Below are 55,787 nucleotides of genomic sequence, written 5' to 3'. Positions count from 1 at the left end.
AGATCTATGCCGGTCTCGACGGCACGAACTGGCGCTTGGCCGACTACGAGGCACGCGGCGGCTACCAGGCGCTGCGCAAGATCCTGACCGAGGGCATGACGCCCGATCAGGTGATCGCCGAGGTCAAGGGCTCCGGCCTGCGCGGCCGTGGCGGCGCGGGCTTCCCGACCGGACTGAAGTGGAGCTTCATGCCGCGCCAGTTCCCGGGCCAGAAGTACCTCGTCTGCAACTCCGACGAAGGCGAGCCCGGCACCTGCAAGGACCGCGACATCCTGCAGTTCAACCCGCACATCGTGATCGAGGGCATGGCCATCGCGGCCTTCGCCATGGGCATCAGCGTCGGCTACAACTACATCCACGGCGAGATCTTCGGGACCTACGAGCGGTTCGAGGAAGCCCTGGAAGAGGCGAGGGCGGCCGGCTACCTGGGCGACGGCATCATGGGCAGCGGCTACAACTTCCAGTTGCATGCCGCGCACGGTTTCGGCGCCTACATCTGCGGCGAGGAGACGGCCCTGCTGGAGTCGCTCGAAGGCAAGAAGGGGCAGCCGCGCTTCAAGCCGCCGTTCCCGGCCAGCTTCGGCCTCTACGGCAAGCCGACCACCATCAACAACACCGAGACCTTCGCGGCGGTGCCGTGGATCATCCGCAACGGCGGACCGGCCTACCTGGCTTGCGGCAAGCCCAACAACGGCGGCACCAAGATCTATTCGGTCAGCGGCGACGTCGAGTTGCCAGGCAACTACGAAGTGCCCATGGGCACACCGTTCTCCAAGCTGCTCGAACTCGCCGGCGGCGTGCGCAAGGGCCGTCAGCTCAAGGCCGTGATCCCGGGTGGATCGTCTTCGCCCGTGCTGCCCGCGTCCATCATGATGGATTGCACCATGGACTACGACTCGATCGCCAAGGCGGGTTCGATGCTGGGTTCGGGCGCGGTCATCGTCATGGACGACAGCCGTTCGATGGTCGAGTCGCTGCGGCGCCTCTCATACTTCTACATGCACGAGTCCTGCGGCCAATGCACGCCGTGCCGCGAAGGCACGGGCTGGCTCTGGCGCGTGGTCGACCGCATCCACAACGGCCATGGCAAGTCCACCGACATGGATCTGCTCAACTCGGTGGCCGACAACATCCAGGGCCGCACCATCTGCGCGCTGGGCGATGCGGCGGCGATGCCGGTGCGCGCCATGATCAAACATTTCCGCCACGAGTTCGAGGCACTGATTCCGGGCTACGTCGCCAAGACTCCCGCCAACGCCTGAGCACGAAACCGCGACACATCCCTATGGTTGAAATCGAACTCGACGGCAAGAAAGTCGACGTGACCGAAGGCAGCATGATCATGCATGCGGCCGACAAGGCGGGCACGTACATCCCGCACTTCTGCTATCACAAGAAGCTCAGCATCGCGGCCAACTGCCGCATGTGCTTGGTCGACGTGGAGAAGGCGCCCAAGCCGATGCCGGCCTGCGCCACGCCCGTGACGCAGGGCATGATCGTGCGCACCAAGAGCGACAAGGCCATCAAGGCCCAGCAGTCGGTGATGGAGTTCCTCCTCATCAACCACCCGCTGGACTGCCCGATCTGCGACCAGGGCGGCGAGTGCCAGCTGCAGGACCTGGCCGTGGGCTACGGCGGTTCGTCCTCGCGCTACGAGGAGGAGAAACGCGTCGTCTTCCACAAGGACGTCGGCCCGCTGATCAGCATGGAGGAGATGACCCGCTGCATCCATTGCACCCGCTGCGTGCGCTTCGGCCAGGAAGTGGCCGGCGTGATGGAACTGGGCATGATCCATCGCGGCGAGCATTCCGAGATCACGACCGTGGCCGGCGAGACCATCGATTCGGAGCTCTCGGGCAACATGATCGACGTCTGTCCGGTCGGCGCGCTCACGAGCAAGCCGTTCCGCTACAGCGCCCGCACGTGGGAGTTGTCGCGCCGCAAGTCGGTCAGCCCGCACGACTCGACCGGTGCCAACCTGATCGTCCAGGTCAAGAACAACCAGGTCATGCGCGTTGTTCCCCTCGAGAACGAGGACGTCAACGAATGCTGGCTCGCCGACCGGGACCGCTTCTCGTACGAAGCGCTCAACAGCGGCGAGCGCCTGCGCCAGCCCATGCTCAAGCAGGGCGGTCAATGGCAGGCGGTCGACTGGCAGACGGCGCTCGAGTACGTGGCCAACGGCCTGCGCCAGATCAAGGCCGACCATGGTGCGTCGGCGATCGGCGCACTGGTCAGCCCGCACAGCACCGTCGAGGAACTCTCGCTGGCGACCGCGCTGGTGCGCGGCCTGGGCAGCGAGAACATCGACCACCGCCTGCGCAACGCCGACTTCGGAACGTCGAAGAACATCCGCTGGCTCGGCACCTCGATCGCGTCGTTGACGAACCTCCAGCGCGTGCTGGTGATCGGTTCCAACCTGCGCAAGGACCACCCGCTGTTCGCCCAACGCATTCGTCAGGCTGCGCGCAAGGGCGCCGCCGTCGGCGTGATCGCTTCCGAACGCGAACTCGCCACGCACGACGCCTGGGCAATGCCGCTCGCCGAGGTGCACACGGCACCGGCCGGCGACTGGGCGCAGGCGCTCGCGGACGTGGCCGCGGCGATCGGCGCGGAGAAGGGCGAAGCCGCTCCGATGCGTGGCGAGGCGACCGACACCGCCAAGGCGATCGCGACCTCGCTGCTGGGCGGCGAACGCAAGGCCATCCTGCTGGGCAACGCGGCCGCGCATCACGCGGACGCATCGCGCCTGCTGGCGCTGGCGCAGTGGATCGGCGTGCACACCGGCGCCAGCGTCGGCTACCTGACCGAGGCGGCCAACACGGTCGGCGCGCAATGGGTCGGGGCGCTTCCGGGCGCCGATGGCCTGAACGCAGCGCAGATGCTGGCCGGTGGCGCGAAGGCGCTGCTGCTGCTGAACAACGAGCCCGAATTCGACTCCGCCGCCGGTGCCGAGGTGCGCGCCGGACTCGAGCACGCCCAGATGGTCGTCACGCTGAGCCCGTTCAAGGCCAACTTGGCGTTCAGCGACGTGCTGCTGCCGATCTCGCCGTTCTCCGAGACGCCGGGCACCTTCGTCAATGCCGAGGGTCGCATCCAGAGTTTCCACGCCGTTACCAAGCCGCTGGGCGACACCCGTCCGGCCTGGAAGGTGCTGCGCGTGCTGGCCAACCTGCTCGGCCTGAAGGGCTTCGAATTCGAGACCGTGCAGGACGTGCTCGCGCACGTGCTGGGCACGGCCGAGAACCAGAAGGCGACCCACGTGCCGGCGGTCCTGCTCGGCAACGCCGCGCCGGAGAATTTCGATCTGACCTCCGCGCCGGTCGAAGGTGCCGCCGATCCCGTGGTGGCCGCCATCTACGAACTCGACGGGCTGACGCGCCGCGCGCCGTCGCTGCAGCTGACCGCCGACGGACGCGGCAGCCGGCATGCCGCCAAGGGCGTGTCCCAGGGCCAGCACGTGACGCTCGACGAGGTGGCCGCATGATCGATTCGATTCACGCTTTCGGTCAGGGACTGATCTCGGCGCGTTGGTGGACCGCCGGTGGCTGGCCGGTGATCTGGTCGATGATCAAGATCATCTGCGTGCTGCTCCCGCTGCTGGGCGCGGTGGCCTATCTGACATTGTGGGAGCGCAAGTTCCTCGGCTGGATCCAGGTCCGCCACGGACCCAACCGGGTCGGCCCGCTGGGCCTGCTGCAGCCGATCGCCGACGCGCTCAAGCTGCTGACCAAGGAAATCATCAGCCCGTCAGCGGCGAGCCCGGGCCTGTTCCGTCTCGGTCCCGTTATGGCGATCATGCCGGCGCTGGCGGCCTGGGTGGCGATCCCGTTCGGCCCCGAGGCCATCCTGGCCAACGTCAATGCCGGTCTGCTGCTGATCATGGCCATCACCTCGATCGAGGTCTACGGCGTGATCATCGCCGGCTGGGCATCGAACTCGAAGTACGCCTTCCTGGGCGCCATGCGCGCCTCGGCGCAGATGGTGAGCTACGAGATCGCCATGGGCTTCTGCCTGGTGGTGGTGATCATGGTCACGGGCAGCCTGAGGCTGGGCGATGTCGTGAGTTCGCAGGGCATCGGCATGGGTGCCTCCATGGGGCTCGGCTTCCTGTCCTGGAACTGGCTGCCGCTGCTGCCGATCTTCGTCGTCTACGTGATCTCCGGCGTCGCCGAGACCAACCGCCACCCGTTCGACGTCGTCGAGGGCGAGGCGGAGATCGTGGCCGGCCACATGGTCGAGTACTCGGGCATGGGCTTCGCGATCTTCTTCCTGGCGGAGTACGCCAGCATGTGGCTGGTGTCGATCCTGGCGGCCCTGATGTTCCTGGGCGGCTGGCTGTCGCCGGTCGGCTTCCTCGACTTCATTCCCGGCTGGATCTGGCTCGGCCTCAAGACCTTCTTCGTGGTGTCCACCTTCATCTGGATCCGCGGCACCTTCCCGCGCTTCCGCTATGACCAGATCATGCGTCTGGGCTGGAAGATCTTCATTCCGGTCACCCTGGTGTGGCTGCTGGTGGTCGGGGCCTGGATGCAGACGCCCTGGTCCATCTGGAAATAAGCGGAGCAACACACGATGCCTTCATCCACCACGGTCGCCGCGGCGCCGTCGAAGTCCGCCTTCTCGGTCGGGGATTTCCTCAAGAGCTTCATGCTCGCCGAACTGTTCAAGGGCATGGTCCTGACGGGGCGCTATGCGTTCCGCCGCAAGATCACGGTCCAGTTCCCGGAAGAGAAGACGCCGCTGTCGCCGCGCTTCCGCGGCCTGCACGCGCTGCGTCGCTACGAGAACGGCGAGGAGCGCTGCATCGCCTGCAAGCTGTGCGAGGCCGTCTGCCCGGCGGTCGCAATCAGCATCGAGTCGGACGTGCGCGAGGACGGTTCGCGCCGCACCACGCGTTACGACATCGACCTGACCAAATGCATCTTCTGCGGCTTCTGCGAGGAAAGCTGCCCGGTCGACTCGATCGTCGAGACGCACATCCTGGAGTACCACGGCGAGAAGCGGGGCGACCTGTACTTCACCAAGGAAATGCTGCTCGCCGTCGGCGACCGGTACGAGACCGAGATCGCGGCCAACAAGGCCGCGGACGCGAAATACCGTTGAACGACGGACGCCCCAAAGAAAAAAATCCATGGACGTCAAGACCGGCTTCTTCTACCTGTTCTCGATCGTGCTGCTGTTCGCGGCCTTTCGGGTCATCACCGCGCGCAATCCCGTGCATGCGGTGCTCTACCTCATGCTGGCGTTCTCGCAGGCGTCGGCCGTCTGGCTGCTGCTCGAGGCCGAGTTCCTGGCCATCGTGCTGGTGCTGGTGTACCTCGGCGCCGTGATGGTGCTGTTCCTGTTCGTGGTGATGATGCTCGACCTGAACATCGACAGCCTGCGGCAGGGCTTCTGGAAGCACTTCCCGCTGGCGGCGTTCATCGGCGTGGTGATCGCGCTGGAGATGGCGTACGTGCTGATGGGCGGCTTCCGCGAGATGCCGATCGCCGTGCAGGCAGGCGCCGCGCAGGCGTCGAACACGCACGCCCTGGGCATGTTGCTCTACACCGAATACCTCTATCCGGTGCAGATCGCCGCCGTGATCCTGGTGGTCGCCATGATCGCGGCCATCGCGCTCACCCTGCGCGAGCGCAAGGACAGCAAGTTCATCGACGTGAGCACGCAGATCCACGTGAAGGCGCGCGACCGCCTGAGCGTCGTGAAGCTCGACGCCACCCGTGCGGCGCCTCCGGCGCAGACCGAAGCGCCGGCGGCCGCCGCAGCCGTGGAGAAGAAGCCATGACCCTGACCCTCTCGCACTACCTGACGCTGGGCGCGATCCTGTTCGCGATGTCGGTGATCGGCATCTTCCTCAACCGCAAGAACCTGATCGTCCTGCTGATGTGCGTCGAGCTGATGCTGCTGGCCGTCAACATGAACTTCGTCGCGTTCTCCCATTACCTGGGCGACATGCACGGACAGATCTTCGTGTTCTTCATCCTGACCGTGGCGGCCGCCGAGTCGGCCATCGGACTGGCCCTCCTGGTACTGTTGTTCCGCAACAAGTCGACCATCAGCGTCGACGAGTTGAACTCGCTCAAGGGCTGAGGCTTTCCATATGAGCGCAACTCTCTCCGCATCCACGCTGCTGGCCGTCCCGCTGGCTCCCCTGGTGGGCGCCGCCCTGGCCGGCCTGTTCGGCACGAAGTTCGGCGGCAACCACATCGGCCGCAAGGTCACGCACTCGCTGACCATCCTGGGCGTGCTGATCGCCTTCGTCATCTCGGCGATGACGCTCAAGAGCGTCGTCACCGACGGTGCCCGCTTCAACGAGACGCTCTACACCTGGATGGTGGTGGGCGGCCTGAAGATGGAAGTCGGCTTCCTGGTCGACGGCCTGACCGCCATGATGATGTGTGTGGTGACCTTCGTGTCGCTGATGGTGCACATCTACACCATCGGCTACATGGAGGAGGACGAGGGCTACAACCGCTTCTTCGCCTACATCTCGCTGTTCACCTTCTCCATGCTGATGCTCGTGATGAGCAACAACATGCTCCAGCTGTTCTTCGGCTGGGAGGCGGTGGGCCTGGTGTCGTACCTGCTGATCGGTTTCTGGTTCAACAAGCCGACGGCGATCTTCGCCAACATGAAGGCCTTCCTGGTCAACCGCGTGGGCGACTTCGGCTTCATCCTGGGCATCGGCCTGATCGCGGCCTATGCCGGTACGCTGAACTACGGTGAGGCCTTCGCCAAGGCCGACGCGCTGGCCGCCCTGACCTTCCCGGGCACGCAGTGGATGCTGGTGACGGTGATCTGCATCTGCCTGTTCATCGGCGCGATGGGCAAGAGCGCGCAGTTCCCGCTGCACGTCTGGCTGCCCGACTCGATGGAAGGCCCGACGCCCATCTCCGCGCTGATCCACGCCGCGACGATGGTGACGGCCGGCATCTTCATGGTGGCGCGCATGTCGCCGCTGTTCGAGCTGAGCGACACGGCATTGAGCTTCATCCTGGTGATCGGCGCCATCACGGCACTGTTCATGGGCTTCCTGGGCATCATCCAGAACGACATCAAGCGCGTCGTCGCCTATTCGACGCTGTCGCAGCTGGGCTACATGACGGTGGCGCTCGGTGCCTCGGCGTACTCGGTGGCGGTGTTCCACCTGATGACGCACGCGTTCTTTAAGGCGTTGCTGTTTCTCGGCGCCGGGTCGGTCATCATCGGCATGCATCACAACCAGGACATCCGCTGGATGGGCGGCGTGCGCAAGTACATGCCCATCACCTGGATCACCTCGCTGCTGGGTTCGCTGGCACTGATCGGCACGCCGCTGTTCTCGGGCTTCTACTCCAAGGACAGCATCATCGAGGCGGTTCACGAGAGCCATCTGGCCGGCGCCGGCTTCGCGTACTTCGCCGTGCTCGCGGGCGTCTTCGTGACGGCGTTCTACTCGTTCCGCATGTACTTCCTGGTCTTCCACGGCAAGGAACGCTACGACCAGAATCCGGACGCGCACCATGCGCATCACTCCGACGAGGAACCGCTCGACGGCCACGACGACGGTCACGCCGCGCATGCCACGGCCCACGCGACGACGCCGCACGACGCACATCACGGCCATGGTCACGACGAGAAGCCGCACGAGTCGCCCTGGGTGGTCTGGCTGCCGCTGGTGCTGCTGGCCATCCCGTCGGTGGTCATCGGATTCTTCACCATCGAGCCGATGCTCTACGGCGAGTTCTTCAAGGACGCGATCTTCTTCAACCTCGACAAGCATGCCGCGATGCGCGAGATGGAAGAGGCCTTCCACGGTCCGATGGCGATGGCGCTGCACGGCCTGACGACGGCGCCGTTCTGGCTGGCGCTCGCTGGCGTCGCGCTGTCGTACTACATGTACATGATCAACCCGGCGCTGCCGGCGGCGATCAAGCGCGGTTTCGGCCCGGTCTATCGTCTGCTGGAAAACAAGTACTACCTCGACTGGATCAACGAGAACATCGTGGCGCGCGGCACGCGGGCGCTGGGCACCGCCTTCTGGAAGGGCGGCGACCAGGCCCTCATCGACGGCGCGATCGTCAACGGCTCGTGGCGCACCATCGGCCGCATCGCCGGCGCGGTGCGCGGCGTGCAGTCGGGTTACATCTATCACTACGCGATGGCGATGTTGCTGGGCATCTTCCTGCTCATGACGTATTTCGTCTGGTTCAACAAATAAGCGCTGCGCTGGAGAACAATAAAAATGGGTTTGTTGAGCCTTGCCATCTGGTTGCCGATCGCGATCGGCACCCTGTTGCTGGCGTTCGGCCGGAACAGTGCGAACGTCGTGCGCTGGGTCGCGCTCCTCGGGTCGATCGCCAGCTTCGTCGTGACGCTGCCCCTGTACTCGCGGTTCCAGAACGGGACCTCGGCGATGCAGTTCGTCGAGAAGGCGCCCTGGATCGAACGTTTCAACATCAACTACCACCTGGGGGTCGACGGGATCTCGCTGTGGCTGGTGCTGCTGACCGCGTTCATCACCGTCATCGTCGTGATCTCGGCCTGGGAGGTGATCACGGAACGCGTCAACCAGTACATGGGCGCGTTCCTGATCCTGTCGGGCCTGATGATCGGCGTCTTCGCGGCCCTCGACGGCCTGCTGTTCTACGTCTTCTTCGAAGCCACGCTGATCCCGATGTACCTGATCATCGGCATCTGGGGCGGTCCGAACAAGATCTACGCGGCGTTCAAGTTCTTCCTGTACACGCTGCTCGGCTCGCTGCTCATGCTGGTCGCGCTGATCTACCTGTACAACAAGTCGGGCGGCAGCTTCGACATCCTGACCTGGCATCGCCTGCCGCTCACGGCAAGCGCGCAGACCTTCCTGTTCTTCGCCTTCTTCGCGGCCTTCGCCGTCAAGGTGCCGATGTTCCCAGTTCACACCTGGCTGCCCGACGTGCACGTCGAGGCTCCCACGGGCGGTTCCGCCGTGCTGGCCGCGATCATGCTGAAGCTGGGCGCCTACGGCTTCCTGCGCTTCTCCATGCCGATCGCGCCCGATGCCTCGCGCGAATGGGCCTGGCTGATGATCGCGCTGTCGCTCATCGCCGTGATCTACGTCGGCATGGTGGCGCTGGTGCAGAAGGACATGAAGAAGCTGGTGGCCTATTCGTCGGTCGCCCACATGGGCTTCGTGACATTGGGCTTCTTCATCTTCAACGACCTAGGCGTCTCCGGCGGCATCGTGCAGATGGTGGCGCACGGCTTCGTCTCGGCCGCGATGTTCCTGGGCATCGGCGTGCTCTACGACCGCGTGCACTCGCGCCAGATCGCCGACTACGGCGGCGTGGTCAACACGATGCCCAAGTTCGCCGCCTTCGCGCTGCTGTTCGCCATGGCCAACTGCGGCCTGCCGGGCACGGCCGGTTTCGTGGGCGAGTGGATGGTCATCCTGGGCGCGGTCAAGGCCAACTTCTGGGTCGGCTTCGGCGCCGCCACGGCCCTGATCTTCGGTGCCGCCTACACGCTGTGGATGTACAAGCGCGTCTACCTCGGCCCGGTGGGCAACCACCACGTCGAGGAGCTGAAGGACATCGACGCGCGGGAATTCCTGATGCTGGCCCTGCTGGCGATCGCGGTGCTGTGGATGGGTCTGTATCCGAAGCCTTTCACCGATGTGATGGATGTCTCCGTGGCCGATTTCCTGCGGCACGTGGCGATGTCCAAGCTGCCCTGACCACGCTGAAGAAGAGAACGAGATGATTGACAAACTCAGCTGGGTCGCGATCTACCCGGAAATCGTGCTGCTGGTCATGGCCTGCATCATCGCGCTGGTCGACCTGTCCTCGACCGATGCGCGCCGCACTCGGACCTACATCCTTACGATGCTCACGCTGGCCGTGGTCGCCGCGCTCACGGGTTCGAACGCCGCCGCCGGCCGCACGATCTACGGCTTCGGCAACATGGTCGTCAGCGATCCGATGGGCAACTGGCTCAAGTGCTTCGCCTCGCTGGCGCTGATGGTGACCCTGGTCTACGGCCGACCCTACGCGGCCGACCGCGGCATGCTGCGCGGCGGCGAAATCTTCACGATCAGCATGCTGTCGCTGCTGGGCATGTTCGTCATGATCTCCGGCAGCAACTTCCTGCTGATCTACCTGGGTCTGGAACTGCTGACGCTGTCGAGCTATGCGCTCGTCGCCCTGCGCCGCGACGACGCGACCGCCAGCGAGGCGGCCATGAAGTACTTCGTGCTCGGCGCGATGGCCAGCGGCTTCCTGCTCTACGGCCTGTCGATGATGTACGGCGCCACCGGATCGCTCGACGTCAACGAGGTGTTCCGCGCCATCGCCAGCCGTCAGGTCAATCACCAGGTGCTGGTGTTCGGCTTGGTCTTCATCGTCGCCGGCCTGGCGTTCAAGGTCGGCGCGGCGCCGTTCCACATGTGGGTGCCCGACGTCTACCAGGGCGCGCCGACGGCGATCACGCTGCTCATCGGCGCGGCACCCGAGCTGGCCGCCTTCGGCATCATCATCCGCCTGCTGGTGGAAGGTTTGCTGCCGCTGGCCTTCGACTGGCAGCAGATGCTGGCCGTGCTGGCCGTGGCCTCGCTACTGGTGGGCAACCTGGCCGCCATCGCGCAGACCAACCTCAAGCGGATGCTCGCCTATTCGACCATCTCGCAGATGGGCTTCATGCTGCTGGGCATGGTCGGCGGCGTGGTGGGGGACAACGCGGCGAACACCGGTCTGGCCTACAGCGCGGCGATGTTCTACGTCGTGACCTACGTGCTGACCACGTTGGCGAGCTTCGGCATCATCCTCCTGCTGGCGCGCGAGGGCTTCGAGAGCGAGGAGATCTCCGACTTGGCCGGCCTCAACCAGCGCAGCCCGTTCTACGCCGGCGTGATGGCGGTGGCGATGTTCTCGCTCGCCGGCCTGCCGCCGCTGGTCGGTTTCTATGCCAAGCTGGCCGTGCTGCAGGCGCTGATCGCATCGGGCCAGGCGGCCTACATCGCGATGGCCGTGTTCGCGGTGCTGATGTCGCTGATCGGCGCCTTCTACTACCTGCGCATCGTCAAGGTCATGTACTTCGACGCGCCGCCCGCCTCGGCGCCGCCGGTCTCCAGCCCGGGTGACGTGCGGATCGTGCTGGCGCTCAACGGCGCCCTGATCCTGGGACTCGGCATCCTCCCCAGCGGCCTGATGGACCTGTGCGCGCGCGCCATCGCGTCGACGCTGGCGAACTGATCCGCGCGCGGTGGCGTCGTCGCAGAGCGTGTCGATCTGGCTGGTGCTGGCGATCGCGCTCCTCGCGGCCAACCTGCCGTTCCTGACCGAGCGATTCCTGGGCTTGGTACCCATGCGCGCATCGACACCCGCCAAGCCACTGGCACTGAGACTCCTCGAACTGGTGCTGCTGTACGGCTTGACCGGTGCCGTCGGCTTGCTGTTCGAGAAGCGGGCCGGGCAGATCGCCCCGCAGGGCTGGGAGTTCTACGCCGTCACCGGCGCGCTGTTCATCGTGCTGGCATTCCCCGGCTTCACCTGGCGCTATCTGTTGAAGCGCCGCCATGCGCACCACGCCTGACTCCCCTCGCGATCGGCCTTCCACCATGATTCCTTCCTCCTCCCCGTCCGACCCGACCGAATCGCACCTGAGGGAAGAGGCCACGTCCAGCGAGGTGCTGGTCGACGGCAACTTCCTCAAGGCACGCCGCGATACGGTGCGTCTGCCCGATGGCGGCACCTCCACGCGCGAGTACGTGATTCACCCGGGCGCGGTGGTGGTCGTGCCCCTGCTCGACGACGGCAGCGTGGTGCTGGAACGCCAGTACCGCTATCCGGTGGGACGGGTGATGACCGAATTCCCGGCCGGCAAGCTCGACGCGGGCGAGGACCCGTTCGTCTGCGGCCGCCGCGAACTGCTGGAGGAGACCGGCTACAGCGGCCGCGAATGGGCCTATGCCGGTCTGATGCACCTGGCGGTCGCGTACTCGACCGAGATCATCCACGTCTACTTCGCGCGCGGCCTGTCGCTGGGCGAGCGGCAGCTCGACGTCGGGGAGTTCGTCGACGTCTTCACCGCCACGCCCGAGGAACTGATCGGCTGGTGCCGCGACGGCACGGTGACCGACGCCAAGACGCTGACCTGTACGCTCTGGCTGCAGAACGTCCTCTCCGGCGCGTGGACACTCGACTGGCAGGTGCTCGGGACCGGGGACGCGGTCGGATAATCCGGCCCATGAAGGTCCTCGATCTCCGCTGCGAACACGGCCATGGCTTCGAAGGTTGGTTCGCGTCGGGCGATGCCTTCGAGGACCAGCTCGCACGGGGTCTCGTGGAATGCCCGGTCTGCGGCACCACGACGGTCGTCAAGCTGCTGGCCGCGCCGCGCCTCAACCTGAGTGGTGCCCGGGCGCCGGCTTCGACCGGCGACACCGGTGCCGAAGCGTCGTCGCCCGCCTCGGCCACGGGTCGGAATGCCGTGGCGCCGAAACCGGATCCGAATCCGCAGGCCCGCTGGATGAACGCCGTGCGCCATCTGCTGGCCCACACCGAGAACGTCGGCGACCGCTTCGCCGAAGAAGCTCGCAAGATGCACTACGGCGAGGCCGACGAGCGCGCGATCCGTGGCAGCGCCACGCGGGAACAGGCCGAGGCCCTGCTCGACGAAGGCATCGAGGTGGTGGCCCTTCCGGCCCTGCCGGGGACGAAGGACACGCTGCAGTAGGGCGAGGCCGACCGAGGCATGCGCCGCCGGCGGCGGCATCTACACCGCGAACTGCAGCGCCGCCAGCCGCGCGTACACGCCGCCCTGCGCCACCAGCGCCGCGTGCGTGCCTTGTTCGACCACCACGCCGTGGTCGAGCACCACGATGCGGTCGGCCTTCTGCACCGTCGCCAGGCGGTGCGCAATGACCAGCGTCGTGCGGCCGGTCATGGCGGATTCGAGCGCCGCCTGCACCATTCGCTCGCTCTCGGCGTCGAGCGCGCTGGTGGCCTCGTCGAGCAGCAGCAGCGGCGGGTTCTTCAGGATGGCGCGCGCGATCGCGATGCGCTGGCGCTGGCCGCCGGAGAGCCGTACGCCGCGCTCGCCGAGGAAGGTGTCGTAGCCCTGGGGCAGGGCGCGCAGGAAGTCGTCGGCGAAGGCGGCGCGCGCGGCGGCATGCACCTCGTCGATGCTGGCGTCGGGGCGGCCGTAGCGGATGTTCTCGAAGGCGCTGGCCGAGAAGATCACCGAGTCCTGCGGCACCAGCCCGATGCGCTGGCGCAGGTCGCCCAGCGACAGCGTGCCGAGCGGCGCGCCGTCGAGCGCGATGCGGCCGGTCTGCGGGTCGTAGTAGCGCAACAGCAGCTGGAACACCGTGCTCTTGCCGGCGCCGCTCGCGCCCACCAGCGCGACCGTCTCGCCCGGCGCCACGCGCAGGCTGACGTCGCGCAGCGCGGGCAGGCCCGGGCGCGACGGGTAGTGGAAGGTGACCGCGTCGAGTTCGATCGCGCTGCCGCCGCTCGACGCGCTGACGCGCGCCGGCTGCGCGGGCGAGGCGATGTCCGAACGCGAATGCAGCAGCTCCATCAGGCGCTCGGTCGCGCCGGCGGCGCGCAGCAGATCGCCGTAGACCTCGCCGAGCACGGCCGCGGCGCTCGCCAGGATCAGCACGTAGACCACGGTCTGGCCGAGGTGGCCGGCCGTGATGCGGCCGTCGAGCACCGCCTGCGTGCCCTGGTAGAGGCCCCACAGCAGGGCCGCCGAGGTGGCGATGATGATGAAGGCCACCAGCACCGAGCGCGCCTTGGCGCGGCGCACGGCGGTGCGGAAGGCGTCGTGCGTGGAGGCGTCGAAGCGCGCCGCCTCGCGCGCCTCGGAGGTGTAGCTCTGCACCACGGGGATGGCGTTGAGCACCTCGGCGGCGATGGCGCTCGAATCGGCCACCCGGTCCTGGCTGGCGCGCGAGAGCTTGCGCACGCGACGGCCGAACCACATGCTGGGCACCACCACCAGCACCAGGCCGCCCAGCACCTGCACCATCACGTAGGGATTGGTCCAGACCAGCACCGCCAGCGCGCCGATGCCCATCACCGCGTTGCGCAGTCCCATGCTCAGCGACGAGCCGACGACGGTCTGCACCAGCGTCGTGTCGGCGGTCAGGCGCGAGAGCACCTCGCCGGTCTGCGTGGTCTCGAAGAAGGCCGGGCTCTGGCGCAGCACGTGCGAATACACGGCGTTGCGCAGGTTGGCCGTGATGCGTTCGCCCAGCCAGCTCACGGTGTAGAAGCGCGCCGCCGAGAACAGCCCCAGCGCCACCGCGACGGCGAAGAGGGCGACGAAATGCTCGCGCAGCGCCAGGGTCTGGGCGCCGCGGTCGCCGGGCACCAGACCGCCGTCGATCAGGGTTCGCAGCGCCAACGGGAAGACCAGCGTGGTGACCGCCGCCAGCACCAGGAACAGCCCGGCGAGCGCGATCTGCAGGCGGTAGGGACGCAGGAACGGGAGGAGGCCGGACAGGGACTTCGGTGAGCCCTTGGCGGCGGTGCGGGAAGCGGAATCGGCCATGGCCGAATTCTACCCAACGGTTGCGTCTGCAAAGGCAGCCTTGACAATGGTTGCCTAAGCAAGTAATATGACCGCCCGATGCAAGACACCGATCCAACCACCCCGCCGGCGCCGCCGGGTCCCGTTCCCGACTTCTACCGGCCGGAGCGGTACTGCGCCGAGGACAGCGTCGGCTACCTCATGCGCCGCGTGCTCAACGCCATGAGCCAGGCGGTCGACGGCCGGCTGTGCAAGCCCGATTCGCCGACCTACCCGCAGTGGCTGCCGCTGCACAAGCTGCACGTGGGCAAGGCCCAGACGGTGGCCGAACTGGCGCGCGAATGCATGCTCGACGCCGGCTCCATGACGCGGCTGCTCGACCGCCTCGAGGCCAAGGGCCTGTGCCGCCGCGTGCGTTCCGTGACCGACCGGCGCGTGGTCAACATCGAGCTCACCGACGAAGGCAGCGCCGCGGCCCAGCAGGTGCCCGAGGTGCTGTGCCAGGTCCAGAACGAGTACCTCGCCGGCTTCGACACCGACGAATGGAACCAGCTCAAGAGCTATCTGCACCGCATCCTCGACAACACGCAGGCCTTCGCGGCCCAGGCAGCAAAGAAATGACGCCTCGACTCCCATCCTCCGCCGCCATGACCTTCGCGGTCACCGTCGTCGCCGCGGTCGTCGCGGCCCTGACCCTGACGCTCACCGGCTGCGCCGACACCGCCGGCATCGACTCGCACGCCCGCCTGCGCGACGCCGCCTCGCTCGGCCTCGAAGGAGGCACCGCCTCGAACCCGGCGACGCCGTCCGCCGACCCGGCCGAGGCCCGCGCCGCCGCCGTTCCCGGCGCGGTCCTGCCCGACGCGCGCTGGTGGCTCGGCTTCGGCGACGCCCGACTCGACGCGCTGGTGGGCGAGGCCCTGGCCGGCAGCCCGAACCTGCGCTCGGCCCAGGCCCGCCTGGCGCGCGCGCAGGCCGCCGTCGAGACCGTCGACGCGGCGTCGCGGCCGCAGGTCAACGGCGCGCTCGACCTCACGCGCCAGAAGTTCAGCGGCAACTACATCTATCCGGCGCCGCTGGGCGGCTCGGTGCGCGACACCGGCACGCTGCAGATCGCCGGCAGCTGGGAGATCGACTTCTTCGGCAAGAACCGCGCCGCGCTCGATGCCGCCCTCGGCAGCGCCAACGCGGCGGCGGCCGAGGCCGACGCGGCCGCCGTGCTGCTGGCGGCCAACGTCGCGCGCGGTTACGCGCAGTGGGCGCGCCTGTCCGACCAGCTCGCCGTCGCCCGGCGCACGCTCGCGCAGCGCGATGAGACCCTGCGCCTGGTGCGCGACCGCGTCTCGGCGGGGCTCGACACGCGGCTCGAGCTGCGCCAGAGCGAGGGCGGCCTGCCCGAGGCGCGCCAGCAGATCGAGGCGCTGGCCGAGCAGATCGAGATCGCGCGGCACGCGCTCGACGCCCTGGTGGGCCGGCCCGGCGCGACGCGCGATCTCGCCGTGCCGACGCTGGCGTCGCTGCGCGGCCTGAACCTGCAATCGGACATCCCGGCCGACCTGCTGGGCCGCCGCGCCGACATCGCCGCCGCGCGCTGGCGCGTGGAGGCCGCGCGCGGCGACGTCGCCAACGCGCGCACCCTGTTCTATCCGAACGTCAGCCTGACGGCCTTCGTCGGCACGGCGAGCCTGGGCTTCGGCAAGCTGGTCGAGTCGGGCAGCGGGCAGTGGGGCGTGGGTCCGGCGGTGCGCCTGCCGATCTTCGAAGGGGGACGCCTGCGCGCCAACCTGCGCGGCCGCGCCGCCGACCTCGACGCCGCCATCGAGAGCTACAACGCCAGCGTCGTCGACGCCGTGCGCGACGCCGCCGACCGCGCGAGCAGCGCGACCTCCGTGGTGCGCCAGCAGGCCGAGCAGCGCGACGCGCAGACGGCCGCCGAGGGCGCCTATGACATCGCCGTGCAGCGCTACCGCGCGGGGCTCGGCAATTACCTCAACGTGCTGACGGCCGAGACCGCCGTGCTGGTGCAGCGCCGCCAGGGCGTCGACCTGGCCTGGCGCGCGCTCGACACGCAGATCGGCCTGGCGCAGGCGCTCGGCGGCGGCTGGCTGCCCCCGACCGCCACGGCGCGCACCGACGCCGCACCACGGACCGCCGCCGCCCCGGCGATGGCGGCCACCGCCGTCGCCGCGCGCCCCTGAACACCGAACACCGTCCGAACCCGACCGAGAGATTCCAGATGAACAACGACAACGCTCCCGTCGCTTCCTCGCCCGCCGGTGCCGCCGCGCCCGCGCCCGCCTCCCCGAACAGCGGCAAGCGCCGCCGGGCGCTCACCGGCCTGGCCGCCGTGGTGGTGCTGGCCGGCGGCGCGTGGGGCCTGTACGAGTGGCTGGTGGCCAGCCACTACGAGACCACCGACAACGCCTACGTGCAGGGCAACGTGATCCAGATCACGCCGCAGATGCCGGGCACCGTGATGTCGATCCTGGCCGACGACACCGACTTCGTGAAGGCCGGCCAGCCGCTGGTGCGGCTCGATCCGGCCGACGCCAAGGTGGCGCTGGAGCAGTCCGAGGCCGCGCTCGCGCAGGCCGTGCGCCAAGCGCGCACGCTCTACGCCAACAACGGCTCGCTGGCCGCCCAGGTGACCCTGCGGCAGTCCGACATCGTCAAGGCGCAGAGCGACATCGCCCGCGCCCAGGACGACCTGAAGCGGCGCCAGGCCCTGACCGGCAACGGCGCCGTGTCGAAGGAAGAGCTCAACCATGCCGAGACCACGCTCGCCAACGCGCGCAGCGCCCTGGCCGCGGCGCAGGCCGGCGTGCTGGCCGCGCGCGAGCAGCTCACCAGCAACCAGTCGCTCACCGAGGGCACCAGCATCGCCCGGCACCCCAGCGTGCTGGCCGCCGCGGCGCGGGTGCGCGAGGCCTGGCTCGGCACGCAGCGCGCGATGCTGCCGGCGCCGGTGGACGGCTACGTGGCACGGCGCACCGTGCAGCTCGGCCAGCGCGTGGCCGCGGGCACGCCGATGATGTCGATCGTGCCGCTCGACCAGCTCTGGGTCGATGCCAACTTCAAGGAAGTGCAGCTGCGCAACATCCGCATCGGCCAGCCGGTGAAGCTGACCGCCGACCTCTACGGCAAGAAGATCGAATACGACGGCAAGGTGGCCGGCCTGGGCGTGGGCACCGGCGCGGCCTTCGCGCTGCTGCCGGCACAGAACGCGACGGGCAACTGGATCAAGGTGGTGCAGCGCGTACCGGTGCGCATCGCGCTGGCGAGCGATCAGCTCAAGGCCAACCCGCTGCGCGTGGGCCTGTCGATGGACGCCGAGATCGACGTCAGCCAGAAGGACGGCAAGTCGCTCGCCGACGCGCCGCGCGCCTCGCCCCTGGCGCAGACGCAGGTCTACAGCGCCACCGACAACGGCGCCGACGCCGAGGTCGAGCGCATCATCGCGGCCAACCTGGGACGTGCCGCCTCGGCGACGGCCGCGCCGGCGTCCGCGAAGCCGCCGGCGGACCGCGCGACGGTGCCGGCCGCGTCGCCCAACGGCGGCGCCTCCATCGCCCAGCGCGACGCCGCGCACGGCTGAGGCACCGGTCCGATCCATGGCCACCGCTCCCGCCGCCGGCACCGCCGCGCCCGCGCCTCCGGCGGCGCCGGCGCACATCACCTACCCGCCGCTCGAGGGCTCCGCGCGCGTCTGGGGCACCGTCGCGCTGTCGGCCGCGACCTTCATGAACGTGCTCGACTCGTCGATCGCCAACGTGTCGCTGCCCGCCATCGCGGGCGACCTGGGCGTGAGCTCGACGCAGGGCACGTGGGTCATCACCAGCTTCGCCGTGGCCAATGCCATCGCGGTGCCATTGACCGGCTGGCTCACGCAGCGCTTCGGCCAGGTGCGCCTGTTCATGGCCAGCGTGATCCTGTTCATGGTCGCCTCGCTGCTGTGCGGCCTCGCGCCCAACATGACGACGTTGATCGCCTTCCGGGCGCTGCAGGGCTTCGTCGCCGGGCCGATGATCCCGCTGTCACAGACGCTGCTGCTGTCGAGCTACCCGCGCGCCAAGGCCGGGCTGGCGATGGCGATGTGGTCGATGACCACGCTGGTCGCGCCGGTGATGGGGCCGCTGCTGGGCGGCTACATCACGGACAACATCTCGTGGCCGTGGATCTTCTACATCAACATCCCGGTGGGCATCGCCTCGGCGGTCATCACCTGGGCGCTCTACCGCAAGCGCGAGAGCAACACGCGCAAGCTGCCGATCGACGCCATCGGCCTGGCGCTGCTGGTGCTGTGGGTGGGCGCGATGCAGCTGATGCTCGACAAGGGCAAGGAACTCGACTGGTTCAACTCGCCCGAGGTCGTGACGATGGCCGTGGTGGCGGTGGTCGGCTTCGCCTTCTTCATGATCTGGGAGCTGACCGAGGAGCACCCGGTGGTCGACCTGTCGCTGTTCAAGCGGCGCAACTTCTGGGCCGGCGCCACGGCCACGGCGGTGGGCTACGGCCTGTTCTTCGGCAACGTCGTGCTGCTGCCGCTGTGGCTGCAGCAGTACATGGGCTACACCGCGACGCAGGCCGGCATGGTGCTGGCCCCCGTGGGGGCGCTGGCGATCGTGCTGTCGCCGGTGGTGGGCATGACGGTGGCCAAGGTCGATCCGCGACGCTACGCCACGTTCTCGTTCCTGATCTTCGCGCTGGTGCTGTGGATGCGCTCAAACTTCAACACCCAGGCCGACATCGCCACCATCATGGTGCCGACCATCGTGCAGGGCGTGGCGATGGCGTTCTTCTTCATCCCGCTGGTGACGCTGACGCTCTCGGGCCTCACGCCCGACCGCATCCCGGCGGCCTCGGGCCTGTCGAACTTCCTGCGCATCACGGCCGGCGCCATGGGCACCTCGATCGCCACCACGCTGTGGGAGCGCCGCGCCACGGTGCACCACGCCCAGCTCGCCGAGTCGATCAACCAGGGCAACGCGGCGGCCACGAGCGCCCTGGGCGGCCTGTCCGGCAGCGGCTTCTCCCCCGACCAGGCGCTGGCCCAGATCGGCCGCATCGTCGACCAGCAGGCCTTCATGCTCGCGGCCAACGACATCTTCTACGCCTCGGCCGTCCTCTTCGTCTTCCTCGTCCCCCTGGTCTGGCTCGCCCGCCCCCAGATGGGCGGCACCGGCGCCGCCGACGCCGCCGCCGGAGCGCACTGACCGAGCGCGGCCAGCCGCGCGAGCACGCCAGGCCAAGGCACCCATGGAACCGGCTTCGCCGGGCCATCGGGTGCGCCCCCTGGAAGGGGGTTGGCGAAGCGACACGCAGTGCGCGAAGACTGGGGGTGAGCCTTTCGTGCACTGCAGCATAGGCATTTGCCCCAGTAGGCAAGGGGAGGGCTGTCGCGACAATGAGCCGGCGCCCATGCCGGGCGTGAACACAAGCTCGCCAAGCCCGCCATGACCGACCTTTCCCGCCCGCAACCGGACGCTCGCGCGAGATGAGCGACATCATTCTCGAGACCCGCCAGCTCACCAAGGAATTCAAGGGCTTCACCGCGGTCAGCAAGGTCGACCTCAAGGTCGCGCGCGGTTCGATCCACGCGCTGATCGGCCCCAACGGCGCGGGCAAGACGACCTGCTTCAACCTGCTGACCAAGTTCCTCGAACCGACCTCCGGCAGCATCCTCTTCAACAGCCAGGACATCACCGGCGAGCGCCCGGCGCAGATCGCGCGGCGCGGCATCATCCGCTCATTCCAGATCTCGGCCGTGTTCCCGCACCTCACGCTGCTGGAGAACGTGCGCCTGGGCCTGCAGCGCTCGCTGGGCACCTCCTACCACTTCTGGAAGAGCGAGCGATCGCTCCGGCCGCTGGACATCCGCGCGCGCGGCCTGCTCGCCGAGGTCGGCCTCGACGACCTCGCCGACGAGCTGACCGTGAACCTGCCCTACGGCCGCAAGCGCGCGCTGGAGATCGCCACCACGCTGGCCATGGACCCCGAACTCATGCTGCTCGACGAGCCGACGCAGGGCATGGGCCACGAGGACGTGCACCGCGTGGCCGAGCTGATCAAGCGCGTCTCGGCCGGGCGCACCATCCTGATGGTCGAGCACAACATGAGCGTGGTCTCGACCATCGCCGACACCATCACCGTCCTCCAGCGCGGCGCCGTGCTGGCCGAGGGCCCGTACGCCGAGGTCTCGCGCAACCCGCAGGTCATGGAGGCCTACATGGGCACCACCGACGGCCAGCTGCAGGGAGCCCACTGAGATGACCGCCGCACTCGAGATCAAGGGCCTGCAGGCCTGGTACGGCGAATCGCACGTGCTCCACGGCGTCGACATGGTCGTGCAGCCGGGCGAGGTCGTCACGCTGCTCGGGCGCAACGGCGCCGGGCGTACCACCACCATGCGCGCCGTCATGGGCCTGACCGGCGCGCGCAAGGGCAGCATCCGCGTCAACGGCACCGAGACCGTGTCGATGCCCACGCACCGCATCGCCCACCTGGGCATCGGCTACTGCCCGGAGGAGCGCGGCATCTTCGCCAGCCTCTCGACCGAGGAGAACCTGATGCTGCCGCCCGTGCTCAAGGGCGCCGGTGCGGGCATGTCGGTCGAGGAGATCTACGAGATGTTCCCCAACCTCGCCGAGCGTCGCCACAGCCAGGGCACGCGCCTGTCGGGCGGCGAGCAGCAGATGCTGGCGGTCGCGCGCATCCTGCGCACCGGCGCGCGGCTGCTGCTGCTCGACGAGATCTCCGAGGGCCTGGCGCCGGTGATCGTGCAGGCGCTGGCCCGCATGATCACGATGCTGCGCGGCAAGGGCTACACGGTGGTCATGGTGGAGCAGAACTTCCGCTTCGCCGCGCCGCTGGCCGACCGCTTCTACGTGATGGAGCACGGCCGCATCGTGGAGCAGTTCGGCGCGTCCGAGCTCGCCGCCAAGATGCCCGTGCTCAACGAGCTGCTGGGCGTCTGACGTCCCGGCCGCGATTCCTTTTCCCCTTTCGATTTCCCTGACGGAGCCTCATTCCATGCAAAGACGACTCACCGCCCTCGCACTCGCCATCGGCGCCCTGACCCTGGCGGCCACCGCCGCGCAGGCGCAGGAGAAGGTCAAGATCGGCTTCATCACCGACATGTCGAGCCTGTACGCCGACGTCGAGGGCAAGAACGGCGTGGTCGCGATCCAGATGGCGATCGACGACTTCGGCGGCAAGGCGCTCGGCCAGCCGATCGAGCTGCTGTCGGCCGACCACCAGAACAAGGCCGACATCGCCGCGAGCAAGGCGCGCGAATGGATCGACACGGCCGGCGCGACGATGATCTTCGGCGGCACCAACTCCGGCACGGCATTGGCCACCGCCAAGGTCGCGGCCGAGAAGAAGCGCGTCTACTTCAACAGCGGCGCGGGCACCTCGGCGCTCACCAACGAGCAGTGCACGCCCTACACCGTGCACTACGCCTACGACACCGTGGCGCTGGCCAAGGGCACCGGCGGCGCGGTGGTCGAGCGCGGCGGCAAGAGCTGGTTCTTCCTGACGGCCGACTACGCCTTCGGCCAGGCGCTGGAGACCGACACCACGGCCGTCATCAAGGCCAAGGGCGGCACGGTGACGGGCTCGGTGCGCCATCCGCTCAACGCCTCGGACTTCTCGTCCTTCCTGCTGCAGGCGCAGAACTCCAAGGCGCAGATCCTGGGCCTGGCCAACGCCGGCGGCGACACCATCAACGCCATCAAGGCGGCGCGCGAGTTTGGCATCAACAAGACCATGAAGACCGCCGGCCTGCTGGTGTTCCTGACCGACATCCACAGCCTCGGCCTGAAGAACACCGAAGGCCTGCTGCACACCACCAGCTGGTACTGGGACATGAACGACGACACGCGCAAGTTCGCCAACGCGTTCTTCGCCAAGACCAAGCGCATGCCCACCGACGTGCAGGCCGCCGACTACTCGGCCACCATGACCTACCTGAAGGCCGTCGCCGCCGTCAAGACGACCGATGCCGACAAGGTCATGGCCTACCTCAAGAGCACGCCCATCAACGACTTCTACGGCAAGGGCCAGATCCGCGCCGACGGCAGCTTCATCCACGACATGTACCTGGTCGAGGCCAAGTCGCCGGCCGAGTCGAAGAAGCCCTGGGACTACCTGAAGGTGATCGCCAAGCTGCCGGGCGACCAGGTCTTCACGACCAAGGCCGAGACCAAGTGCGCGCTCTGGAAGTGAAGCTCGCCCCCAGGCTTGCGCACTTCGTGTCGCAGCGCCAACCCCCTTCCGGAGGCAACACCGGCGGCCCGGCGAAGCCGGTTCCGCGGTGTTCCTGGCTTTAGACGGTTCGGTGCTGGCGCACCATCACCCTTGAGTTCGTCGTCGGAGTTTCTTTTGCTGCTGCTGTCATGAACATCTCTATGTCCGCCTTGTCCAGCCAGCTCCTGCTGGGGCTGGTCAACGGCTCGTTCTACGCGATCCTGAGCCTGGGGCTGGCGGTGATCTTCGGGCTGCTCAACGTCATCAACTTCGCGCACGGCGCGCTGTTCATGATGGGCGCCATCCTCAGCTGGATGGCGATGGAGTACCTGGGCGTCAGCTACTGGGTGATGCTGCTGGCCGCGCCGGTCATCGTGGGCCTCTTCGGTGTGGTGATCGAGCGGCTGCTGCTGCGCTGGATCTACAAGCTCGACCATCTGTACGGGCTGCTGCTCACGCTCGGGCTGACGCTGCTGATCGAGGGCGTGTTCCGCTCGGTCTACGGCGTCTCGGGCCTGTCCTACGACGCGCCGGACGCGCTGTCGAGCGCCACCGACCTGGGCTTCATGATCCTGCCGAACTACCGCGCCTGGGTGGTGGTCGCCTCGCTGGTGGTGTGCTTCGCGACCTGGTTCGTGATCGAGAAGACGCGCCTGGGTGCCTACCTGCGCGCGGGCACCGAGAACCCCCGGCTGGTCGAGGCCTTCGGCGTCAACGTGCCGCTGATGATCACATTGACCTACGCCTTCGGTTGCGCGCTGGCGGCCTTCGCCGGCGTGCTGGCCGCGCCGGTGATCCAGGTCTCGCCGCTGATGGGGCAGAACCTGATCATCGTGGTCTTCGCCGTCGTCGTGATCGGCGGCATGGGTTCCATCATGGGCGCCATCCTCACCGGGCTGGGGCTGGGCGTGATCGAGGGCTTCGCCAAGGTCGTCTATCCGGAGGCCTCGTCCACCGTCGTGTTCTTCATCATGGTGATCGTCCTGTTGATCCGCCCCGCCGGCCTGTTCGGCAAAGAAAAATGATGCTCGCCCCCAGTCTGCGCGCACTTCGTGTCGCTCCGCCCACCCCCCACCGGGGGCAGGCCGGCCGCTTCGGGCGGCCGTGCGCGGCGGCCTTACGGATCAGGAATTCATGAAGAAGCTCTCTCTCGCCGTCTACCTGCTGCTGCTCGTGGCGTTGCTGCTTGCGCCGTTCTTCGGCGCCTACCCGGTGTTCGTGATGAAGCTGATGTGCTTCGCGCTGTTCGCCTCGGCCTTCAACCTGCTGCTGGGCTACACCGGGCTGCTGTCCTTCGGCCACGCGGCCTTCCTGGGCGGCTCGGCCTACGTGGCGGGCTACGGCGTGAAGGCGCTGGGCTTCACGCCGGAACTGGGGCTGATCGCCGGCACGCTCACCGGCGCCTTGCTCGGCTGGCTCTTCGGCGTGCTGGCCATCCGCCGCCAGGGCATCTACTTCGCGATGATCACGCTGGCGCTGGCGCAGCTGGTATTCTTCGTCGCGCTGCAGGCCAAGTTCACCGGCGGCGAGGACGGCCTGCAGGGCGTGCCGCGCGGCAAGCTCTTCGGCCTGCTGGACCTGTCGAGCGACCTGACCATGTACTACGTGACGCTCGCGGTGGTGGTCGGCGCCTTCCTGCTGATCATGCGCACCATCCATTCGCCCTTCGGCCAGGTGTTGAAGGGCATCAAGGAGAACGAGCCCCGCGCGCTGTCGCTGGGCTACGACGTGGCGCGCTTCAAGTTGCTGGCTTTCGTGATCTCGGCGGCGCTCGCGGGCCTCGCGGGCTCGCTCAAGACGCTGGTGCTGGGCTTCGCGACGCTGTCGGACGTGCACTGGACCGCCTCCGGCCAGGTCGTGCTGATGACATTGGTCGGCGGGCTGGGCACGCTGTCCGGTCCGCTGGTGGGCGCGGCGGTGGTGGTGCTGCTGGAGAACAAGATCGGCGAACTGGGCAACCTGCTCGCGCGCATCACGTCGGTGGAGTGGTTCAACACGCTGGGCGAGTCCGTCACCATGGTCACCGGCCTGATCTTCGTGATCTGCGTGCTGGCCTTCCGCAAGGGGATCATGGGCGAGATCATCGCCTTCATCGATCGTCGCCGGTCGGGACCGCGCGGCTGACGACGGGCCGACCGGTCGGCACGCGAGCCGGCCGGCGGTCTCAATCCTTCGGCGCGTCCTCGACGTCCAGGGCCTCCCCGATGGCGTAGAAGTGCCCGCCCGCGACGTAGTGCAGGCTGCGCCAGTCCGGGTCGGCCGTCTCGAAACGCCAGTGACCGTCCGCGAACGCGCGCGTGTCCGCCCAGGCCGCCACGACTTCGCCGATGAACAGGTCGTAGGTGGCTTGGTTGTGCGGCTCCGGCACCAGCCGGCAGGCCAGCCAGCCCGAGCAGCCGGCGACGAAGGGCAGGTCGTGCCCTGCCGTGCGGAACAGTTCCACGCCGGCGCGCGCCAGCTTGTCGGGAACGTCCTTCAGGCTGCGGGTGCCGACGGCGTGCGTCAGCCGCACCTGCGCGGCGGTGGGCACCTGGATCAGGAAGGCGCCGCCGGCCTCGACCAGCTCGCGGGTGCGCGTGGCCTTGTCCAGCACCACCGTCAGCTTGGGTGGCGCGAAGTCCAACGCGCAGGCCCAGGCCGCGGCCATGACGTCGTCCGTGCCGCCGTGGTGCGCCGACACCAGGACGGTGGGACCGTGATTGAGCAGCCGGTAGGCCTTGTCGAGCGGGACGGGAGCGATGTGGGTGTCCATGGGATGTGCCGAAGATTGAATGCCGTCGATGGGAAATTGACCGAGCCATCGATTCTCGCGATGCTCGCTGGATGATCAGCGAACTCAGGACTTTCATCGCCGTGTGCCGGTACGGGACCTTTGCCGCGGCGGGGGAATGCATCGGCCTGACGCAGTCGGCCGTCAGCAGCCAGATCAAGCGGCTCGAGGACAGCCTGGGCTTCGCACTCTTCGATCGGACCGGCCGCTCGGCCGTCCTGAACGCCGCCGGACAGACCACCCTGCAACGGGCCGAGGCGATCTGCGCGCTCTACGCCAGGCTGGGCGACGTGCCCGACGACCCGTCCGACGGCGTGCTGCTGCGCATCGGCGCCATCGCCTCGGTGCAGTCCACGCTGCTCGCGCGCGCGCTGCAGAAGCTCCGGGAACGGTTTCCGCTGGTGCGCGCGCATGTCGCGCCGGGGGTGTCGATGCGGCTGATGGACGAGCTCGACGCCGGCAGGATCGATGCGGCGCTGATCATCCGGCCCCCGTTCGGCATCCTGCCGGACCTGACCTGGCAGTCGCTGGTCCACGAGCCCTATGTGCTGGTGGCGCCCGCGGAACTGCCCGGTGCGGACTGGCGCGCCCTGCTGCGCGAACAGCCGTTTCTGCGCTACGACCGGGTGTCCTTCGGCGGGCGCATGGTGGAGCGGTTCCTGCGCCGCGAAGGCATCGCGGTCAGGGACTCGGTGGAGATCGACGAGATCTCCGGCCTGATCCACCTGGCCGCCAAGGGCATGGGCGTCGCGCTCGTGCCCCTGGTCGAAGCGCATTCCCCGCTGCCCCGGGGGGCCCGCATGATCTCCCTGGAAGAATCGACCTTCTACCGCGAGATCGGCCTGCTGCAGCGCAAGCCGAAGGCGAGTCCGGCGCTCATCGCGCATTTCGCCCAATGCCTGCGCGAGGCGGCGGAGGTGTCGGAAGCGTCGGACGCATCGGAGTGACGAATCGGGTCGCGCGTCAGCGCGCCTCGTACGCTTCCATCGGCTTGTCGGTCGGGTTCGCCCACGCCGCCTGCGTGAGCGCGTTGGCGGGCAGTCCCACCCTCAGGTTCTGCGGCGGGATGGGTTGCACGAACCACTTGTCGTAGAGCGTCGCGACCTCGCCGCTCCGGGTCAACGCGACCACGCTCCGATCGACCAGCTGCTTGAAGGCCGGATCGCCCTTGGGCAGCATGATCGCGATGGGCTCCACACTCAGCACCGGGTCGAGCAGCCTGTACCGGCCGGGCTCCTTGCTTCTGGAGATCAGCGTCGCCAGGATCTGGCCGTCGGCCGCGAAGCCGTCCGCGCGGCCCGTCTCCAGCAGCAGGAAGCCCTCGGCGTTGTCCTTGGCCAGGAGTTCGCGCACGTCGTTCATACCGTCGCGCTGCAGCTTGCGCAGCAGCTGAACCGAGGTGGCGCCGGTGGTGGCCGCGACGGCCTTGCCGGAGAGTTGCGCCGGCGCCGTGATGCCGGAATCGGACCTGACCGCGATCCGGACGCCCTCGACGTACAGCGTGGGCGCGAAGGCGACGTCCTTCTGGCGCGTCAGGTTGTTGGTCGTCGTGCCGCATTCGATGTCCACGGTGCCGTTCTGGACCAGCGGGATGCGGTTCTGAGGCGTGACCAGCTGGTAGTTCACGGTGAGCTTTTCTCGCTGCACGGCCTTCGCGATGTCCGCGACGATGCGCTCGCAGACGTCGACGTGGAAACCGGCGTACCGGCCCGGACCCAGCGTGAATGACATGGCGCCCGACGCGTCGCGCACGCCGAGGGTGATGGCGCCGGAATCCTTGATCTTCTTCAGCGTGTCGGTCTGCGCGGCGGCCGTGCCGGCCGCGAGCCACAAGGCGCCGGCCACGAGGCCCGCGCAAAGGTGCGATGTCGTCACGACGCGGCCTGCTTCGCGAACAGCGAATCGAGGTCGGCGAACGACTTCATCTCGATCGCGTTGCCCGACGGGTCCAGGAAGAACATCGTGGCCTGCTCGCCGACCTCGCCCTTGAAGCGGACGTAGGGCTCGATGACGAACTCGGTCTTGCGCTCGACCAGCTTGTCGGCCATCGCCTGCCACCGGTCCATCGGCACGATGGCGCCGAAGTGGCGCACCGGGACGTCGTGCCCGTCGACCGCGCTGCTGCGGCGATGACCGCATTCGTCGGGCGCGAGGTGCGCCACGATCTGGTGGCCGTAGAAGTCGAAGTCCACCCATTCCGGCGCGCTGCGGCCCTCGGGGCAGCCCAGCAGGTCGCCGTAGAACGCACGCGCCTCGGCGATGTCGCGGACGGGAAAGGCCAGGTGGAAGGGAATACGGACGCTGGAGGATGCGGTCATGGGAGTCGTCGTCAAGTTGGTTGGGATGACGGGACTCTAGGGCTGCGGGCCGACAATGAAAAACGATATGTTTTTGATCTGAGCATCGATCGGATCGATGAATCGAGGCGGTTCGCCGGGGCGTCGCAGGAGGCGACGCCGCACGACCGGTCGACCCGACGATCGATCGGCCCATGCTCACGCGAAAGGCGTGGCGACGAACGCGTCGAGCCGCTCGGCCGCCCGCGAGTGCGCGGCCAGCGCCGGATGGGCCGACGCGTCGACGTCGTCCGGCACCATCTCCCGGATGAAGCGCCAGGCGACGGCGGTCGTGACGCCGGCCTGGTCGATGGTCGCGGCCGCCACCGGCAGGGGCCGCGCCGCGAGTTCGGCCTCCAGCGCCGCGCAGGCGGCGACGAGCTGGTCCCCGACCCGTGCCAGCCAGGGGCCGTGCTGCTTCTCCGACGGGCGCAGCCGGCGCTCGTAGACGATCTGCACCGCCTTCTCGCAGGCGGCGAGGCCGAGCCCGACGAGGCGCAGCGCGCGCCGGCGCTCGCCGGGATCGGCCGGCATCAGGCCGCGACCGGCCAGGGTCTCGACGTGGTCGATGATCAGCGTCGAGTCCATCAGCGTCGTGCCGTCGTCGCACACCAGCGTCGGCGCCTTGACCACCGGGTTGATGGCGTGGAATTCCGCGTAGGCGCCGAAGACCGAGATCGGCTGGTGCACGAAGGGCAGGTCGATCAGTCGCAGGGTGACCGCCACGCGCCGCACGTAGGGCGAGTCGAGCATGCCGATGAGTTCCATGGGTTTCTTCCTCCGAGAATGGCCGTCGCGCCACGCGGCGACGGCCCACCGACGATAGGAAGAAGGCCGCCCGCCGCCCAGGGCGGACCATCGGAATCGGCGCCGCCGGACCGATGGATCATCGGCATCGCATCGTCTGCACATCGAATGAAGCTCGACAAGAAAGACCACCTGATCCTCGAGGCCCTGCAGCGCGACGCGCGCCAGAGCCTGGCCGCCATCGGCAAGCGCATCGGCCTGTCGCAGCCGGCCATGAGCGAGCGCGTGCGCAAGCTGGAGGAGGCCGGCGTGATCCAGGGCTACGGCGCGCGCGTCGACCTGCGCGCCATCGGCATCGGCCTGCAGGCCATCATCCGCATCCAGACCACGCACGCGGGCATCCGTCCGTACCTGGCACTGTTCGAGGCCATGCCGGAGGTGCTCGAGGCCGACCGCGTGACCGGGGAGGACTGCTTCGTCGTGCGCTGCGCCATCGCCGAGCCGCGCGACCTCGAGCGCGTGGTCGACGCGCTGGCCGCGCACGGCGGCGTCACGACCTCGCTGGTGCTGTCGAGCCCGGTGCGCAAGACGGCCACGGTGCTGGCCGCGCGGCGGGAGCCTGCGGGCTAGAGCCGCAGCCGCGCCACGTACCCCGTCATCTCCAGGTACCCGCGCCCGACGCGCCGTCCCCGGTCGTCGAGCAGTTCGCTCGCACCTTCCCAATACACCGCGCCGGTCGAGGCGCGGCTGTCGAGCTCCTGGTCGTCGAGCAGGGCGCGCACCGTGAAGCGGCCGGCGGGCGTGTCGACCCGCCAGCGCGTCGGGTAGACGGCCCGGGTACGCGGGCTGGTCCAGCGTTCCTGCGCCTCGAAGCGCACCTCGTCGGCGCCGAAGGTGCGCGACGGGCCGCCCTTCGACCGGAACGAGCCGCCGGCCCACAGCGCGCTGCCGTCGGCGCGACGCAGGTGGAAGGCGGTGAGGGCGCTGCCGTCGTCCAGGTTCATGCCGATCCAGTCCCAGCCGACGGCCTCCGGGTGCAGCAGCGCCTCGCTCCATTCGTGGTCGAGCCAGGCGACGCCGTCGACCTCGAAGGCCCGGCCCGCCAGGGTGATGCGCCCGCGCGTGGCGAGCTGCGGCTCGCTGTAGTAGTAGCTCGCCTGCGCCGGGTCGGGGCCCTTGCGCGACAGGCCGGCGTTGCCCTGCAGCAGCACCGGCTGGGTCGGCGTGAAGGTCAGCGCGAGGCCGAAGTCGCCGGCCGGCAACGTCGCCTCGTAGCGGCCGTCGGCCTCGCGGCGCAGGCGCCAGTCGCGCAGGTTGACCGCCGTGTCGGTCTCGCTGGCGCCGGCGACGCCGAAGCCCGCGCGCGCGATGCGCTCGTCGTGCTGGAGCCTGCCGTTCGGGCCGTCGAGGTCGGTCAGCGCGGCATGGGCCGAGATCAGCTGGTGCGCCGCGAAGGCCGAGCGCATGCCGCGCGTGGCGTCCACGCGCGAGCGGAAGAAGGTCAGCTGGAAGCCGAACTCGCGCCCGGCGTCGCGCCCGTCCGCGCGCGCCGTCGCCCGGCCGGTGACGTACCACCACTCGGTGCGCAATTCGGGATGGCTGCCGAAGTCGCGCGGGAAGACCAGCGCGCGCGGGGGCAGGGGCGCCGCCGGGGCGTCGGTGGCGGCCGGGGCGGGCGTGCGGGTCGGCGCGGCGGACGCCGGCACGGCGGCGCCGACCGGGGCCGGGGTGCCGGCGTCGGTGGCCGGCGTGGCCGCTCCCGCGCCGCGTGCGACGGGCAGCGCCAGCGCCGCCGCCAGCACGGCGCGGCGGCGCAGCCGATCCGTGGGCGTCGTCGCCGGAACCTCCGAACGCCCGCCGGCCGGCGCATCGCCGTCCGCCATCGGGTCCGTGCCCCGTCGACGCGGTCCGCGTCCCGCCGTCTCGTCCCGCATCACCAGTCCTCCTTGACCGCCAGCACGGCGTCGCGCCCCGCCGCCGCGCGGCCGGCGATCCAGGCGGTCAGCGTCCCGGCCGCGACCACCGCCGCGCACAGCGCCAGCAGGCGCGCCCACGGCACCAGCAGGTCCATGGTCCAGTGGAAGCTCTGCGGATTGACCACCCGCACCAGCACCACCGACACCGCCAGCCCCAGCGCCAGCCCGGCGACCGCGCCGATCGCCGTCCACGCCGCGCCCTCGCCGGCGACGATCGCCAGCACCTGGCGCCGCGTGAAGCCCAGATGCGCCAGCAGGCCGAACTCCTTGCGCCGCGCCAGCACCTGCGCGCTGAAGCTCGCCGCGATGCCGAACAGCCCGATGGCGATCGCCACGCCCTGCAGCCAGTAGGTGACGGCGAAGCTGCGGTCGAAGATGCGCAGCGAGGCCGCGCGGATCTGGCCGACCGAGCTGATCTCGATCGCGTCGCCCGCGAGCGCGCCCTCGCGCGCCGTCAGGGCCCGCACGTCGCGCTGCACGGCGGCCTCGTCGGCGCCCGGCGCGAGCCAGATCGACACGTCGCTGACGCTGCGGTCCCCCGTGATGCGCTCGAACTCGCGCGCCTCCAGCGTGATGGCGCCGAACTGGCGCACGTAGTCGCGCCAGACGCCGGCGACGAAGAACACCGGCGCCGCCGGCCCCGTCGCGCCCAGTGCGCGCGCGAGCGGGGCGAACTCGGTGCCCGCTCGCGCGCCGTAGAGGTCGACCATCGCCTCGCTGACGTAGATGCCGATGCGCCCGGCCGGCACCGGCAGCACCTCGCCGACCATCGGCAGGGTGCGCGCCGGATCGTCCTCCAGCGGACGCGAGATCAGCGTCACGGCCGGGCGCGCCGGGTCCAGCAGCAGCGCGCGCAGCCGCAGCGTGCCGGTGCGCTCGACACCCGGCAGCCGCGCCAGCCGCCGCACCACCTCCGGCGCGAAGGCGGCGGCGCCGTCGTCGCCGCCGGGCCCGCCGCCGCCGCCGCTGCCCGCCACGCGCAGGTAGAGGTCGGCCGGCAGCACGACGCCGAGCCACTGCGTGACCGAGTCGCGGAAGCTCGCCACCATCACCGTCAGCGCCACCGCCAGGCTCAGGCTCGCGACCACGCCGCTGACGGCCACCGCCGCCGTGCCGCGCATGCGGCGCGCGCGCTCGACGGCCAGCATCGGCAGCACGCGATGGGCCAGCAGCGGCGCGATGCGGTCGTAGAGCAGGGCGACCAGCGCCGGCAGCGCCGTGATGCCGCCCACCAGCAGGAAGCCGACCGACAGGTAGGCCGCCACCGGCAGCCCGAAGACCGGCGGCGCGGTGGCCAGCGCCACGCCCGCGGCCAGCAGCGCCACCGGCGGCCACCACGCGCCGCCGCGCGCCGAGCCGGCGCCCAGGCCCTTGAGCGTCTGCGCCTCCGGCAGGGCCTGCGCGGCGCGCGCCGGCCACCAGCCGCCCACGCCCGCCGCCGCCACGCCCAGCGCGCCGTAGAGCACGGCGGCGGTGCCGCTCCAGCGCAGGGTCGGCGCCACGCCGGCGAAGTAGCCGCCGCCCAGGTCGCCGCCGAGCACCCGCAGCGCCAGCGCGGCCAGGCCGGTGCCCAGCGCGATGCCCGCCAGGCTGCCGACCGTGCCCAGCAGCAACGATTCGGCCAGCACCAGCCGCAGCCGGCCGCGCGGCGTCAGGCCCAGCACGCCCAGCAGGGCGAACTGCTGCGCGCGCTTGGCCACGCTCAGCGCCAGCACCGAGAACACCAGGAACGCGCCGGTGAACAGCGCCACCAGCGCCAGCACCGTCAGGTTGACGCGGTAGGCGCGCGAGAGGTTGCTCACGCGCTGCGCCGCGTCGCCCGGCTCGGCGATCTGCACGTCGGCCGGCCAGCCGGGCGCGGCGCGCAGGCCGGCGACGAAGGCGGCGCGGTCGATGCCGGCGGCCAGCCGCAGGTCGATGCGCGTGAGCCGGCCGATGCGCCCGAGCAGTTCCTGCGCCGCGCCGATGTCCATCACGGCCAGGGGCGGCCCGCCGGCGCTCACGTGGCCGGCGACCGTCAGCGCGTGGCGCTGGCCCTGCCACCGGATGTCGAGTTGCGTCGCGTCCGCGCCGACGGCCTCCTGCGCCGCCGCGTTCAGGAACACCTGGCCCGGCGAGACGATGGCCAGGCGCGGCGCGTCCTCGGCCGGGCGCGGCATCAGGGCGGGTGCGAGCGTCGGGATCGCCAGCGCGTCGACGCCGACGATGCGCAGCGACGGCCGCGCGGCGACGGCGCCGCCTTCCGGATCGGTCTCCGCCTGCGCACCCGAACCCGCGTCCGCATCGGCCGCCGGGTCGCCCGGCGTGCCGGCCTCGTCCTCCGGCCGCGCGATGCGCACCTGCGCCTCCACCACCGGGCTGGCCAGCACCACCTGCGGATGCGTCGCCACGCGGGCGAACACCGCCTCGTCGAAGCCGCCGCCGGCCGCGCGCAGCTCCAGGTCCGGCTGGCCGTTGACCGAGCGCACGGCGCTGGAGAACTCGTCGAGCGCCGAGGCGTTGATCAGGTGGACCGAGAACGCCAGCGCCACGCCCAGCATGACGGCGATGGCCGCGGCGGCGTTGCGCCACGGGTGGTGGCGCAGTTCCTGCCAGGAGAAGGTGAGCAGCAGCGCGCGCATCGTGCCGGGGGCGTTCAGGGCGCGATGCCGTCGGCGCGCAGGTGCAGCACGCGGTCGGCGCGCGCGGCGGCGGCCTCGGAGTGCGTCACCAGCACCAGCGAGGCGCCGTGTTCGCGCGTCTGCGCCAGCAGCACGTCCATGATCTTGGCGGCGGTCGTGGGGTCGAGGTTGCCGGTCGGCTCGTCGGCCAGCAGCAGGGCCGGGCGATGCACCAGCGCCCGCGCGATGGCCACGCGCTGCAACTGGCCGCCGCTGAGTTGCTGCGGCAGCCGCGCGCCCAGGCCGGCGAGGCCGACCGCGTCGAGCATCGCGGCCACGCGCGGCCGCGACACCGCCTCGCGCTCGCCCAGCAGCATCAGCGGCAGCGCCACGTTCTGCGCCACGTCCAGGTGCGGCAGCACGTGGAAGGCCTGGAAGACGAAGCCGACGTGGCGCCGGCGCCAGACCGCGCAGGCCTCGGCGTCGAGCGCGCCGATGTCGGTGCCGTCGTGCGCGATGCGGCCGGCGTCCCAGGTGTCGAGTCCGGCCATGCAGTTGAGCAGGGTCGACTTGCCGACCCCCGATTCGCCGACGATGGCGACGAACTCGCCCGCCGCCACGTCGAGCGAGACATCGGCGAACACCGTGGCGTCGCCGTAATGCTTGGAGAGCCCCTGGACGACGAGCGTCATGCCGCGGCCACCCGCAGCGCGTGCGCCACCGCCTGCGCGACGGCGTCGGGCGCGTCGGCCGCGATCACCGTGCGCGACGGCATGCCGCGCAGCCAGGTCGTCTGGCGCTTGGCGAGCTGGCGCGTGGCGGCGACGCCGCGTTCGCGCAGCACGTCCAGGGCGACGGCGTCCAGGGACGACGATGTCGGAGCGGTCGCGGCGGCGGCGTCGAGCAGCTCCCAGGTCTGGCGGTAGCCGACGCAGCGCATCGCCGGCAGGTCGGCGTCCAAGTCACCGCGCGCGCGCAGGCCGCGCACCTCGTCGACCAGGCCTTCGCGCAGCATGGCGTCGAAGCGCTCGGCGATGCGCGCGTGCAGCCACGCGCGCTGGGTCGGTTCGAGGGAGAGCAGGGCGATCGGGCGGAGACCGGACGGGGCGGCCGCCGTGTCGTCCCGGTAGGCCCGCTGGAAGCTCGACAGCGGTCGGCCGCTGCCGCGCCAGACCTCTAGCGCGCGCTGGATGCGCTGGCCGTCGTGGGGCGCGAGGCGCGCGGCCGTCACCGGATCGACCTCGGCCAGCCGCGCGTGCAAGGTGGGCCAGCCCCGCGCGGCGGCCTCGGCCTCGATCGCGGCGCGCACGGCCGGGTCGGCCGCCGGCATGGCGTCGATGCCGTCGATCAGCGCCTTGAAGTACAGCATCGTCCCGCCCACGAGCAACGGCAGCCGGCCGCGCGCGGCGATCTCGGAGATCAGCCGCGTGGCGTCGGCGACGAACGCGGCGGCGCTGTAGGGCGCGCGCGGGTCGCGGATGTCGATCAGATGGTGCGGCACCTCGGCGCGCTCGGCGGCCGAGGGCTTGGCGGTGCCGATGTCCATGCCGCGGTAGACGAGCGCCGAGTCGACGCTGACGATCTCCACCGGCAGCGCGCGCGCGATGGCCAGCGCGGCGGCGGTCTTGCCGGCCGCCGTGGGGCCGGCGAGGGCGAGGTAGCGCGGGAGGGGGATCTCGGGAAAGGCGGAGGCGGACGCCGGTGGGACGGACGCGGCGGCGTCGGGGAAGGAGGGCATCGATCGAGGGTAGCAAATGCGTCCCGACCCTCCGGTGCGCAGGCCCGCGAGGCGGCGACCCGGTGGGCGGGCGTGGACAGCCCGATCCGGCGGCCGCGCCTCAGATCGCCGGTGCGCTCTCGCCCGCCACCTGCGTGGCCGCCGGCTTCATCTTGAACAGCTGGTTGAGCGCGGCCTGGTACTGGGCCTGACCGATCGAATTGGTGTTGTGGTGCGAGCCGCCCTCGACCAGCACGAACATCTTCGGCACCGTCGCCGCCTCGTACAGCCGGCGCCCGAGCGTCGGGTTGATCAGGCTGTCGGCCGTGCCGTGCACCACCAGCAGCGGCGAGCCGATGTCCTTGACGCGGCTGATGGCCTCGAAGCGCTGCGTGATGAACGGGCCGAAGGGCAGCCAGCCCCACTTGAAGCTGCTGGCCACGTCGGCGATGGAGGTGAAGGTGCTCTCGACGATCACGCCGCTTTCGTCCTTGACGCTGGAGGCCAGATCGATGCCGATGGCGCCGCCGAGCGAGTGGCCGAAGATGTAGCGGTGCTGCTCCGGATGGCGCGCGGCCAGCCAGGTCCAGGCGGCGCGGGCGTCCTCGCGGGCGGTGGCCTCGGAGGGCAGGCCGGCCGAACTCTTGCCGAAGCCGCGGTAGTCGATCGCCAGCACCGAGAAACCCAGCTCGTGCATCCGCTGCATCCGCGGCGCCGAGCCGGCCACGTTGTAGCGGGCGCCGTGCAGGTAGAGCAGCACGGGCGTGTCGACCGATTCCGGCTTGCCGCCGAGCCACAGGCCGTGCAGCTTGGCGGGCTCGCCGGTGACGGAGGACTGGAAGTCGATCCAGACGTGCTCCATGCCCTCGGTCATCGCCTCCGTGTTGCCCCAGCTGCGGTCGCTGGGCTGGAAGATCCATTCGCGCTGACGCTCGTCGAGCGTCGAGCATCCGCCGGCAAGCAGCGCGAACAGGGCGATAACGGAGGCGAAGAGCGACCAATGTTTCATGCGTGTAGACAGAGCCGGTGGCTCCGCCGAAAGTTCCAGGGCAATGCCACGCAACGTGCGTGCCCAGGCGCAGGCCTACAGCGGAAACCCCTACGTAATACTTTGCTACGCGTTTTGTAAGTCAGCGCCCACGCAGGAACAGGCCGTCGAGTTCGCGCACCGACAGTTGCCGCCAGGTCGGCCGGCCGTGGTTGCACTGGTCGGAGCGTTCGGTGGCTTCCATCTGGCGCAGCAAGGCGTTCATCTCGTCCACGGTCAGGCGGCGGTGAGCGCGCACGGCGCCGTGGCAGGCCATGGTCGAGAGCAGTTCGTTCTGCGCCCGCTGCACCACCGTGCTGGCGTCGTGCTGCGCCAGTTCGGCCAGCACGCTGCGCGCCAGCTCGACCGGGTCGCCGTCGGCGAGCGTGCCCGGCACGGCGCGCACGGCCAGCGTGCGCGGCGACAGCGGGGTGACCTCCAGCCCGAGCGTGGCCAGCACCGCCGCGCAGGCCTCGGCCGTGGCCACCTCCTGCGGCGTGGCGGCGAAGGTCGCCGGGATCAGCAATGGCTGGCTGGCGATGGCCGCGCCGTCGAGCTGCGATTTCAGGCGTTCGTAGACGATGCGCTCGTGCGCGGCGTGCATGTCGACGATGACCAGCCCCTGCCGGTTCTCGGCCAGGATGTAGATGCCCTGGAGCTGCGCCAGGGCGCGGCCGAGCGGCCAGACGTCGTCGGTCGTGGCGGCGGGGGCGTCGGCGGTACCCGGACCGGCGCCGATGGCGATGCCGCCCGACGCGCCGGCACCGGTACCCGGGGACGTGTCGAGGCCGGTCGCCGCGCCGGCATCCGCCGGGCCGATACGGCCGGTTCCCGCGCCGTCGCCGTTGCCGGTGGTCGACACCCGCGCGGGTGGCGCTGTCGGCCACATCGCCGCCTGGTCGCCGGTCCCGCGCTCGGCGGCGAAGTGCATGCGCGGCTGGGTCCAGACCGGGGGCGCGGAGGCGGGGGCGACCGGCCGGGCGAACAGGGACGGCGCCGAAGCGGTCGCGGCATCGCCCGCGCGCGGCGCGGCCAGCGCATCCTCCACGGCGTGCCGCACGGCCTGGTGCACCTCGCGGCTGTCGCGGAAGCGCACCTCGATCTTGGTCGGATGCACGTTGACGTCGACGCGCGCCGGGTCGATGCGCAGGTAGAGCGCGAACACCGGCTGGCGCTGGCCGTGCAGCACGTCCTCGTAGGCGCTGCGCACCGCGTGCGACAGCACCCGGTCGCGCACGAAGCGGCCGTTGACGTAGAAGAACTGCTGGTCGCCGCGCGAGCGCGCCGCGTCCGGAATGCCGGCGCGGCCCTCGACGCTCAAGGTGCCCACCGCATGGGCGACCGCCACGCTGCGGGTCACGAAGTCCTCGCCCAGCGCGTCGGCCAGGCGCGGCTCGCGCGCCGGATGGGCGCGCCACTGCTCGACCAGGCGGCCCTCGTGCCAGATCGAGAAGCCGACATCCGGCCGCGCCAGCGCATGGCGGCGCACCGCCTCGACGCAGTGCGCGAGCTCGGTCGCGTCGGTCTTGAGGAACTTGCGCCGCGCGGGCGTGGCGTAGAAGAGTTCGCGCACCTCGACCGTGCTGCCCTGGGCGCGGGCGACCTGCCGCAGCTCGCCGGTGCGGCCGTCGAGCGCGTAGGCCGCATCGGCGCCGCGCTCGCGCGAGAGCAGGGTGAGGTCGGCGATCGAATTGATCGCGGCCAGCGCCTCGCCCCGGAAGCCCATGGTGGCGACCGTCTCCAGGTCGCCCAGGCTGGCGATCTTGCTGGTGGCGTGGCGGCGCAGGGCGACGCTCAGGTCGCCGCGCGCGATGCCCTCGCCGTCGTCCTCGACCGCGATCAGCCGCACGCCGCCGGCCGACAGGCGCACCGTGACCTGCGTAGCGCCGGCGTCGAGCGCGTTGTCCAGCAGCTCGCGCACCACGGAGGCGGGGCGCTCGACCACCTCGCCGGCCGCGATCTGGCTGATCAGTTCGTCGGGGAGTTCACGGATCGGCCGGCGCGGCGGGGCCGACGGTGCGATCGTGGCGGCGGCGTCCGGGGAGGCCGGGGAATCGGAAGGAATGGGCACCGAATCATTCTAGGGATCGGGCGCCGGCCGGGCGGCGGAGGGGAAAAGCACGCTGCGCATAATCGCCGGCATGGAAATCGTCCACTTTCTCATCGACTTCATCCTCCACATCGACAAGCACCTCGAGGCCTTCGTCGTCGCCTACGGACCCTGGGTCTACGCGCTGCTGTTCGTCATCGTGTTCGTGGAGACGGGGGTCGTCGTGATGCCCTTCCTGCCCGGCGACTCGCTGCTGTTCATCGTCGGCGCGCTGTGCGGCGTCGGGCTGATGAGCTTCCCGATCGCCTGCGTGGTGCTGATCGCGGCGGCGATCCTGGGCGACCAGTGCAACTTCACCATCGGGCGCCATCTGGGGCCGAAGGTGTTCCAGTGGGAGGACTCGCGCTTCTTCAACAAGAAGGCGTTCAACCAGGCCCACGCGTTCTACGAGCGCTATGGCGGCATCACCATCATCCTGGCGCGCTTCATGCCCTTCATCCGCACCTTCGCGCCCTTCGTGGCCGGCGTCGCGGCCATGGACCGGGGCAAGTTCACGCTGTTCAACGTGGCCGGCGCTCTGCTGTGGGTGCTGGGCATCGGCACCGCCGGCTACTTCTTCGGCAACCTGCCGTTCGTGCGCCAGCACCTGGAGAAGATCATCTGGGGCCTGATCCTGGTGCCGGGCCTGATCGCCATCGTCGGCGCCTGGCGCGCCGGTCGTGCCGAGCGCGCGCGCGAGGCGGCGGGGCTGCAGGGCTGAACGGCAGAGGGGACGACCATGCCGGAGGCGACGCCTGCGAAGGCCCCTGCACGTGGTCCCGGGCGCCAGCCCAGGGTCGGGATGCGCGCCGTCCTCGGCGCGGTCTGCCTGTTCGTCGCCGGTTGCGCCACCACCGAAGCGCCCTGGCCCGACAAGGTGGTGGACGCGCAGCGCCTGCAGGTGGTCGGCCGGCTGCACGTCGCGCGACCGATCCGCAACCTGAACGATCCCGTCGCCGGAGGCACCATCGTCCTGCGCCTGCACGTCGACGCGCAGGGCCGTGTCCGCCGCACCGAGATCGCCGAGAGCAGCGGCGACGCTGGCGTGGACGCGGCGGCCGTCCGAGGGCTGTCCGGCGCGACCTTCGTGCCCTACCAAGAAGCCGGCGTGCCCGTCGCGGTCACGACGCTGATGCCGATCCATTTCAAGGCGTCGTCGCGCTGCCGGGGGCTGCGTCCGCTCGACTGCTGAGCCGGACCGGGCCGGCGACGTCCGGTACTTTCGGCCGGCTGCGTCCGGCCCATGAAAAAAGAGGCGTGCCCGACGGACACGCCTCTCTTTCGTTCATGGCCGGCCACGGACCGCCTTCGCGATCCGCACGGCCACGCCGCGCCTCGACCGCTCAATAGCGCGAGCCGTCGCTGCGATAGCGCTGGTTGTTGCGCTGGTCGGAGTTCTTGCCGACCTCGTTGCCGATCAGGCCGCCGAGCGCCGCGCCGCCGACCGTGGCGGCGGTGTTGCCGCCCAGCACGTTGCCCAGCACGGCACCGCCGACCGCGCCGCCCGCGACGCCCATCTGCTGGTTGGGGCCGGTGCCGCAACCCGCGAGCACCATGAGGGAGGAGGAGGCGATGGCTGCGATCCAGAGACGTGTCTTCATGGGATTCACCTTTGGAGAAGTTGTGAAACCCATTGTGTCCAGGCCCGGATGCCCCACTGTAGGAAGTGGCCCTAGGACGGTGCGCGAGTGCACCGGTCCCGGTCGACGAGGTGAGCGATCGCCTCAGAGCTGGCGGCTGCGCGCGAGCGGCGGGTTCTGCGCGAAGTAGCGCTGGATGCCGCGCATGAGGGCGTCGGCCAGGTCGTCCTGGTACTGCGGCGAGCGCAGCTTCGCCTCTTCCTCCGGGTTGCTGATGAAGGCCGTCTCGACCAGCACGCTGGGGATGTCGGGCGCCTTCAGCACCGCGAAGCCGGCTTGCTCCACGCCGGCCTTGTGCAATTTGGCGCCGATGCGCTGGATCTCGCCGAGCATCGCCGAGCCCAGCCGCAGGCTGTCGTTGATCTGCGCCGTGGTGCTCATGTCCAGCAGCGCGCGCTGCACCTGCGCCTCGTGGCTGCCGACGTTCACGCCGCCGACCTTGTCGGCCTGGTTCTCCTTGTTGGCCAGCCAGCGCGCGGCGGAGCTCGAGGCGCCCGACTGGCTGAGCGCGAACACGCTGGCGCCGCGCGCGTCGGGGTTGCTGAAGGCGTCGGCGTGGATGCTCACGAAGAGGTCGGCCTGCACGCGCCGCGCCTTCTGCACGCGCATGCCCAGCGGCACGAAGAAGTCGGCGTCGCGCGTGAGGAAGGCGCGCATCGGGCTGCCGTTGACGTTGGCGGCGTTGATGCGGTCGCGCAGGCGGTGCGCCACCTGCAGCACGATGTCCTTCTCGCGCGTGCCGTTGGCGCCGGTGGCGCCGGGGTCCTCGCCGCCGTGGCCGGGGTCCAGCGCGACGATGATGATGCGATCGGTGCGGTTGGGGGTGGCGACGCTGCGCTTGGCGGCCGGCACGCTGGGCGGCGGCGGGGCCGAGGCCATCGGCGGCGGCAGCTGCGAGGGCAGCGGCGCGGCCGGCGGCGGGGGGCGCACGGCCGGTGCCGCGGCGACGGCGGGCGGGCGGGTCGGCAGCGGGATCGACGGCGTGGCCGGCACCACCGGCCAGTTGCCGGCGCCGGCCGCGGAGGGCACGCCGTCCTGCGCGCGATCGGCCTGCTGCGCCATCAGCTCGCCCAGCGGATCGGCGCCGGTCGGACCCGACGCGATGGTCGGCAGCGAGGGCGGGGCCGGCGGCGCGGGCGCCATCGACACCGCCGGCGCCGTGCGCAGCCGGTCGGAGATCAGCGCCTCCATCGGGTCGACGGGCTGCTCCGGGTAGAGGTCGAGCACCAGGCGATGGCGGTAGGCGGCCACCGGCGCCAGCGAGAACACCTGCGGCTGCACCGCCTGCTTGAGGTCGAACACGATGCGCACCACGCCCGGGGCGTACTGGCCCACGCGCAGGCCGTCGATGTAGGGGTCGCCGGGCTTGATCTGCCGCACCAGGTCGCGCAGCGCCGGATTGAGGTCGATGCCCTGGATGTCGATGGCCAGGCGCGGCGGGCTGCCCACCACCCGCTGCTGGGTCTGCAGCTTGCCGTCGGACTCGATGGTGACGCGGGTGTAGTCGGTCGCCGGCCAGACGCGCACGGCCATGATGCTCGCGCCGCGCGCGATCTCCTGCACGCCCAGCAGGAGCACGAGGCTGCCGGCCTTGAGCGCGGCGCGGCGGGAATCACGGGGTTGTTTCGGGGCCAGGGTCATGAGGGAAAGGTGGGAGGGGCGCGCCGGTGATCAGGGCGCCATGTCGGTGTTATCGGCCAGGGCCGCCAGCAGCTTGAGGCCGAGCGCCGTGCGCGCCGCCAGCGTCACGCGGCGGCCGTCGTCGGCTTCGGCGTCGATGCGCAGGTCGAGGTCGGCGACGGGCAGGCGGCCGGCGGCGTTGTCCGGCCATTCTGCGAGCTTCAGGCCGCCGGCGGCGAAGATGTCCCTGAAACCCGCGTCGTCCCACTCGCGCGGATCGCCGAAGCGGTAGAAGTCGAAATGGTGGATGACCAGGCCGTCGGGCGCCTCGTGCGGCTCGACCACCGCGTAGGTCGGGCTCTTGATGCGCCCGGCGATGCCCAGGGCGCGCAGCAGGTGTCGCACGAAGGTGGTCTTGCCCGCGCCCAGGTCGCCGTGCAGGGCGACGAAGGCGTCGCGCAGGGCGGGTTGCGCGGCGAGAGCCTGCGCGAAGGCCGCGGTGTCGGCCTCGTCGCGCCACGCCAGGGTGGCGGTGCGGGGCGGCTGTGCGGAAGGCGCAGGGGTCAAGGGGGCGGTTTCTACAATCGGCAAGTGATCGGCAGCCATCAACTCGTCATTCGGATTCGGGCCTTGGCCCGGGAACTGGGATTCTCCCAAATCGGCATCGCCGGCATCGACCTGTCGAGCGCGGAGCCGGGTCTGATGCGGTGGCTGGCCCAAGGGTTCCACGGCGAGATGCATTACATGGCCGCGCACGGCACCCGGCGCGCCCGGCCGGCTGAGCTGGTGCCGGGCACGGCGTCGGTCATCACCGCGCGCATGGACTACCTGCCGCGCGCCACGCCGGCGGACTGGCAGGCGGTCGAGTTCGACCGGCTCGCGCGGCCGTCCGAGGGCATCGTCTCGCTCTACGCCCGGGGCCGCGACTACCACAAGGTGCTGCGTTCGCGGCTGGCCACGCTGGCCGGACGCATCGCCGAGGAGGTCGGCGCCTTCGGCCACCGCGCCTTCACCGATTCGGCGCCGGTGCTGGAGGCCGAGCTGGCCGCGCGCAGCGGCCAGGGCTGGCGCGGCAAGCACACGCTGGTGCTCGACCGCGAGGCCGGCTCGATGTTCTTCCTCGGCGAGATCTACGTCGACATGGCGCTGCCGCCGAGCGAGGCGGTCACGCCGCACTGCGGCCGCTGCACCGCCTGCATCGACGTCTGCCCGACCGGCGCCATCGTCGCGCCGCAGCGCCTGGACGCCCGGCGCTGCATCTCCTACCTGACCATCGAGCACCCGGGCGCCATCCCCGCCGAACTGCGCCCCCTGATGGGCAACCGCATCTACGGCTGCGACGACTGCCAGCTCGCCTGTCCGTGGAACAAGTTCGCGCAGAAGAGCACGCTGCCGGATTTCGATGCCCGCGAGGGGCTCGCCGGCAGCGCGCTGGCCGCGCTCTTCGCCTGGACCGAGGACGAGTTCCTGCGCCGCACCGAGGGCAGCCCGATCCGCCGCATCGGCCACGAGCGCTGGCTGCGCAACGTCGCCGTGGCGCTGGGCAACGCGGTGCGCGCGGGCGAGCCGGGCGCACGGGAGACGCTGGCGTCGCGGCGCGAGCATCCGAGCGCGCTCGTCAGGGAGCACGTCGCGTGGGGGCTGGGCGCGCCCGACCAGCCGTCGGGCGTCGCGGGCGTCGCGGGCGCCGGGCAGCGGTCGGCCTGATCGCCTTCGCGGGATCCGGCCCGTCCTCGGGCAACGCGCCGCCGGGGTCTCCCGCGAGGGCGATGCGCCGTGCTCACTCGTCGTGCGTGTCGTGCGTCGCGGCGCTGCCCCGGCGCCAGTAGCCGGAGGCGCGCACCCATTTCGGATTCAGCCCGCGTTCGCCGACGAGGTGCGCGCGCAGGGCCTTGGCGGCGGCCGATTCGCAGCCGATCCAGGCGTGCAGGTCGCCAGCGGGCAGCGTCGCGGCGCGCAGCGCGTCGAGCAGCGGCATCGCGCCGGGCGCCGCGCCGTCGCGGTGGACCCAGGCGAGCGTGACGTCCGCCGCGCTCGGCAGGTCGACGTGGTCGGCGGGGCCGTCGACCTCGGCCAGCACCAGCGCGCGGGCGCCGGCGGGCAGCTCCGCCAGGCGGCGCGAGATGGCGGGCAGGGCGGTGTCGTCGCCGATCAGCAGGTGGCCGTCGAAGGCGGTCGGCACGATGAACGAGCCGCGCGGCCCGCCCACGCCCAGTCGCTGGCCGGGCGCGGCTTGTTCGGCCCAGCGCGTGGCCGGGCCGGCGACGTGCAGGGCGAAGTCGATCTCCAGCGTGCCGGCCTCGGCGTCGAAACGGCGCGGCGTGTAGTCGCGCATCGTCGGCTTGCGGCCCTCGGGCCAGACGGGGCCGTCGGGGCCGGCGGTCGGCAGCGTCAGCGCGCCGGTGGCCTCGTCGGGGAAGAACAGCTTGGCGTGGTCGTCGAAGCCGGGGCTGTGGAAGCCCTCGAGGTCGGCGCCGCCGAGCGTCACGCGCACCAGGTGCGGCGTGACGCGCTCGACCGCCAGGACGTCGAGCGCGCGGAAGCGCAGGGCGTGTCGCATGCGCTGCGGCGTGCGGTCGGGGAGGGAGGTGGAGGTGGGTGTCGGATTCATGGTTTCGGTGTGGAGGCAGTGGCTTGCGGTGGGCGGAAGATCCGGTATGACGCCCTCGCCCCTCCGGGGAGAGGGTGGGGGTGAGGGGCCGCGGGCGGTGGAGGCGACGACGGCTGGATGACCGCTGTCGGCCCTCACCCCCGCCCTCTCCCGGAGGGAGAGGGAGCAAGACGGGAGCCGGCAAGGCGCTGGATCGGATCCGGCTCCTCTCCCCACCGGGGAGAGGTTGGGGGTGGGGGGGCCTGGGCGGTGGATTCGACAGCAGCGCCGATGACCGCCGTCGGCCCTCACCCCAACCCTCTCCCGGAGGGAGAGGGAGCAAGACGGGAGCCGGCAAGGCGCCGGATCGGATCCGGCTCCTCTCCCCACCGGGGAGAGGTTGGGTGAGGGGCCTGGGCGGTGGATGCACTGGCAGCGCCGATGACCGCCGTCGGCCTTCACTCCAACCTTCTCCCGGAGGGAGAGGGAGCAAGACGGGAGCCGGCAAGGCGCTGGATCGGATCCGGCTCCTCTCCCCACCGGGGAGAGGTTGGGTAAGGGGCCTGGACGGTGGATTCGACAGCAGCGCCGATGACCGCCGCCGGCCCTCACCCCAGCCCTCTCCCGGAGGGAGAGGGAGCAAGGCGGGAGCCGTCCTGCCCGACGTTCGCGGTCGAATGAACAGCAGTGCATGAACATCGGGCGAGGCGGGTCAGAGGCTCTCGATCTGCTGGGCCGCGTGGTCGAGCACGGCCGCGAAGGCGCTGGCCTGGGCCGGCGTCAGCGCTTCGCCGGACAGGCGCATGCGCATGGCGAGCTTCAGGTTCTCGATGGCGCGCGTGACCTGGGGCGGTCGGCCGCTGCGGGGACCGGCGCCGTCGACGCCGCCCTGCATGCGGGCCATCAGCTCGTCGGTGGTGGCGCGGTTCGCGGCCAGGAACTCGCGGCCGGCGTCGGTCGCGCTGTAGCGCTTGCGGCTGCTGCCGTCGGCGGTGTCCACGGCCAGGTGGCCCAGCTCCTCGAGCAGGGTGAGGGTCGGGTAGACGATGCCGGGGCTCGGGGCGTAGGCGCCGCCGAGGCGGTCCTCGATCGCCTTGATGAGCTCGTAGCCGTGCGCGGGCTTGTCGGCGATGAGCTGCAGCAGCACGAAGCGCAGGCCGCCGTGGCCGAAGATGCGGCCGCCGCCGCCACGTCGGCCGCCGCCGCGCGACGGTCGGTCGTCGGCGTCGCGCGGTGGTCGGGATTCGGCGCCGGGCCGGTCGGCGGAGCCGCCGCCGTGGTCGCCGTGGCGATGGTGGAAGCGGAAGGGATGGTGGATGTGTCGCATGGGGTTCCTTGTCGAATGACGATGAGCGACTATAAAAGATATATCTGATTTAGATCTTAATAGTATCGTAAAGACACGGTAAACGTCGCGACGGCACCGCCTAAGATGGGATGCATCACAGGACAAGGAGCCCGCTCATGCAATCGTTTCCGGATGGTTTTCGCGCCCTGGTGCTGGGTGCCTCGGGCGCCATCGGCGGGGCGCTGGCGCGGCGGCTCGAAGCCGACGCACGCTGCGCGGGCGTGACGCGGCTGGGTCGCGGCACGACGCCGGCGGTGGATTTCGACGACGAGGCGGGCATCGCGGCGGCGGCTGCGGCGCTGAAGGACCGGGGGCCGTTCCACCTGATCGTGAACGCGGCCGGGCTGCTGCACACGGCGGGCTTCATGCCCGAGAAGCGGCTGGGCCAGCTGGGCTACGCGCAGATGGCGGCGACCTTCCGCATCAACGCCTTCGGCCCGGCGCTGGTGCTGGCGCATTTCGCGCCCTTGCTCGACCGCGAGCGCGGCGTGCTGGCCGTGCTCTCGGCCAAGGTCGGCAGCATCGGCGACAACCGGTTGGGCGGCTGGTACAGCTACCGCGCTTCCAAGGCCGCGCTCAACATGTTCGTGAAGACGGCGTCGATCGAGGTCGCGCGCGGCAATCCGAATGCCGTGCTGGTGGCGCTGCATCCGGGCACGGTCGACTCGTCGCTCTCCGCCCCGTTCCGCGGCGCCGAGATCGGCCGCACGCCGGACGCGGCGGCTGCCGACCTGCTGGCCGTGATCGACGCGCTCATGCCGGCCGACACCGGCGGCTTCCGGGCCTATGGGGGGCAGGTGCTGCCTTGGTGAGGGACGACGCCTCGGCCCGGTGGCGAGAAGCCGTGTGAGGGGGGCCGTGGATGCGCTGGCGACGTTGGGTGACCGCCGTCGGCCCTCACCCCAACCCTCTCCCGGAGGGAGAGGGAGCAAGACGGCAGCCAGCAATGCGCTGGATGGGGTTTGGCTCCTCTCCCCGCCGGGGAGAGGCTGGATGAGGGGCCTGGGCGGTGGATGCGCTGGCAGCGCCGATTGACCGCCGTCGGCCCTCACCTCCGCCCTCTGCCGGAGGGAGAGGGAGAAAGACCGGTGCCCGCCTAACGGCCGGGCATGTCCTTCACGGAGTAACCCAGGCTCACCGTCGCGTCGGCCGGGATCGGCGGCATGGTCGCGTTCCAGGCGGTCCAGTCGGCGCGCAGGGCGGCCAGGCGTTCGGGCTGGCGGTGCGCCTGGTTGGCGCGCTCGCGTTCGTCGGTGGCGATGTCGAACAGGTACTCGTGGCCGTCGACCTGCAGGTACTTCCAGTCGCCGTCGCGCAGGGCGCGCTGGCCGCGATGGTTCATGCGCCAGTGCATCGGCCGCCGGAAGACGTGGGCGGCGTCCGCGAGCACCGGCCGCAGCGAGACGCCGTCGAGCGGGTACGCCGCATCGGGCGACGCGCCGGCGAGGTCGAGCATCGTCGCCGACCAGTCCATCGTCAGGCAGTGCTGCGCGCTGACGCCGCCGGGCGCGATGCCCGCCGGCCAGTGCGCGATCCAGGGCACGCGGATGCCGCCTTCGGTCAGGTCCATCTTGCCCCCGACCAGCGGCCAGCTGTCCGAGAAGCGCTCGCCGCCGTTGTCGCTGGTGAAGACGACCAGCGTGTCGTCGGCCAGGCCGTGCCGCTCCAGCGCGGCCATCACCCAGCCGATGCCCTCGTCCATGTGCCGGATCATCTCGCGGTAGCGGTGGATGCTGCCGCCGGCGAGGTCGAACAGGTTGTCCCTGATCTGCGGCGCGCGGCCGGCGTCGTCGCGCGTCTCCCAGGGCCAGTGCGGGGCGGTGTAGTGCAGGCTGAGGAAGAAGGGGGCGTCCTGCGCCGCCATGCGCTCGACGTATTCGACGGCGCGCTTCGACAGCAGGTCGGTCAGGTAGCCGTCCTGCCGGCAGTCCGCCTCGTCCAGCCACAGGTCGTGCGCGCCGCGCGAGTCGCAGTGGGTGAAGTAGTCGACGCCGCCGGACATCGGGCCGAAGAACTCCTCGTAGCCCGATCGCAGCGGCCCGAACGCCGGCGGAAAGCCCAGGTGCCACTTGCCCACCAGCGCGGTGCGATAGCCCGCCGCCCTCAACAGCGAGGGCAGGGTCGGATGGTCGGGCGGCAGGCCCAGCGTGGCGTTGCCGCGATCGCTGCGGATCGGCTCCTCGGCGGCGCCGCGTAGGCGGTACTGGTAGCGCGCCGTGATCAGCGCGAAGCGGGTGGGCGAGCACACGGGCGAGTTGGCGTAGCCCTGCGTGAAGCGGATGCCGTGCGCGGCCAGGCCGTCGAGCACCGGCGAGACCGGGGCGCGGCCGCCGTAGCAGCCGAGGTCGGCGTGGCCCAGGTCGTCGGCGACGATGAAGACGATGTTGGGGCGCTTCGCGGGCGGGGTGGTGGAGGTGGACGACATGGCTTCGCGACGCCTCAGGGCTGGTAGCCCGACTTGCTCACCACCGGCGCCCACTGGGCGCGGTAGGCGCGCAGCATGGCGGCGGTCTGCTCCGGCGTGCTGACCACCGGCGTCAGGCGGGCGTCCTCGAACCTGCGCTGCGTGTCGGCGTCCCGCATGACCTCGCGGATCGCCTGCGAGATGCGCGCGACCTTCGCCGGCGGCATCGTCGCCGGCGCGAAGAAGACGTTCCAGCCGGTGCCCACCAGGTCGAGGCCGGCCTCGCGGAAGGTCGGCACGTTCGGCAGGAACGGCGAGCGCCGGGCGCCCGACACGGCGAGGATGCGGAGCTTGCCGGCCTCGTGCTGCGGCGCGACGCTGTCGAGCGTGTCGACCGCGATCGGCACCTGGCCGCCCATCAGGTCGTTGAGCAGCGGGCTGGAGCCCTTGTAGCCGATCACCTCGGCCTTGACGTCGGCCTTCTCGCCCAGCATCAACGCGAAGAAGTGCGGCAGGCTGCCGGTGGCCGGCACGCCGAAGTTGGCCTGCCGCGGATTGGCGCGCATCCACGCCACCAGGTGCGACAGCTCCTTCACCGGCACGGCCGTGGCCACGGCCAACGCGAACTCGTACGCATTGACGTTGGACATCGGCACGAAGTCGCGCTCGGCGTCGTAGCCGTTGTCCTTGAAGACCAGCGGCGCCACGACCATCACGGCCGGGTTGGCGACCATGACGACGTTCTGGTTCGCCGGCGTCGTACGCACCTGCTGCGCCGCGATCCGCCCGCCCGCGCCGGGCTTGTTGTCGACGATCACCGGTACGCCCAGCTTGGCGCCGAGCTTCTCGCCGACCAGCCGCGCGACGCGGTCCGTGGCGCCGCCGGGGGCGTAGCCGACGACGATGTGGAGGGGGGCGTCGAGCGGGGCCGGCGGTGGCGTCTGGGCCTGGGTGGACAGGAAGGGGGTGGCGAGGAGGAGGGCCGCGAGACTGCGGCGGAGGAGGGAGGTGGTCATGTCTGGGCGAGTCGAGGAAGTGGGTCGTCGGTTCGATTTTCCAGGAGACCGCATGGCGATGCGCAGGCTGGAATCATCGGAAGTTCATCGATGCGCCTTGCCGGAGGTACCGGATCGCGCGCCGTGCCCCGGCGCTGCCCAGATCCGCCTGCGCTGCGATCCACCTCTGCGGGGGACCGCGAAAGGCGATGATCATCGTTCCCCGAATCCACTTCACCGAACTCGATGACGACCCTGCCATCACCCGCCGGATCGAGCCGTCTGCTCTTTCTCGACGTCATTCGCGTCGTCGCGGTGCTGAGCATCGTCCTCTTCCACTTCCATCCGGCGGCTTTCGTCGCCGGGGCTGCTCCGGGCACGGTTCCCGCGCTGATGCTGCTCCGCCAGCCGCTCGGAGACCTCGGCGTCACCCTGTTCATCATCATCTCGGCAACGGCATTGATGACCAGCACCAGCACCGGCTCCGCAGGCCGGTTCTCCACCGCCGATTTCTACGTCAAGCGCTTTCTCGCCATCTTTCCTTCCTACTGGATCGCCTATGCGGTGGTCGCCGTGCTGCTCTTCGCGGGCCGGGGCGACTGGACGGCCGGCATCGCACCCTGGAAGCTCGCCTTCACCGTGACCGGGTTGGACGGGTTCCTGTTCCAAGGACGATCCAGCCACTATCTGGTGGGCGAGTGGTTCGTCGGATTCATCCTGTGCCTCTATGCGATCTTTCCGATCCTGCGACAGGGCGTGACGGTCCGGCCCTGGGTGACGGCCTGCGCAATCGGCGTCGTGTTCGTGGGATTGCATCGTCACTACGACCAGTTGTTCACCTTGATGGAGAACCGCAATCCCCTGCTGCGCCTGCCCGAATTCTTCTTCGGGCTGTGCTTTCTCCATCATGTGCGTCCGCATCTCGGCAGATGGGCGGCGGCTTCGGCCGCCTTCGTGCTGGTGGTGATGGTCTGGGTGCCGCCGATCCCGGACCAGGTCTATGGCATCGCGCTCGGCGTGGCATGTTTCTGCCTGCTGGCGTTCTCGGCCGAGCGCGTGCGCATCCGGCCGCGCATCGCCGACGTCCTGCGCAGGACCTCGAAGTACGCCTTCCTGGCCTTCCTCGTCCATCACCAGATCATCCAGGCAGTGCGATCGCGCGTCGTCATGCCGCTCGGTCCGGCCAAGACGGCCGCCCTTTTCCTGTTCGTCGTGGCAGCGAGCTTCGTGGCGGCGATGCTGCTCATGCCCTTGGTCGAGCGATTCACCGAATTCCTGCGCCGATGGCTGCGGCCGGGCGCCTCGCGTCGTCGAGCCATTTTGGCCGGCGAGACGGTGCTGCTCGTGTTGCTGGTGGGCGGCCTGGCCTTCGACCTCGCCGTCCGCAGCCCGTCCATGGACCGCAAGCTCGCCGCGCTTTCGTCTCGCATGGTTCCGACGACACCCGGACTCGACGGCATGGCATTGATCCCGCATCCGCCACGGTATGCCGAGGCCGTCGGCCGATGGGTGCTGGAGGCCGGAATCGGGGTCTACGGCACCCACTGGTGGCCGCAGGTGGGCGTGGTTCGATACGACGCATCGGCACGTGACGACCGGCGCTGCTCCGGCAGCGTCGACATGCTCGTCGCGACAGGCCCGCAGCGGGGTGCGCGGGGTTGGGTGACGACCTCACCCCCGAGCGCCGATGTGCTGATCGTCCTGACGGACCAGTCCGATGAGACGGTGGGGTACGGCATCTCGGGACAGGCGCGGCCGGATGTGACCAGGGCGGTGCCTGGCGCGCGACACGACTCGGGATGGATCGCGATCGCTGAAGCGCCTCCCGCCCGTGCCTATGCTTACGTGGAAGGCCGCTTCTGCAGACTCTGAGCCGGACGCCATGGCCGCGCCGTCGGCCCGGGCTGCTCGTTCTTTACACGGGAGAGATCGTGGTCCGGCTCCTGCGTGCCATGGTCACGGGGAAGCAGAAGAACGAAGGCATGCATCGAAGCCGCCGCCGTCGATGGCGATGAACGTCCGACGCCCGCTCAGTCGCAGCGCAGGCCGCGACGGTGCGGATCGACACCGGCATGTTCTCGCCGTCCAACCGCTCGGTGCGGAACTTCACGGGCGTCTCGGGCGACAGTCCGGCGACCGCACGGTGCTTCACGATCGCAGGGGCGAGGGCTGCCTGACAACCGTGGACCGCTCCGGCCATGCGGCCGCGACCGCATTCAGATCGGCGCCGCCTGCTCCGCCGTCATCGCCATCGGCCGCTCCACCGCCCCGGCCGACTCGTCGATCCGCACCCGCGGCAGGAACTGCGGGTACTCCCGCTGCATGAACCCGATCAACCCCTCGCGCACCGCGCAGCGCAGGTCGAAGGCCAGCGACGACGAGGCGGCGGTGCACAGCACGCGCACCTGCATCGTGCGCTCGGTGGCGTCGGTCACCTGCACGTTGAAGAAGCGGCCGTCCCATTGCGGCGCGGCCTTCACCAGGCGCTCGACCTCGGCGCGCAGCGGGTCGATGGGCATGCCGTAGTCGGTGTAGACGAACACCGAGCCCAGCAGCTGCGAGCTGCTGCGCGTCCAGTTCTGGAACGGCTTCTCGATGAAGTACGACAACGGCAGGATCAGGCGCCGGTCGTCCCAGATGCGCAGCACGACGAAGGTGCCGGTGATCTCTTCGACGCGGCCCCATTCGCCTTCCACCACCAGCACGTCGTCGATGCGGATGGGCTGCGACAGCGCGATCTGCAATCCCGCGATGAGGTTGCTGAAGACCGGCTTGGCCGCCAGGCCGGCCACGATGCCGATCACGCCGGCCGAGGCCAGCAGGCTCGCGCCCACCTGCCGCGCGCCGGGGAAGGTCATCAGGATCATCGACGCGCCGGCCAGCAGCAGCAGCGTGATGGCGGTGCGCGCCAGCACGCGCGTCTGCGTCAGAATGCGCCGGGCCTGCAGGTTGTCGGTGACGTCGTAGGGGTACTTGGCGATCAGCCCGTCGGCGAAGCCGTTGATGGCCTTGATGCCCAGCCACGTCGCCGCCGTGATCAGCAGCACGCCGTTGAGGTGCCGCACGCCGTTCATGAAGCGCAGGTCGTCGGGCGCGGCCTGCCAGATCACCTGCAGCGCCACCAGCGGCAGCACGACCCGCGCCGCGCCGCTCAGGTTGAGCAGCATCGCATGCACCACGGGCGTGCCGCGCGTCACGCGCCGCAGCACCAGGCTGAAGACGCGGTGGGCGAACAGCGCCAGGGGAATGGCGATCAGCGCGGCGAGGAGGGGACCGAACCAGGGGTGGGCGAGCAGGGGGTCGAGATTCATCGGTCCAGGGGGTCCTTCAGGGTGTCGGTGACGCGGAAGCGTCGGGCGGATGCAAGGGTGCAGGGTGGATGGCGGCGGGCGGCGCGCCGGTCGGCGCCGGGCCCGCCTCGCCGTCGGGCGATTGCAGGATGCGTGCCGCGTCGTCGCGCAGCTGTAGCGCGATGCCGGTGGCCAGGTCGAGCCGGCGCAGCATCCAGGGGCTGATGTCGTTGTCGAAGGGGTCGGGCAGGCGCACCGTGCCGGCGAGGGCGGTGGCCGGCGGCGCGGCGGCGCTGGTCGCCGTGCCGGGCAGGGGCGTGCTGCCGATGGCGGCCTCGATGCGCTCGGCCGTGCGCCGCAGCGGGCCGGCGATCTCCGAGGCCGTCAGGCGGTCGCGCCGCAGCACCAGCATCGACTTCACGGCGCTCAGCTGCGCCAGCAGCTGGTAGCTGTGCGCCTGCAGGTGCTCCAGCGCGGCGATCGGCGGACGCACGGCGCGCGGCTCGGACAGCGAGCGCTGCGTCGCCTGCACCAGCGCCGACAGGCTGTCGAAGGCCTCCTTGCGCGCCAGGCGCCAGTCGAGTTCGGGGCTGCTCTCCATCGCCTGCAGCTGGCCCAGGCCGAGCGCAAGCCGCGCGTGGCGCGCCTGCGCCTTGAGCACCCGCGCCACCAGCGCCGGGATCTGCGTGCGCTCCCAGGACGGCAGCACGTAGCAGAAGCCCCAGGCGATGGCCGCGCCGATGAGCGTGTCGGCGATGCGCTCGAACAGCGCGAAGGCCGGCGCCGCGCCGGTGTTGAGCAGGTGCGCCTGCACCAGGCCCAGCACCGTCGCCGCCACCGCCGTGATCAGGTAGCGCCGCACCGCGAAGCCGTGCGCGATGGCCTGCGCCACCACCGAGGCGGCCAGCAATGCGAACGGTCCCGGATGCCCCGACAGCAATCCCAGCGCCAGCACGCAGCCCAGCAGGGTGCCGGCGACGCGGTGGTTGCGCCGCTCCAGCGTCTGCGAGAGGCTGCCGCGCAGCACGACGACGATGGTCAGCAGGATCCAGTAGTCGTGCGAGCCCCAGGGCAGCAGCACCGCGACCGCGTAGCCCGTGGCGATGGCCAGCGCCGCGCGGATGGCGTGACGCAGCGGCGGCGCGTCCCAGCGCCAGAGCGCGCGCAGGGGCGCCCACGACCAGGCGGTCGGGCTGACGAACATCTGCCAGTTGGCGCGCACCACGGCCAGGTCGGGCTCGCGCTCGCCGCGCGCCAGCGCCGCGAGGCGCAGCACCTCGTCGTTCATGTGGCCGATGCGGCTGGCCAGGCCGCGCGCGAGCAGCGCCGCCGTCGGGCCGGCGAGGGCGATGCCGGGCGCGGATTCGTCGGCCACGCGGATTGCCATCAGTTCGTCGCGGCGGTCGCGCACGCGGTCCGGGTAGCGGCCCAGCAGCAGCGAATCGGCCAGGGCGGCGGTGGCGTCGGCGAGTTCCTCCAGCACGCGGCGCATCTCGCCGAGCGCGCGGGCGTGGGCGGGCTGGGACTGCAGCACGTCGATGTCGAGTTCGCTCGCGAGCAGCTGGTCGCGCATCTCCAGCACCACGATCAGCATGCCCGCCAGGCGCTGGCGCTGCGCCGTGCGCGGCGACTCCAGCACCAGGTCGCGCGTGGCCTGGATCTGGTCGGCGAGCGCGGCCTGCTCGCGCAGCAGCCGGCCCAGCAGGGGCGCGGGCGTCTCGCGCACGTCGCCGGATTCGTCGCGCGGGGTGAACTGGCGCGCCTCGGTGCGCATCAGCGCGGCCAGCGACAGCAGCACGTCGGCCACCGCCTGCACCCGGTAGCGCGTGTTGAGCGCCAGGTTGGCCAGGGTCGCGTAGACCACGTAGAGCCCGGCGCCCAGCCCGAAGAGCAGGGTGCGCTCGAAGGCCTCCTCCAGGCCCGCGGGCCGGTGCGTGGCCATCGAGAAGATCATCGAGAACATCACCGCGATGGCGATCGGGATGCCGCGCTTGCCCCAGGCCATGGCCGTGAAGGCGAGGAAGGTCGCCGGCACCAGCAGCAGGCCCAGTTCGACCGGAGAGGCGTGCAGCATCTGCACCGCGAAGAACAGCGGCACGCCGATCAATGGCGCCGGCAGCATCTGCAGGAACTTGCCGCGCCGCGGCGCGGGCAGGTCGGGCGGCGCGGCGACGATCGCGCCGACGGCGGCGGCCGAGGCCGCGAAGGCGCCCAGCCAGACATGCACGCAGGCCGAGATCACCAGCAGCCCGAGCGCGACCGACAGCCCGTTGGCGATGTAGTGGCTCAGCGCGACCCGCAGCGCGGCGCGGGTGCGCAGGACGGCCGCGCGCGGCGAGCGCATGTCAGCGCGCGTCGGGTTCGCCCTCGGCGGGCGTCGCGGTGCGGGGGGCCTCGGCGGCCGGCGCGCCGTCCGCGCCGCGCTTGACGCGCGTCAGGCGGCGCGGCGTCGGAGCGGTGGCGGCGGGCGAGGGGGCCGCGTCGTCCGCGCCGGCCTCGGCCTCGTGCAGGCCGACGGTGCTGCGCGCGTACAAGTCGCCGGCGGTGTCGGCGGTCGGGTCGGCCTCGGCGCGCGAGGACGAGGCCACGGCGCGGATGCGGTCGCTCGCGCGCATCTTGTCGTCCACGCCGGCGAACTTCGAGTACTTCGACAGCAGCGGCACGATCTGGCCGTAGATGCGCGGCGCGGCGGCCAGGCATTCGCGGTGCGTCATGAAGTCGGACTCGCCGGTGAAATTGCCGATCAAGCCGCCGGCCTCGGTCACCAGCAGCGAGCCGGCGGCCACGTCCCAGGGCTGCAGGCCGGTCTCGAAGAAGCCGTCGGTGAAGCCGGCGGCGACGTAGGCGAGGTCGAGCGCGGCGGCGCCGGGGCGGCGCAGGCCGGCGAAGCGCGGCATCAGGTCGGCCATGATGGCCAGGTACTGCTTGAAGTTGTCGCCGGTGCGGAACGGGAAGCCGGTGGAGATCAGGCACTGCGGCAGCTGGATGCGCTTGCTCACGCGGATGCGCCGGTCGTTCATGTAGGCGCCGCGTCCGCGCGTGGCGGTGAAGAGGTCGTTGCGGGTCGGGTCGTAGACCACGGCCTGCTCGATCTTGCCCTTGACCGACAGCGCGATGGAGACGCAGTAGACCGGGAAGCCGTGGATGAAGTTGGTCGTGCCGTCGAGCGGATCGATGATCCAGACGTAGTCGGAATCCTTGGCGCCGTGCTCGTCGCCCGATTCCTCCGCCAGGATGCCGTGGCCCGGGTACGCGGTCAGCAGCGTCTCGATGATGACCTGCTCGGCCGCGTGGTCGACCTCGGTGACGAAGTCGTTGACCTGCTTCTGGGAGACGCGCACCGCTTCGACGTCGAGCGCCGCGCGGTTGATGATGGCGCCGGCGGCGCGTGCGGCCTTGACGGCCACGTTGAGCATGGGATGGAGGTTGGGCGACGACATGGATTGTGGGAAGAGCGGGGGATGCGGAGTGCGGCGGGAAGCGCGGGCAAGCGACCGTGGCGAGCGCGGACCGGCGATGCGGGGCGGCGAGAATCGGGCATTTTACCGGGCCGCCCGCCGGGCGTCCGCCGCCGTCGGCCCGGCGTCCACGTTCCTTCTCCCCGTCGTCCCATGCGCACCCGCTTCATCCTGATCCAGACCAGCCACGCCGGCAACGTCGGCGCCGCTGCGCGCGCCCTCAAGACCATGGGCTTCGGCGACCTCGTGCTGGTCGCGCCGCGCTGGGCCAACGTGCTGCGCCGCGAGGAGACCATCCAGCGCGCCAGCGGCGCCCTCGACGTGCTGGCCAACGCGCGCATCGTCGACACGCTCGACGAGGCGCTCGACGGCGTGACCCACCTGTGCGCCACCGCCATGATCCCGCGCGACTTCGGCCCGCCCACGCGCACGCC

General features: G+C 70.5%; 50 protein-coding genes (2 of these 50 cut by a window edge). 29 read left to right on the top strand and 21 right to left on the bottom strand.

Features of this window, described 5'->3' with window-relative positions; translation table 11 throughout:
- The 12 genes in view from nuoF to ABID77_RS05800 are tightly spaced (at most 28 nt apart) and all read left to right on the top strand, a layout consistent with a single transcriptional unit that may run on beyond the window.
- Window positions 1-1,262, top strand: the 3' portion of a protein-coding gene (gene nuoF, locus ABID77_RS05855; RefSeq protein WP_429592184.1) for an NADH-quinone oxidoreductase subunit NuoF. 79 nt of this gene lie to the left of the window's left edge; the window shows 1,262 of its 1,341 coding nt (coding positions 80-1,341); its start codon lies beyond the left edge, outside the window; its stop codon occupies window positions 1,260-1,262.
- A 23-nt stretch (window positions 1,263-1,285) separates the two neighbouring features.
- Window positions 1,286-3,487 carry an NADH-quinone oxidoreductase subunit NuoG gene (gene nuoG, locus ABID77_RS05850; protein WP_429592182.1) on the top strand — a complete coding sequence of 734 codons (2,202 nt, stop codon included), beginning with the start codon at window positions 1,286-1,288 and terminating at the stop codon, window positions 3,485-3,487.
- Window positions 3,484-4,560: an NADH-quinone oxidoreductase subunit NuoH gene (gene nuoH / locus ABID77_RS05845; RefSeq protein ID WP_429592179.1), complete on the top strand. Its 1,077-nt coding sequence runs from the start codon at window positions 3,484-3,486 to the stop codon at window positions 4,558-4,560. Before nuoG ends, nuoH begins: the two co-directional genes overlap by 4 nt.
- A gap of 15 nt (window positions 4,561-4,575) precedes the next feature.
- Window positions 4,576-5,106 (top strand): NADH-quinone oxidoreductase subunit NuoI, encoded by a 531-nt coding sequence (nuoI, locus tag ABID77_RS05840; RefSeq protein ID WP_429592177.1) that lies wholly within the window; start codon window positions 4,576-4,578, stop codon window positions 5,104-5,106.
- Between the two features lie 28 nt (window positions 5,107-5,134).
- Complete coding sequence (locus tag ABID77_RS05835) at window positions 5,135-5,788, top strand: NADH-quinone oxidoreductase subunit J (protein WP_429592175.1); 654 nt, start codon at window positions 5,135-5,137, stop codon at window positions 5,786-5,788.
- Window positions 5,785-6,093: an NADH-quinone oxidoreductase subunit NuoK gene (nuoK, locus tag ABID77_RS05830; RefSeq protein WP_429592172.1), complete on the top strand. Its 309-nt coding sequence runs from the start codon at window positions 5,785-5,787 to the stop codon at window positions 6,091-6,093. Before ABID77_RS05835 ends, nuoK begins: the two co-directional genes overlap by 4 nt.
- A 10-nt stretch (window positions 6,094-6,103) precedes the next feature.
- A complete protein-coding gene (gene nuoL / locus ABID77_RS05825) occupies window positions 6,104-8,203 on the top strand; it encodes an NADH-quinone oxidoreductase subunit L (protein ID WP_429592169.1) in 2,100 nt (699 codons plus the stop codon).
- 24 nt (window positions 8,204-8,227) lie between these two features.
- Window positions 8,228-9,700 carry an NADH-quinone oxidoreductase subunit M gene (locus ABID77_RS05820; RefSeq protein WP_429592166.1) on the top strand — a complete coding sequence of 491 codons (1,473 nt, stop codon included), beginning with the start codon at window positions 8,228-8,230 and terminating at the stop codon, window positions 9,698-9,700.
- Window positions 9,701-9,722: 22 nt separating this feature from the next.
- The gene (gene nuoN, locus ABID77_RS05815; RefSeq protein WP_429592163.1) at window positions 9,723-11,213 is read left to right on the top strand and encodes an NADH-quinone oxidoreductase subunit NuoN; all 1,491 of its coding nucleotides are present in this window, start codon (window positions 9,723-9,725) and stop codon (window positions 11,211-11,213) included.
- Between the two features lie 10 nt (window positions 11,214-11,223).
- Window positions 11,224-11,553: a DUF2818 family protein gene (locus ABID77_RS05810; RefSeq protein WP_429592160.1), complete on the top strand. Its 330-nt coding sequence runs from the start codon at window positions 11,224-11,226 to the stop codon at window positions 11,551-11,553.
- A gap of 25 nt (window positions 11,554-11,578) precedes the next feature.
- Complete coding sequence (locus tag ABID77_RS05805) at window positions 11,579-12,199, top strand: NUDIX domain-containing protein (RefSeq protein ID WP_429592157.1); 621 nt, start codon at window positions 11,579-11,581, stop codon at window positions 12,197-12,199.
- An 8-nt stretch (window positions 12,200-12,207) separates the two neighbouring features.
- Complete coding sequence (locus ABID77_RS05800; RefSeq protein ID WP_429592154.1) at window positions 12,208-12,696, top strand: DUF1178 family protein; 489 nt, start codon at window positions 12,208-12,210, stop codon at window positions 12,694-12,696.
- A gap of 39 nt (window positions 12,697-12,735) precedes the next feature.
- On the opposite strand, the gene ABID77_RS05795 is transcribed toward ABID77_RS05800, so the two are convergent.
- Complete coding sequence (locus ABID77_RS05795) at window positions 12,736-14,520, bottom strand: ABC transporter transmembrane domain-containing protein (RefSeq protein WP_429592152.1); 1,785 nt, start codon at window positions 14,518-14,520, stop codon at window positions 12,736-12,738.
- Between the two features lie 78 nt (window positions 14,521-14,598).
- Between ABID77_RS05795 and ABID77_RS05790 the strand changes: the two genes are divergently transcribed.
- From ABID77_RS05790 to ABID77_RS05750, 9 genes are all read left to right on the top strand, one after another.
- The gene (locus tag ABID77_RS05790; protein WP_429592150.1) at window positions 14,599-15,120 is read left to right on the top strand and encodes a MarR family winged helix-turn-helix transcriptional regulator; all 522 of its coding nucleotides are present in this window, start codon (window positions 14,599-14,601) and stop codon (window positions 15,118-15,120) included.
- Between the two features lie 26 nt (window positions 15,121-15,146).
- A complete protein-coding gene (locus ABID77_RS05785; RefSeq protein ID WP_429592147.1) occupies window positions 15,147-16,697 on the top strand; it encodes an efflux transporter outer membrane subunit in 1,551 nt (516 codons plus the stop codon).
- 38 nt (window positions 16,698-16,735) lie between these two features.
- Window positions 16,736-18,094 (top strand): efflux RND transporter periplasmic adaptor subunit, encoded by a 1,359-nt coding sequence (locus tag ABID77_RS05780; protein ID WP_429592144.1) that lies wholly within the window; start codon window positions 16,736-16,738, stop codon window positions 18,092-18,094.
- Window positions 18,095-18,110: 16 nt separating this feature from the next.
- A complete protein-coding gene (locus ABID77_RS05775) occupies window positions 18,111-19,712 on the top strand; it encodes a DHA2 family efflux MFS transporter permease subunit (RefSeq protein WP_429592141.1) in 1,602 nt (533 codons plus the stop codon).
- 281 nt (window positions 19,713-19,993) lie between these two features.
- Window positions 19,994-20,764: an ABC transporter ATP-binding protein gene (locus ABID77_RS05770; protein ID WP_429592138.1), complete on the top strand. Its 771-nt coding sequence runs from the start codon at window positions 19,994-19,996 to the stop codon at window positions 20,762-20,764.
- A gap of 1 nt (window position 20,765) precedes the next feature.
- Window positions 20,766-21,473 carry an ABC transporter ATP-binding protein gene (locus ABID77_RS05765; protein ID WP_429592135.1) on the top strand — a complete coding sequence of 236 codons (708 nt, stop codon included), beginning with the start codon at window positions 20,766-20,768 and terminating at the stop codon, window positions 21,471-21,473.
- A gap of 55 nt (window positions 21,474-21,528) precedes the next feature.
- Window positions 21,529-22,725, top strand: coding sequence for an ABC transporter substrate-binding protein (locus ABID77_RS05760; RefSeq protein ID WP_429592132.1), 1,197 nt, complete (start codon window positions 21,529-21,531; stop codon window positions 22,723-22,725).
- A gap of 170 nt (window positions 22,726-22,895) precedes the next feature.
- Window positions 22,896-23,771 carry a branched-chain amino acid ABC transporter permease gene (locus tag ABID77_RS05755; protein WP_429592129.1) on the top strand — a complete coding sequence of 292 codons (876 nt, stop codon included), beginning with the start codon at window positions 22,896-22,898 and terminating at the stop codon, window positions 23,769-23,771.
- Window positions 23,772-23,880: 109 nt separating this feature from the next.
- The gene (locus ABID77_RS05750) at window positions 23,881-24,870 is read left to right on the top strand and encodes a branched-chain amino acid ABC transporter permease (protein WP_429592126.1); all 990 of its coding nucleotides are present in this window, start codon (window positions 23,881-23,883) and stop codon (window positions 24,868-24,870) included.
- 40 nt (window positions 24,871-24,910) lie between these two features.
- Here ABID77_RS05750 and ABID77_RS05745 read toward each other — a convergent pair whose 3' ends face one another.
- Window positions 24,911-25,498 (bottom strand): flavin reductase family protein, encoded by a 588-nt coding sequence (locus ABID77_RS05745; protein WP_429592124.1) that lies wholly within the window; start codon window positions 25,496-25,498, stop codon window positions 24,911-24,913.
- A gap of 71 nt (window positions 25,499-25,569) precedes the next feature.
- Between ABID77_RS05745 and ABID77_RS05740 the strand changes: the two genes are divergently transcribed.
- Window positions 25,570-26,463 (top strand): LysR family transcriptional regulator, encoded by an 894-nt coding sequence (locus ABID77_RS05740; RefSeq protein ID WP_429592121.1) that lies wholly within the window; start codon window positions 25,570-25,572, stop codon window positions 26,461-26,463.
- 16 nt (window positions 26,464-26,479) lie between these two features.
- On the opposite strand, the gene ABID77_RS05735 is transcribed toward ABID77_RS05740, so the two are convergent.
- The 3 genes from ABID77_RS05735 to ABID77_RS05725 all read right to left on the bottom strand — a co-directional run bounded on the left by ABID77_RS05735 (window position 26,480) and on the right by ABID77_RS05725 (window position 28,620).
- Window positions 26,480-27,391: an amino acid ABC transporter substrate-binding protein gene (locus ABID77_RS05735; RefSeq protein ID WP_429592118.1), complete on the bottom strand. Its 912-nt coding sequence runs from the start codon at window positions 27,389-27,391 to the stop codon at window positions 26,480-26,482.
- A complete protein-coding gene (locus ABID77_RS05730; RefSeq protein ID WP_429592114.1) occupies window positions 27,388-27,834 on the bottom strand; it encodes a VOC family protein in 447 nt (148 codons plus the stop codon). The genes ABID77_RS05735 and ABID77_RS05730 overlap by 4 nt, the downstream gene beginning before the upstream one ends.
- A gap of 177 nt (window positions 27,835-28,011) precedes the next feature.
- The gene (locus ABID77_RS05725; protein ID WP_429592111.1) at window positions 28,012-28,620 is read right to left on the bottom strand and encodes a glutathione S-transferase; all 609 of its coding nucleotides are present in this window, start codon (window positions 28,618-28,620) and stop codon (window positions 28,012-28,014) included.
- Window positions 28,621-28,767: 147 nt separating this feature from the next.
- Between ABID77_RS05725 and ABID77_RS05720 the strand changes: the two genes are divergently transcribed.
- On the top strand, window positions 28,768-29,229 hold the full coding sequence (locus ABID77_RS05720) for an Lrp/AsnC family transcriptional regulator (RefSeq protein WP_429592108.1): 462 nt from the start codon (window positions 28,768-28,770) through the stop codon (window positions 29,227-29,229).
- On the opposite strand, the gene ABID77_RS05715 is transcribed toward ABID77_RS05720, so the two are convergent.
- From ABID77_RS05715 to mutL, 6 genes are all read right to left on the bottom strand, one after another.
- Window positions 29,226-30,482, bottom strand: a complete 1,257-nt coding sequence (locus ABID77_RS05715) for a lipocalin-like domain-containing protein (RefSeq protein WP_429592105.1) — start codon at window positions 30,480-30,482, stop codon at window positions 29,226-29,228. The two genes, ABID77_RS05720 and ABID77_RS05715, sit on opposite strands and share 4 nt — an antisense overlap.
- A gap of 50 nt (window positions 30,483-30,532) precedes the next feature.
- Window positions 30,533-33,196: an ABC transporter permease gene (locus ABID77_RS05710; protein WP_429592102.1), complete on the bottom strand. Its 2,664-nt coding sequence runs from the start codon at window positions 33,194-33,196 to the stop codon at window positions 30,533-30,535.
- Between the two features lie 14 nt (window positions 33,197-33,210).
- A complete protein-coding gene (locus ABID77_RS05705) occupies window positions 33,211-33,867 on the bottom strand; it encodes an ABC transporter ATP-binding protein (RefSeq protein WP_429592098.1) in 657 nt (218 codons plus the stop codon).
- Entirely contained in the window at window positions 33,864-34,913 is a 1,050-nt protein-coding gene (miaA, locus tag ABID77_RS05700; RefSeq protein WP_429592095.1) for a tRNA (adenosine(37)-N6)-dimethylallyltransferase MiaA, read from the bottom strand. The genes ABID77_RS05705 and miaA overlap by 4 nt, the downstream gene beginning before the upstream one ends.
- A 100-nt stretch (window positions 34,914-35,013) precedes the next feature.
- Window positions 35,014-35,901, bottom strand: coding sequence for an alpha/beta hydrolase (locus ABID77_RS05695; RefSeq protein ID WP_429592092.1), 888 nt, complete (start codon window positions 35,899-35,901; stop codon window positions 35,014-35,016).
- A 121-nt stretch (window positions 35,902-36,022) separates the two neighbouring features.
- A complete protein-coding gene (gene mutL / locus ABID77_RS05690) occupies window positions 36,023-37,984 on the bottom strand; it encodes a DNA mismatch repair endonuclease MutL (protein WP_429593314.1) in 1,962 nt (653 codons plus the stop codon).
- A gap of 76 nt (window positions 37,985-38,060) precedes the next feature.
- Between mutL and ABID77_RS05685 the strand changes: the two genes are divergently transcribed.
- The gene (locus ABID77_RS05685; RefSeq protein WP_429592089.1) at window positions 38,061-38,729 is read left to right on the top strand and encodes a DedA family protein; all 669 of its coding nucleotides are present in this window, start codon (window positions 38,061-38,063) and stop codon (window positions 38,727-38,729) included.
- Between the two features lie 81 nt (window positions 38,730-38,810).
- A complete protein-coding gene (locus tag ABID77_RS05680; RefSeq protein ID WP_429592086.1) occupies window positions 38,811-39,200 on the top strand; it encodes an energy transducer TonB family protein in 390 nt (129 codons plus the stop codon).
- 151 nt (window positions 39,201-39,351) lie between these two features.
- Here the strand turns inward: ABID77_RS05680 and ABID77_RS05675 are convergent, their stop codons facing one another.
- From ABID77_RS05675 to tsaE, 3 genes are all read right to left on the bottom strand, one after another.
- Complete coding sequence (locus ABID77_RS05675) at window positions 39,352-39,609, bottom strand: glycine zipper domain-containing protein (RefSeq protein WP_429592083.1); 258 nt, start codon at window positions 39,607-39,609, stop codon at window positions 39,352-39,354.
- A 123-nt stretch (window positions 39,610-39,732) separates the two neighbouring features.
- Window positions 39,733-41,289, bottom strand: coding sequence for an N-acetylmuramoyl-L-alanine amidase (locus tag ABID77_RS05670; protein ID WP_429592078.1), 1,557 nt, complete (start codon window positions 41,287-41,289; stop codon window positions 39,733-39,735).
- A gap of 30 nt (window positions 41,290-41,319) precedes the next feature.
- Window positions 41,320-41,874 (bottom strand): tRNA (adenosine(37)-N6)-threonylcarbamoyltransferase complex ATPase subunit type 1 TsaE, encoded by a 555-nt coding sequence (gene tsaE / locus ABID77_RS05665; RefSeq protein WP_429592074.1) that lies wholly within the window; start codon window positions 41,872-41,874, stop codon window positions 41,320-41,322.
- Between tsaE and queG the strand changes: the two genes are divergently transcribed.
- On the top strand, window positions 41,860-42,975 hold the full coding sequence (gene queG / locus ABID77_RS05660; RefSeq protein WP_429592071.1) for a tRNA epoxyqueuosine(34) reductase QueG: 1,116 nt from the start codon (window positions 41,860-41,862) through the stop codon (window positions 42,973-42,975). The genes tsaE and queG overlap by 15 nt on opposite strands.
- Window positions 42,976-43,048: 73 nt before the next feature.
- Here the strand turns inward: queG and ABID77_RS05655 are convergent, their stop codons facing one another.
- On the bottom strand, window positions 43,049-43,879 hold the full coding sequence (locus ABID77_RS05655) for a siderophore-interacting protein (protein WP_429592068.1): 831 nt from the start codon (window positions 43,877-43,879) through the stop codon (window positions 43,049-43,051).
- A 691-nt stretch (window positions 43,880-44,570) separates the two neighbouring features.
- On the bottom strand, window positions 44,571-45,185 hold the full coding sequence (locus tag ABID77_RS05650; RefSeq protein ID WP_429592065.1) for a PadR family transcriptional regulator: 615 nt from the start codon (window positions 45,183-45,185) through the stop codon (window positions 44,571-44,573).
- Between the two features lie 137 nt (window positions 45,186-45,322).
- Between ABID77_RS05650 and ABID77_RS05645 the strand changes: the two genes are divergently transcribed.
- On the top strand, window positions 45,323-46,018 hold the full coding sequence (locus ABID77_RS05645; protein WP_429592062.1) for an SDR family NAD(P)-dependent oxidoreductase: 696 nt from the start codon (window positions 45,323-45,325) through the stop codon (window positions 46,016-46,018).
- A gap of 284 nt (window positions 46,019-46,302) precedes the next feature.
- Here ABID77_RS05645 and ABID77_RS05640 read toward each other — a convergent pair whose 3' ends face one another.
- Together ABID77_RS05640 and ABID77_RS05635 are read right to left on the bottom strand one after the other, a co-directional pair.
- On the bottom strand, window positions 46,303-47,631 hold the full coding sequence (locus ABID77_RS05640) for a sulfatase family protein (RefSeq protein ID WP_429592060.1): 1,329 nt from the start codon (window positions 47,629-47,631) through the stop codon (window positions 46,303-46,305).
- Between the two features lie 14 nt (window positions 47,632-47,645).
- Window positions 47,646-48,626: a Bug family tripartite tricarboxylate transporter substrate binding protein gene (locus ABID77_RS05635; protein WP_429592057.1), complete on the bottom strand. Its 981-nt coding sequence runs from the start codon at window positions 48,624-48,626 to the stop codon at window positions 47,646-47,648.
- A 225-nt stretch (window positions 48,627-48,851) separates the two neighbouring features.
- Here ABID77_RS05635 and ABID77_RS05630 point away from each other — a divergent pair, with 225 nt between their 5' ends.
- Window positions 48,852-50,477, top strand: a complete 1,626-nt coding sequence (locus ABID77_RS05630) for an acyltransferase family protein (protein WP_429592054.1) — start codon at window positions 48,852-48,854, stop codon at window positions 50,475-50,477.
- Between the two features lie 344 nt (window positions 50,478-50,821).
- Here ABID77_RS05630 and ABID77_RS05625 read toward each other — a convergent pair whose 3' ends face one another.
- The 3 genes from ABID77_RS05625 to ABID77_RS05615 are packed head-to-tail and all read right to left on the bottom strand — an operon-like array spanning window position 50,822 to window position 55,335.
- Window positions 50,822-51,916, bottom strand: coding sequence for a mechanosensitive ion channel family protein (locus tag ABID77_RS05625; RefSeq protein WP_429592051.1), 1,095 nt, complete (start codon window positions 51,914-51,916; stop codon window positions 50,822-50,824).
- A 16-nt stretch (window positions 51,917-51,932) separates the two neighbouring features.
- Window positions 51,933-54,239 (bottom strand): FUSC family membrane protein, encoded by a 2,307-nt coding sequence (locus ABID77_RS05620; protein WP_429592049.1) that lies wholly within the window; start codon window positions 54,237-54,239, stop codon window positions 51,933-51,935.
- Between the two features lies 1 nt (window position 54,240).
- Window positions 54,241-55,335 (bottom strand): inositol monophosphatase family protein, encoded by a 1,095-nt coding sequence (locus ABID77_RS05615; protein WP_429592046.1) that lies wholly within the window; start codon window positions 55,333-55,335, stop codon window positions 54,241-54,243.
- A gap of 171 nt (window positions 55,336-55,506) precedes the next feature.
- Here ABID77_RS05615 and ABID77_RS05610 point away from each other — a divergent pair, with 171 nt between their 5' ends.
- A protein-coding gene (locus tag ABID77_RS05610; RefSeq protein ID WP_429592043.1) for an RNA methyltransferase crosses the window boundary here: on the top strand, window positions 55,507-55,787 show its start. Its footprint extends 487 nt past the window's final position; 281 of the gene's 768 nt are visible here — the first part of the coding sequence; its start codon is at window positions 55,507-55,509; the stop codon falls past the right edge of the window.

The organism is Variovorax sp. PvP013, from assembly GCF_050435945.1.
In the GTDB taxonomy this organism is placed as follows: Bacteria; Pseudomonadota; Gammaproteobacteria; order Burkholderiales; family Burkholderiaceae_C; genus Variovorax.
Note: the sequence above shows the minus strand (reverse complement) of the source record. Positions and strands in the feature narration are given on the sequence as shown.

Excerpts from the sequence above, each read along its gene's own strand:
- ABID77_RS05780 (WP_429592144.1), top strand. The coding sequence starts at position 16,736 with ATGAACAACGACAACGCTCCCGTCGCTTCCTCGCCCGCCGGTGCCGCC.
- ABID77_RS05655 (WP_429592068.1), bottom strand. The coding sequence starts at position 43,879 with ATGAATCCGACACCCACCTCCACCTCCCTCCCCGACCGCACGCCGCAG.
- ABID77_RS05615 (WP_429592046.1), bottom strand. The coding sequence starts at position 55,335 with ATGTCGTCGCCCAACCTCCATCCCATGCTCAACGTGGCCGTCAAGGCC.
- ABID77_RS05695 (WP_429592092.1), bottom strand. The coding sequence starts at position 35,901 with ATGAAACATTGGTCGCTCTTCGCCTCCGTTATCGCCCTGTTCGCGCTG.
- ABID77_RS05680 (WP_429592086.1), top strand. The coding sequence starts at position 38,811 with ATGCGCGCCGTCCTCGGCGCGGTCTGCCTGTTCGTCGCCGGTTGCGCC.
- ABID77_RS05790 (WP_429592150.1), top strand. The coding sequence starts at position 14,599 with ATGCAAGACACCGATCCAACCACCCCGCCGGCGCCGCCGGGTCCCGTT.
- ABID77_RS05645 (WP_429592062.1), top strand. The coding sequence starts at position 45,323 with ATGCAATCGTTTCCGGATGGTTTTCGCGCCCTGGTGCTGGGTGCCTCG.
- ABID77_RS05725 (WP_429592111.1), bottom strand. The coding sequence starts at position 28,620 with ATGGAACTCATCGGCATGCTCGACTCGCCCTACGTGCGGCGCGTGGCG.
- nuoH (WP_429592179.1), top strand. The coding sequence starts at position 3,484 with ATGATCGATTCGATTCACGCTTTCGGTCAGGGACTGATCTCGGCGCGT.
- ABID77_RS05785 (WP_429592147.1), top strand. The coding sequence starts at position 15,147 with ATGACCTTCGCGGTCACCGTCGTCGCCGCGGTCGTCGCGGCCCTGACC.
- ABID77_RS05775 (WP_429592141.1), top strand. The coding sequence starts at position 18,111 with ATGGCCACCGCTCCCGCCGCCGGCACCGCCGCGCCCGCGCCTCCGGCG.
- ABID77_RS05640 (WP_429592060.1), bottom strand. The coding sequence starts at position 47,631 with ATGTCGTCCACCTCCACCACCCCGCCCGCGAAGCGCCCCAACATCGTC.
- nuoI (WP_429592177.1), top strand. The coding sequence starts at position 4,576 with ATGCCTTCATCCACCACGGTCGCCGCGGCGCCGTCGAAGTCCGCCTTC.
- ABID77_RS05675 (WP_429592083.1), bottom strand. The coding sequence starts at position 39,609 with ATGAAGACACGTCTCTGGATCGCAGCCATCGCCTCCTCCTCCCTCATG.
- ABID77_RS05745 (WP_429592124.1), bottom strand. The coding sequence starts at position 25,498 with ATGGACACCCACATCGCTCCCGTCCCGCTCGACAAGGCCTACCGGCTG.
- ABID77_RS05760 (WP_429592132.1), top strand. The coding sequence starts at position 21,529 with ATGCAAAGACGACTCACCGCCCTCGCACTCGCCATCGGCGCCCTGACC.
- ABID77_RS05730 (WP_429592114.1), bottom strand. The coding sequence starts at position 27,834 with ATGACCGCATCCTCCAGCGTCCGTATTCCCTTCCACCTGGCCTTTCCC.
- nuoG (WP_429592182.1), top strand. The coding sequence starts at position 1,286 with ATGGTTGAAATCGAACTCGACGGCAAGAAAGTCGACGTGACCGAAGGC.
- ABID77_RS05715 (WP_429592105.1), bottom strand. The coding sequence starts at position 30,482 with ATGGCGGACGGCGATGCGCCGGCCGGCGGGCGTTCGGAGGTTCCGGCG.
- ABID77_RS05620 (WP_429592049.1), bottom strand. The coding sequence starts at position 54,239 with ATGCGCTCGCCGCGCGCGGCCGTCCTGCGCACCCGCGCCGCGCTGCGG.
- ABID77_RS05635 (WP_429592057.1), bottom strand. The coding sequence starts at position 48,626 with ATGACCACCTCCCTCCTCCGCCGCAGTCTCGCGGCCCTCCTCCTCGCC.
- ABID77_RS05625 (WP_429592051.1), bottom strand. The coding sequence starts at position 51,916 with ATGAATCTCGACCCCCTGCTCGCCCACCCCTGGTTCGGTCCCCTCCTC.
- ABID77_RS05740 (WP_429592121.1), top strand. The coding sequence starts at position 25,570 with ATGATCAGCGAACTCAGGACTTTCATCGCCGTGTGCCGGTACGGGACC.
- ABID77_RS05795 (WP_429592152.1), bottom strand. The coding sequence starts at position 14,520 with ATGGCCGATTCCGCTTCCCGCACCGCCGCCAAGGGCTCACCGAAGTCC.
- ABID77_RS05720 (WP_429592108.1), top strand. The coding sequence starts at position 28,768 with ATGAAGCTCGACAAGAAAGACCACCTGATCCTCGAGGCCCTGCAGCGC.
- ABID77_RS05820 (WP_429592166.1), top strand. The coding sequence starts at position 8,228 with ATGGGTTTGTTGAGCCTTGCCATCTGGTTGCCGATCGCGATCGGCACC.
- tsaE (WP_429592074.1), bottom strand. The coding sequence starts at position 41,874 with ATGGCTGCCGATCACTTGCCGATTGTAGAAACCGCCCCCTTGACCCCT.
- ABID77_RS05670 (WP_429592078.1), bottom strand. The coding sequence starts at position 41,289 with ATGACCCTGGCCCCGAAACAACCCCGTGATTCCCGCCGCGCCGCGCTC.
- ABID77_RS05805 (WP_429592157.1), top strand. The coding sequence starts at position 11,579 with ATGATTCCTTCCTCCTCCCCGTCCGACCCGACCGAATCGCACCTGAGG.
- ABID77_RS05705 (WP_429592098.1), bottom strand. The coding sequence starts at position 33,867 with ATGACGCTCGTCGTCCAGGGGCTCTCCAAGCATTACGGCGACGCCACG.
- miaA (WP_429592095.1), bottom strand. The coding sequence starts at position 34,913 with ATGCCCTCCTTCCCCGACGCCGCCGCGTCCGTCCCACCGGCGTCCGCC.
- nuoK (WP_429592172.1), top strand. The coding sequence starts at position 5,785 with ATGACCCTGACCCTCTCGCACTACCTGACGCTGGGCGCGATCCTGTTC.
- ABID77_RS05765 (WP_429592135.1), top strand. The coding sequence starts at position 20,766 with ATGACCGCCGCACTCGAGATCAAGGGCCTGCAGGCCTGGTACGGCGAA.
- nuoN (WP_429592163.1), top strand. The coding sequence starts at position 9,723 with ATGATTGACAAACTCAGCTGGGTCGCGATCTACCCGGAAATCGTGCTG.
- ABID77_RS05650 (WP_429592065.1), bottom strand. The coding sequence starts at position 45,185 with ATGCGACACATCCACCATCCCTTCCGCTTCCACCATCGCCACGGCGAC.
- nuoL (WP_429592169.1), top strand. The coding sequence starts at position 6,104 with ATGAGCGCAACTCTCTCCGCATCCACGCTGCTGGCCGTCCCGCTGGCT.
- ABID77_RS05750 (WP_429592126.1), top strand. The coding sequence starts at position 23,881 with ATGAAGAAGCTCTCTCTCGCCGTCTACCTGCTGCTGCTCGTGGCGTTG.
- ABID77_RS05685 (WP_429592089.1), top strand. The coding sequence starts at position 38,061 with ATGGAAATCGTCCACTTTCTCATCGACTTCATCCTCCACATCGACAAG.
- ABID77_RS05630 (WP_429592054.1), top strand. The coding sequence starts at position 48,852 with ATGACGACCCTGCCATCACCCGCCGGATCGAGCCGTCTGCTCTTTCTC.
- ABID77_RS05710 (WP_429592102.1), bottom strand. The coding sequence starts at position 33,196 with ATGCGCGCGCTGCTGCTCACCTTCTCCTGGCAGGAACTGCGCCACCAC.
- ABID77_RS05770 (WP_429592138.1), top strand. The coding sequence starts at position 19,994 with ATGAGCGACATCATTCTCGAGACCCGCCAGCTCACCAAGGAATTCAAG.
- ABID77_RS05835 (WP_429592175.1), top strand. The coding sequence starts at position 5,135 with ATGGACGTCAAGACCGGCTTCTTCTACCTGTTCTCGATCGTGCTGCTG.
- ABID77_RS05755 (WP_429592129.1), top strand. The coding sequence starts at position 22,896 with ATGAACATCTCTATGTCCGCCTTGTCCAGCCAGCTCCTGCTGGGGCTG.
- ABID77_RS05800 (WP_429592154.1), top strand. The coding sequence starts at position 12,208 with ATGAAGGTCCTCGATCTCCGCTGCGAACACGGCCATGGCTTCGAAGGT.